The 57671-nt window shown below is 45.5% G+C and carries 48 protein-coding genes and 1 pseudogene (1 of these 49 running past the window's edge); 19 read left to right on the top strand and 30 right to left on the bottom strand.

Annotated features, from left to right (window positions below; translation table 11 throughout):
* The 18 genes from ED652_RS13460 to pilM all read right to left on the bottom strand — a co-directional run.
* Positions 1-366: the start of a DUF1338 domain-containing protein gene (locus tag ED652_RS13460; protein ID WP_122055152.1), read on the bottom strand. The gene continues 426 nt to the left of window position 1, outside the view; the window shows 366 of its 792 coding nt (coding positions 1-366); the start codon lies at positions 364-366; the stop codon falls past the left edge of the window.
* Between the two features lie 251 nt (positions 367-617).
* The gene (gene astD / locus ED652_RS13455) at positions 618-2075 is read right to left on the bottom strand and encodes a succinylglutamate-semialdehyde dehydrogenase (protein ID WP_122055150.1); all 1458 of its coding nucleotides are present in this window, start codon (positions 2073-2075) and stop codon (positions 618-620) included.
* A 39-nt stretch (positions 2076-2114) separates the two neighbouring features.
* On the bottom strand, positions 2115-3134 hold the full coding sequence (gene astA / locus ED652_RS13450; protein ID WP_029223029.1) for an arginine N-succinyltransferase: 1020 nt from the start codon (positions 3132-3134) through the stop codon (positions 2115-2117).
* Between the two features lie 107 nt (positions 3135-3241).
* Positions 3242-4453 (bottom strand): aspartate aminotransferase family protein, encoded by a 1212-nt coding sequence (locus tag ED652_RS13445; RefSeq protein WP_012604934.1) that lies wholly within the window; start codon positions 4451-4453, stop codon positions 3242-3244.
* Between the two features lie 465 nt (positions 4454-4918).
* Positions 4919-5497 carry an aminodeoxychorismate/anthranilate synthase component II gene (locus ED652_RS13440; RefSeq protein ID WP_122055149.1) on the bottom strand — a complete coding sequence of 193 codons (579 nt, stop codon included), beginning with the start codon at positions 5495-5497 and terminating at the stop codon, positions 4919-4921.
* 200 nt (positions 5498-5697) lie between these two features.
* On the bottom strand, positions 5698-8667 hold the full coding sequence (locus ED652_RS13435; RefSeq protein WP_122055147.1) for an ExeM/NucH family extracellular endonuclease: 2970 nt from the start codon (positions 8665-8667) through the stop codon (positions 5698-5700).
* A 439-nt stretch (positions 8668-9106) separates the two neighbouring features.
* Positions 9107-10123 carry a tryptophan--tRNA ligase gene (gene trpS, locus ED652_RS13430; protein ID WP_017103608.1) on the bottom strand — a complete coding sequence of 339 codons (1017 nt, stop codon included), beginning with the start codon at positions 10121-10123 and terminating at the stop codon, positions 9107-9109.
* A gap of 176 nt (positions 10124-10299) precedes the next feature.
* A complete protein-coding gene (locus ED652_RS13425; RefSeq protein WP_017104654.1) occupies positions 10300-10986 on the bottom strand; it encodes a phosphoglycolate phosphatase in 687 nt (228 codons plus the stop codon).
* Between the two features lie 120 nt (positions 10987-11106).
* Entirely contained in the window at positions 11107-11781 is a 675-nt protein-coding gene (gene rpe / locus ED652_RS13420) for a ribulose-phosphate 3-epimerase (protein ID WP_065104124.1), read from the bottom strand.
* Between the two features lie 199 nt (positions 11782-11980).
* A complete protein-coding gene (locus ED652_RS13415; RefSeq protein ID WP_017104652.1) occupies positions 11981-12829 on the bottom strand; it encodes a Dam family site-specific DNA-(adenine-N6)-methyltransferase in 849 nt (282 codons plus the stop codon).
* Positions 12830-12898: 69 nt separating this feature from the next.
* Positions 12899-14416: an SPOR domain-containing protein gene (locus tag ED652_RS13410; protein ID WP_122055146.1), complete on the bottom strand. Its 1518-nt coding sequence runs from the start codon at positions 14414-14416 to the stop codon at positions 12899-12901.
* Between the two features lie 79 nt (positions 14417-14495).
* Entirely contained in the window at positions 14496-15584 is a 1089-nt protein-coding gene (gene aroB / locus ED652_RS13405) for a 3-dehydroquinate synthase (protein ID WP_122055144.1), read from the bottom strand.
* 24 nt (positions 15585-15608) lie between these two features.
* Positions 15609-16127, bottom strand: a complete 519-nt coding sequence (gene aroK, locus ED652_RS13400) for a shikimate kinase AroK (RefSeq protein ID WP_009848907.1) — start codon at positions 16125-16127, stop codon at positions 15609-15611.
* A gap of 176 nt (positions 16128-16303) precedes the next feature.
* Positions 16304-18022 carry a type IV pilus secretin PilQ gene (locus tag ED652_RS13395; protein WP_122055142.1) on the bottom strand — a complete coding sequence of 573 codons (1719 nt, stop codon included), beginning with the start codon at positions 18020-18022 and terminating at the stop codon, positions 16304-16306.
* 35 nt (positions 18023-18057) lie between these two features.
* Positions 18058-18576 carry a pilus assembly protein PilP gene (locus tag ED652_RS13390; protein WP_122055141.1) on the bottom strand — a complete coding sequence of 173 codons (519 nt, stop codon included), beginning with the start codon at positions 18574-18576 and terminating at the stop codon, positions 18058-18060.
* Complete coding sequence (locus tag ED652_RS13385; RefSeq protein ID WP_122055139.1) at positions 18563-19174, bottom strand: type 4a pilus biogenesis protein PilO; 612 nt, start codon at positions 19172-19174, stop codon at positions 18563-18565. The genes ED652_RS13390 and ED652_RS13385 overlap by 14 nt, the downstream gene beginning before the upstream one ends.
* On the bottom strand, positions 19167-19781 hold the full coding sequence (locus ED652_RS13380) for a PilN domain-containing protein (RefSeq protein ID WP_122055138.1): 615 nt from the start codon (positions 19779-19781) through the stop codon (positions 19167-19169). Before ED652_RS13380 ends, ED652_RS13385 begins: the two co-directional genes overlap by 8 nt.
* Complete coding sequence (gene pilM / locus ED652_RS13375; protein ID WP_122055136.1) at positions 19765-20790, bottom strand: type IV pilus assembly protein PilM; 1026 nt, start codon at positions 20788-20790, stop codon at positions 19765-19767. Before pilM ends, ED652_RS13380 begins: the two co-directional genes overlap by 17 nt.
* Positions 20791-20941: 151 nt before the next feature.
* Here pilM and ED652_RS13370 point away from each other — a divergent pair, with 151 nt between their 5' ends.
* A complete protein-coding gene (locus tag ED652_RS13370) occupies positions 20942-23500 on the top strand; it encodes a penicillin-binding protein 1A (RefSeq protein ID WP_122055134.1) in 2559 nt (852 codons plus the stop codon).
* 113 nt (positions 23501-23613) lie between these two features.
* Here ED652_RS13370 and oxyR read toward each other — a convergent pair whose 3' ends face one another.
* Positions 23614-24507, bottom strand: a complete 894-nt coding sequence (oxyR, locus tag ED652_RS13365; protein ID WP_017108572.1) for a DNA-binding transcriptional regulator OxyR — start codon at positions 24505-24507, stop codon at positions 23614-23616.
* On the opposite strand from oxyR, the pseudogene ED652_RS23965 reads away from it, so the two are divergent.
* The 3 genes and pseudogenes from ED652_RS23965 (at position 24506) to ED652_RS13350 (ending at position 27247) form a co-directional block, all read left to right on the top strand.
* A pseudogene (locus ED652_RS23965) lies at positions 24506-24705 on the top strand (hypothetical protein). The gene oxyR and the pseudogene ED652_RS23965 sit on opposite strands and share 2 nt — an antisense overlap.
* A gap of 22 nt (positions 24706-24727) precedes the next feature.
* Positions 24728-25456, top strand: a complete 729-nt coding sequence (locus ED652_RS13355) for a glutathione peroxidase (protein ID WP_017073712.1) — start codon at positions 24728-24730, stop codon at positions 25454-25456.
* Between the two features lie 324 nt (positions 25457-25780).
* Positions 25781-27247 carry a dihydrolipoyl dehydrogenase gene (locus tag ED652_RS13350; RefSeq protein WP_122055132.1) on the top strand — a complete coding sequence of 489 codons (1467 nt, stop codon included), beginning with the start codon at positions 25781-25783 and terminating at the stop codon, positions 27245-27247.
* A 238-nt stretch (positions 27248-27485) separates the two neighbouring features.
* Here the strand turns inward: ED652_RS13350 and ED652_RS13345 are convergent, their stop codons facing one another.
* Positions 27486-27833, bottom strand: coding sequence for a RidA family protein (locus ED652_RS13345; RefSeq protein WP_004729674.1), 348 nt, complete (start codon positions 27831-27833; stop codon positions 27486-27488).
* An 87-nt stretch (positions 27834-27920) separates the two neighbouring features.
* On the opposite strand from ED652_RS13345, the gene ED652_RS13340 reads away from it, so the two are divergent.
* Entirely contained in the window at positions 27921-28169 is a 249-nt protein-coding gene (locus ED652_RS13340) for a DUF3624 domain-containing protein (protein ID WP_122055130.1), read from the top strand.
* A 254-nt stretch (positions 28170-28423) separates the two neighbouring features.
* Here the strand turns inward: ED652_RS13340 and argH are convergent, their stop codons facing one another.
* The 4 genes from argH to argC all read right to left on the bottom strand — a co-directional run bounded on the left by argH (position 28424) and on the right by argC (position 33777).
* The gene (gene argH / locus ED652_RS13335) at positions 28424-30298 is read right to left on the bottom strand and encodes an argininosuccinate lyase (RefSeq protein WP_017086009.1); all 1875 of its coding nucleotides are present in this window, start codon (positions 30296-30298) and stop codon (positions 28424-28426) included.
* A 348-nt stretch (positions 30299-30646) separates the two neighbouring features.
* Positions 30647-31858, bottom strand: a complete 1212-nt coding sequence (locus tag ED652_RS13330) for an argininosuccinate synthase (RefSeq protein WP_009848894.1) — start codon at positions 31856-31858, stop codon at positions 30647-30649.
* Between the two features lie 113 nt (positions 31859-31971).
* Positions 31972-32760, bottom strand: a complete 789-nt coding sequence (gene argB, locus ED652_RS13325) for an acetylglutamate kinase (RefSeq protein WP_122055129.1) — start codon at positions 32758-32760, stop codon at positions 31972-31974.
* A 12-nt stretch (positions 32761-32772) separates the two neighbouring features.
* Entirely contained in the window at positions 32773-33777 is a 1005-nt protein-coding gene (argC, locus tag ED652_RS13320; RefSeq protein ID WP_122055128.1) for an N-acetyl-gamma-glutamyl-phosphate reductase, read from the bottom strand.
* Between the two features lie 153 nt (positions 33778-33930).
* Between argC and argE the strand changes: the two genes are divergently transcribed.
* The 3 genes from argE (at position 33931) to ED652_RS13305 (ending at position 38869) form a co-directional block, all read left to right on the top strand.
* The gene (gene argE / locus ED652_RS13315) at positions 33931-35067 is read left to right on the top strand and encodes an acetylornithine deacetylase (protein WP_009848891.1); all 1137 of its coding nucleotides are present in this window, start codon (positions 33931-33933) and stop codon (positions 35065-35067) included.
* A 252-nt stretch (positions 35068-35319) separates the two neighbouring features.
* Positions 35320-37956, top strand: a complete 2637-nt coding sequence (gene ppc, locus ED652_RS13310) for a phosphoenolpyruvate carboxylase (RefSeq protein WP_017108577.1) — start codon at positions 35320-35322, stop codon at positions 37954-37956.
* A gap of 373 nt (positions 37957-38329) precedes the next feature.
* Positions 38330-38869 (top strand): PadR family transcriptional regulator, encoded by a 540-nt coding sequence (locus tag ED652_RS13305; protein ID WP_122055126.1) that lies wholly within the window; start codon positions 38330-38332, stop codon positions 38867-38869.
* A gap of 154 nt (positions 38870-39023) precedes the next feature.
* Here ED652_RS13305 and metF read toward each other — a convergent pair whose 3' ends face one another.
* From metF to ED652_RS13290, 3 genes are all read right to left on the bottom strand, one after another.
* A complete protein-coding gene (gene metF, locus ED652_RS13300) occupies positions 39024-39923 on the bottom strand; it encodes a methylenetetrahydrofolate reductase (protein WP_029223209.1) in 900 nt (299 codons plus the stop codon).
* 300 nt (positions 39924-40223) lie between these two features.
* Positions 40224-42635: a bifunctional aspartate kinase/homoserine dehydrogenase II gene (locus ED652_RS13295; protein WP_122055125.1), complete on the bottom strand. Its 2412-nt coding sequence runs from the start codon at positions 42633-42635 to the stop codon at positions 40224-40226.
* 2 nt (positions 42636-42637) lie between these two features.
* Positions 42638-43819: an O-succinylhomoserine (thiol)-lyase gene (locus ED652_RS13290; RefSeq protein ID WP_065104136.1), complete on the bottom strand. Its 1182-nt coding sequence runs from the start codon at positions 43817-43819 to the stop codon at positions 42638-42640.
* A gap of 208 nt (positions 43820-44027) precedes the next feature.
* On the opposite strand from ED652_RS13290, the gene metJ reads away from it, so the two are divergent.
* Positions 44028-44348, top strand: a complete 321-nt coding sequence (metJ, locus tag ED652_RS13280) for a met regulon transcriptional regulator MetJ (protein WP_004729686.1) — start codon at positions 44028-44030, stop codon at positions 44346-44348.
* 219 nt (positions 44349-44567) lie between these two features.
* Here metJ and ED652_RS13275 read toward each other — a convergent pair whose 3' ends face one another.
* Entirely contained in the window at positions 44568-45857 is a 1290-nt protein-coding gene (locus tag ED652_RS13275; RefSeq protein ID WP_017104634.1) for a malic enzyme-like NAD(P)-binding protein, read from the bottom strand.
* A 335-nt stretch (positions 45858-46192) separates the two neighbouring features.
* The gene (rpmE, locus tag ED652_RS13270; RefSeq protein WP_017055855.1) at positions 46193-46411 is read right to left on the bottom strand and encodes a 50S ribosomal protein L31; all 219 of its coding nucleotides are present in this window, start codon (positions 46409-46411) and stop codon (positions 46193-46195) included.
* A 331-nt stretch (positions 46412-46742) separates the two neighbouring features.
* Here rpmE and priA point away from each other — a divergent pair, with 331 nt between their 5' ends.
* From priA to rraA, 7 genes are all read left to right on the top strand, one after another.
* Positions 46743-48944 (top strand): primosomal protein N', encoded by a 2202-nt coding sequence (priA, locus tag ED652_RS13265; RefSeq protein ID WP_017104633.1) that lies wholly within the window; start codon positions 46743-46745, stop codon positions 48942-48944.
* A gap of 240 nt (positions 48945-49184) precedes the next feature.
* On the top strand, positions 49185-50189 hold the full coding sequence (cytR, locus tag ED652_RS13260; RefSeq protein WP_017104632.1) for a DNA-binding transcriptional regulator CytR: 1005 nt from the start codon (positions 49185-49187) through the stop codon (positions 50187-50189).
* A 122-nt stretch (positions 50190-50311) separates the two neighbouring features.
* The gene (locus tag ED652_RS13255; protein WP_065104139.1) at positions 50312-50851 is read left to right on the top strand and encodes an SPOR domain-containing protein; all 540 of its coding nucleotides are present in this window, start codon (positions 50312-50314) and stop codon (positions 50849-50851) included.
* Positions 50852-51081: 230 nt separating this feature from the next.
* Positions 51082-51630 (top strand): ATP-dependent protease subunit HslV, encoded by a 549-nt coding sequence (hslV, locus tag ED652_RS13250; protein ID WP_017104630.1) that lies wholly within the window; start codon positions 51082-51084, stop codon positions 51628-51630.
* A 57-nt stretch (positions 51631-51687) separates the two neighbouring features.
* Complete coding sequence (gene hslU / locus ED652_RS13245; RefSeq protein WP_017104629.1) at positions 51688-53028, top strand: HslU--HslV peptidase ATPase subunit; 1341 nt, start codon at positions 51688-51690, stop codon at positions 53026-53028.
* Between the two features lie 155 nt (positions 53029-53183).
* On the top strand, positions 53184-54101 hold the full coding sequence (locus tag ED652_RS13240; RefSeq protein WP_122055122.1) for a 1,4-dihydroxy-2-naphthoate polyprenyltransferase: 918 nt from the start codon (positions 53184-53186) through the stop codon (positions 54099-54101).
* A 73-nt stretch (positions 54102-54174) separates the two neighbouring features.
* Complete coding sequence (gene rraA / locus ED652_RS13235) at positions 54175-54690, top strand: ribonuclease E activity regulator RraA (RefSeq protein ID WP_104210831.1); 516 nt, start codon at positions 54175-54177, stop codon at positions 54688-54690.
* Between the two features lie 148 nt (positions 54691-54838).
* On the opposite strand, the gene zapB is transcribed toward rraA, so the two are convergent.
* Positions 54839-55081: a cell division protein ZapB gene (gene zapB, locus ED652_RS13230; protein WP_076675476.1), complete on the bottom strand. Its 243-nt coding sequence runs from the start codon at positions 55079-55081 to the stop codon at positions 54839-54841.
* Positions 55082-55405: 324 nt separating this feature from the next.
* Here zapB and glpX point away from each other — a divergent pair, with 324 nt between their 5' ends.
* The 3 genes from glpX to ED652_RS13215 all read left to right on the top strand — a co-directional run bounded on the left by glpX (position 55406) and on the right by ED652_RS13215 (position 57640).
* Positions 55406-56413: a class II fructose-bisphosphatase gene (glpX, locus tag ED652_RS13225; protein ID WP_004729697.1), complete on the top strand. Its 1008-nt coding sequence runs from the start codon at positions 55406-55408 to the stop codon at positions 56411-56413.
* Between the two features lie 162 nt (positions 56414-56575).
* Positions 56576-57196, top strand: a complete 621-nt coding sequence (locus tag ED652_RS13220) for a metalloregulator ArsR/SmtB family transcription factor (RefSeq protein ID WP_017104625.1) — start codon at positions 56576-56578, stop codon at positions 57194-57196.
* A gap of 102 nt (positions 57197-57298) precedes the next feature.
* Positions 57299-57640 carry a DUF3135 domain-containing protein gene (locus tag ED652_RS13215; RefSeq protein ID WP_122055120.1) on the top strand — a complete coding sequence of 114 codons (342 nt, stop codon included), beginning with the start codon at positions 57299-57301 and terminating at the stop codon, positions 57638-57640.
* The last annotated feature ends 31 nt before the right edge of the window (positions 57641-57671 follow it).

Genomic DNA, 57671 nt, shown 5'->3' with positions numbered 1-57671 from the left:
AAGTTTACTTGCGTCCACTTGCTCAACCAACTTAGCAACGATCTGTTGTAAGCCACTTGAACACTCTTCTACCTTCAACTCACTAATGAACACTTTTGGTTGGTTTGGATCTGGGTGCTCGTAGTGCTTAGCCACTAGCTTCTTGCTCTCAAATAAGTAATCACCACACGCCTTGTAACCTAACTCAAGGAAAGGTTTAGCCAATGTTTCAATACCTAGCGGTGCAACATTGAAAGTACGCAGTGCAATGTGATCATTAATCAGCGCTTCGTCTTCTTTCAGCAAGTGATGCACTTTCTCAGCCGATGGACAAAGCCTGTGAATGTAATCGTCCCATAGTGATTTAAAGAGTAGATCGGGCGTCATGGTGACTCCTTGTCAGAGGTTCTAGCAAGCTAGTAATTTGGATTAGAAAGGGAGAGGCTGGACATAGAGTCAGCAGCCATCAGCCTGTGACATACTTGTTCTATTATTATCTACCGCCCAATCGAGGTGTCGGACGTGGGTGAAAAGAGGAAGCGATAACACCGCTTCCTTATTACACAATCAATCAATGAATCTGTTATTCATGAACCTAGAGCTCATAAGCTTGTGATTCATCAAGTTATAAGCCAAAACTACAGCTCAATACCTGGGCTAAACGTAACTGGCAGTTGAGTTTCACCACCTTCCATTGACGCCATTGGGTAAGCACAGTAGTCCGCCGCGTAGTAAGCACTTGGGCGTAGGTTGCCTGAAGCTCCCGGGCCACCAAATGGTGCATCACCACTTGCGCCTGTTAGCTGGCGATTACGGTTAACAATACCCGCACGGATATGGTCAACGAAGTATTCCCACTCCGAATCGTCGGTTGAAACTAGGCCTGCAGACAAACCAAAGCGCGTGTCATTAGCCAATTCAACGGCTTGCTCTAGCGATTGGTAGCGAACCACTTGCAGCAATGGGCCGAAGTACTCTTCATCTGGCAACTCAGCAATGTTGGTTGCATCGATAATACCCGGAGAAACAAACGCCGCTTCGCCCGCTTTTGCTTCAACTAGGCTTACACCACCTAGTGATTGCAGATTAGCTTGCGCGTCCAAAATGAACTTAGCTGCCGCTTCAGAGATTTGTGGGCCCATGAAGGGTGCAGGCTCAGCGAATGGCTGATCAACACGAATCTTCAAGGTAGCCGCAACAAGCTTATCGAGCAGTTGATCGCCCTTCTCGCCAACAGGAACATACAAGCGACGAGCACACGTACAACGTTGACCTGCACTGATGAAAGCCGATTGGATAATGGTATAAACCGTCGCGTCAGCATCACCAAATTGGTCACTGATCACCATAGGGTTGTTGCCACCCATCTCTAGCGCCAGCATCTTGCCCGGTTGACCTGCGAATTGACGGTGAAGGATATGACCGGTATTAGCACTACCCGTGAATAGCACGCCATCAAGACCTTTAGCATCGGCTAGTGCGATACCTGTCTCTTTAGCGCCTTGCACTAGGTTGATCACGCCAGCAGGAAGGCCAGCTTCTTGCCATAGCTTCATCGCAAACTCACCTGTCCAAGGTGTCTGCTCTGACGGCTTAAATACCACGGTATTACCCGATAGCAGTGCTGGAACAATATGACCGTTAGGTAGGTGACCTGGGAAGTTGTAAGGACCAAATACCGCCATAACGCCTAATGGACGATGACGCAGTACGATTTGGTTACCTGCCGCTTCACGTGAAGCTTCACCAGTACGTTCGTGGTATGCACGAATAGAGATAGCGATCTTGCCCGCCATCGCGCCCGCTTCAGTACGAGTTTCCCAAATCGGTTTACCCGTCTCTTTTGCAATAATCTGTGCTATCTCTTCGCTGTTCTCTTTTACTTTCTCAGCAAAGTTCAACACGATCGCTTCACGCTCTGCAAAGCTCAGTTTCTTCCAAACTAAGAACGCATCACGAGCCGCTGCTACTGCAGATTCAACCTGCGCTGGTGTTGCACTATCGCCTTGCCACACCACTTCATTGTTGTATGGGCTTACTGATGTCATGGCGTCGCCTTGACCTGCCACCCACTGTCCTGCTATCCACTGAGTCATACTTCTATCCTTAAAATCTTCGACAGATAATCGCCGCTCTTATTGAGCCAACATGCGAACGAATTCGCCTTCTTTTACTTCAAGAGCGCTTGCTACTTCAGATGATAAAATCACTGTGTCGCTTGCTTGGTCATACGCGCCTTTCGCGGCTACTGCGCGGAAGTTCTCAAACGAGGTATTACCAATTAGGAAGTCTTTAGAGCTGGAGTGCTCTGCAATTTTCACCTGAGCTCGAATCGCATGACGCACTGATTCAATGTTTCTTAAATCACACTCAACCGTTGGGCCTGCATCAAAGATGTCGACATAACCGCGGTTAGTGAAACCTTCACGTTCCAACAACTTAAGTGCTGGGCGTGTATTATCATGTACCTCTCCAATCACCGCCTGAGCTTCTTTGCTCAGTAGGTTCACGTAGATAGGCAGCTTCGGCATTAGGTCAGCAATGAAACCTTTCTTACCAATACCGGTTAGGTAATCTGCAAGCGTGAAATCAATTGAGAAGAAGTGCTCTTGCAGCCATTGCCAGAAAGGTGAGTTACCTTCCGCATCCGATACACCACGCATCTCAGCAAAAATCGTTTTCGAGAAACGCTCTGGGTGCTCAGACATGATCAGGAAGCGACACTTCGACATCAAACGACCATTCAATCCACCACGGAAAGCTGGGCGCAAGAACAGTGTGCAGATCTCACTGCATCCTGTGTAGTTATTGCCGAAAGTCAGTAGCTTCACGACGTTATTCACGCCAAGCTTTTGCGATGAGTGAACCACTTTGCTGATGTGGTAAGAGTAAAACGGAACATCCCAGCCAATTGAGGCTTCGATGCCTGTCGTACCTGCGACTTCTCCCGTTTCAGTGTCGAAGCCAACCATTAGGTAGCCTTCATCACCGGGTTCAGTCACGTCTTGTTTAGCAAAGCTGTATTCAGAGTGAGTAATTCGGTTAGTTAACAGTTCTTCGTTAACCGGAAGAGATGTGAATCCGTGACCAGATTCAACCGCGCAGGTATGCAGCGCATCGTAATCAGATAATTTTATTGGGCGAACAACTAGCATCAATATTCCCTCCAGATGCAAAACAGGCCCAAAACCAGAAGCTTGGGCCTTTAGCAGTACGTCATGGGATCGCTCTAATGGCGATCATTCCTATGACGCCGCTCAGGCTAAACTAGCGTAGCGATTGCTTTGTCTAGTTTTGATAAACCTTCTTCAATTTCTTGTGTAGTGATAACCAGTGATGGCGTGAAACGAACCACGTTTGCACCCGCAACCAGTACCATCAAGCCTTGTTCGCCTGCTGCTACTAATACATCACGAGCACGACCTTGCCATGCTTCATTAAGCGCAGCGCCTAGCAATAGGCCTTTACCGCGAACTTCACTGAATATTTGGTATTTGTCGTTAATCTTAGCTAAACCATCACGGAATAGTGCTTCGCGTTCTTTCACGCCAGCCAACGTTTCAGGTTGGCTTACTACGTCAACAACTGCTTCAGCAACGGCACACGCCAGTGGGTTACCACCGTAAGTAGAACCGTGCGTACCCACTTTTAGGTGCGTCGCAAGTTCAGACGTTGTTAGCATTGCGCCGATTGGGAAACCGCCACCTAGTGATTTCGCAGTGCTTAGAATATCAGGTGTTACACCTAGGCCTTGGTAAGCGTAAAAGTTACCGGTACGACCATTACCCGTTTGCACTTCATCAAAGATAAGCAGCGCATTGTGTTTGTCACACAGTTCACGAACCGTGTTCACGAACTCAGATGTTGGAGAGATGATACCGCCCTCGCCTTGCAGAGGTTCCATCATGATTGCACATGTGCGATCTGAGATGTGCGCTTCTAGCGCTGCAATATCGTTGTAAGGCAGGTGAGTTACATCGCCCGGTTTAGGACCGAAGCCATCAGAGTAAGCCTCTTGACCACCCACCGTTACGGTAAAGAAAGTACGACCGTGGAAACCTTGTTTGAATGCAATGATTTCAGATTTCTCAGGACCGTGAACGTCCGCTGCCCAACGACGAGCTAGCTTCAATGCTGCTTCGTTCGCTTCTGCACCAGAGTTGGCAAAGAATACTTTTTCTGCAAAACATACGTCTGTTAGCTTCTTCGCTAGACGTAATGCAGGTTCATTGGTCATTACATTACTTAAATGCCAAATTTTGTTTGCTTGCTCAGTAACCGCGTTAACCATTGCTGGGTGACAGTGACCCAAACAGCTCACAGCGATACCACCAGCAAAGTCGATATACTCTCGGCCTTGTTGGTCCCAAACGCGTGCGCCTTCCCCTTTTACTGGGATCATTTCCATTGGGTTATAACAAGGCACCATCACCTCATTAAACAGACTACGTTCTACTTTTTTTTCCACTGTCATCGTACATTCCTTTTCGATACCGCAAGCTTCGCAAATAAGCGTACTGGTTCATAAGTGAGACAAAGATATTTTCTCTCGCCATAATCCCGCTGCAGCATTATATTTACATTTAATTAACGTTTTCAATAGTAGATTATTCTTTAGCTATCCCTAACAACCAGCTAAACGTCACTACCTATGACTATTTATGCATCAATTAATCTGTTTTATGAAGCTTTTTTTACCTAAACGCATAACCTGCAACGGCAAAGCCTTACTGGCATTGCGGTATATTGGGTTCGAGACGAAATAAGGCGAATAATTTTGCATAGGCTAAAAACTTAGCCTTAAGAGGGAGAAATGTTATAAAAAGTGATCAGCGTCAGAGGAGTAAGAGACGCGTAGCGCCCGAATTTAAACGCTTAACGAATGGACTAACAGGTTTAACTGGCTTATTTAGGCGGAGAAACGGTCGAATTTAAACACTCAACGCGCTAAGAAGTTAGCGAGAAGCTGGTGTCCTTGCTCTGTTTTAATCGACTCAGGGTGAAATTGCACCGCATCAATCGGCAAGGTTTTGTGTTCATAACCCATGATCTCATCCATGCTGCCATCTTCAAATTCCGTCCAAGACGTCAGTTCAAAGCAGTCAGGAAGCGTGCCATTTTTCACCACTAGGGAATGGTAACGAGTCACAGTTAGAGGGTTATTAAGCCCTTGAAAAACGCTCTTGCCATTGTGGCGTATTGGAGAGGTTTTACCGTGCATCACTTGTCTGGCTCGCACTACTTCACCACCAAACACTTGAGCAATGGCTTGATGACCAAGACACACACCTAAGATCGGCAGTTTACCCACGAAGTGTTCAATGACTTGCAGAGAGATTCCCGCATCATCAGGCGAACAAGGGCCTGGCGAGATAACAAGATGGCTAGGATTCAGCGCTTCAATACCGGCAATATCAATCTCATCGTTGCGAACAACTTTTACAGTTACCCCTAACTCACAGAAATACTGATACAAGTTATAGGTAAAAGAGTCGTAGTTATCGATGATAAGTAACATGGGTCGAAATCGTTTGCTAAATACTAAATGATTGGGAGATATAGGGGCGGTATTGTGCAATACCCATGGCGAAAGGCAAGTGGAAACTGCATTTCGTCAATAATTAAGGCCAACCTAAGTTGACCTTAATTGTTTACAGATAGCCTTAAGTTATCTGAATTGGCTTGCTTGTATAGCAAGCCAATCTATTTGTGATTGAGCTACTTGCGACGACGCCACATTGCTAAACCAAATAGTGACATCAGAGCACCGAAGCCAAATGAACCACCAACATTAACCTCTGGTTCGGTAGGAGTGGTGGGGGTAGTGTCTGACTTCTCAACAGTAACTTCGCGCTCAGAGCTGAACTTAACCGTTTCACTAGTAGAGTCAGTCAATTTTTCTTGCAGTAGGTACTGCCCTTGCTCTAATTCTTCGTTAAATTCAACATTAACACTTCGAGCATCAATATCAGCCTGGTCCAAAGTCACACTAGCAGAGTAACCTTGAGCTTCAGAATTGGATGAGGCAGCTTGAATTGCCCCAGTTAGAGTTAAGCTGACCGTCACAATATCATTCACGGCTGCATTTGGTGGCAGACGAACTTCAACTGCGAACTTCTCACCCGAGCTAGGCAAATCAAGATCGGTGTTAGGGAAGTCTATAGCAATGATCACTGGATCATGGTCCGACGCTGAGAATGCATCTTTGTACTTCGGCATATCACCAGTGTACTTGCTACTATATTCGAACAAGTTACTTTCTAGCGAGTTAATGTGCCAATCTTCAATAGCAACCACTTTTTGAGCCAAACTACTGCTCGCCAATGCATGATCCAAGTTACCTAACTCACCAGAATAAGTGTATGAGAAAGTATCAGCTCCGTGTAGTACCGTATTCAAATTGTGGTAACCGTAACCCTGTTGGATTTGCGTTTTTTCTACCTGAAGCTCACCACCATTTAATGTTGTGTAAGACGCAGTGTATATATCACGCTCGTATTTCTCTTTTGAGTAGTCAGTTAAAGTTAATAAAGGATCTTCCATACCGTAAGCATTCAGATCACCCATTACCAACATATCACCTTGAATATCTTTCAACGCTTCACCAACAACATGAGCAGCCGAAACACGGAAGTTATTACAATTTCCTTGAAGGTCAGTTGGCTCTGAATCTTCAACACCTGCGATCCACTCTTCAATACACTCAGAACCTTTCGATTTAAAGTGGTTAACTACAATCGAAAGATCTTCACCCGTCTCCTGCACAGTAAAGGTTTGCAACAAACTATGACGTTGATATTTATCGTATGAGGGGTTATTTTCAGCACCTTCATTACGAGTTATTGTATTCTCTTCAATGTGTTGCTCAGGAGTCACAATGACTTTAGCCGCTTGCTTTGGCGTCACTGCCTTGGCACGGTACAAGATAGCAACCATGATTGCATCGCTACCAAAGTACTCACCTTGATACCTATCTTGATCAGAAATCTCAACATAAGTGTAATGCTCATCGACGTCATCAATCTCAGCGTTCAATGCATTAACTAGGTTGTTCAAAGCACTATCGTCACCGAAACCGTTGTTCTCTATTTCCATTAGACCAATAATGTCTGCATCCATTTTGCTCATCGCTGCAACGATTTTTGCTTGTTGAATTAAGAATTCATCAAGGTTTGTAGCACCCCTGTTTTGTCCAGTTGGATTATCATGACCACTGTCAGCAACAGAGGTGAAATAATTGAGAACATTAAAACTCGCTACACGTAGATCAGACTCAGCAATCGATGGGGCTGCTTTTCGAGCTACGTCGAAATTATCACCTGATGTCACAAAGTTTGTGTTATTTACCTCATTTGTGGCGATCAAACGATATTCGTTGTAACTGTAACTGACCACACCATGTAGACCCTCAACACGAGAACCAAGGCGAATATGTTGCTCAGAAGAACCATCTTGATCAGCATCTTGGCCAAATTCTGGGTAATAAGGAATCTGACCGTTAGCCGCTTTGCCATCAGATTCTAAGAACACGCGATTGCTTGCATTCTCTTTTGCTCGCTCAGTCGCACCTTCACTTTCTGCCGCATGCAGTTGAGTTGGTTTAAGTAAAGGCGCTTGATATGACAGCATCATATTGTTGCGCTTTGAATCATAGTCATAAGAAAAATTACGTGTAACAAACAAATCGCTTGCTGAGCTCAATTCAACTTGCATTCCTTCGTGACGCTCTAGCGCATCACGCAAGGTCTCTCCTTCTTTGATGTTCAGTTTCGTAACAAGAGGGATATCGGACTCTCCCGTCTTAATGTAGCTATTTGCATCAGAGGAAAGCTGAGTACTACTATAATACTCTTGAACTTTACCTTTCACACACACAACATCGCCCGGCTTTAAGTCTGTATCTGCTGTATCGGTATGAATAAATAAGCCTTCGGAAGTCTTATCATTATTATCGTTCTCGATAGCCTGCAGATAGAAACCTTTTGTTAAACCAGTGGTTACAGCACTGACAACACCAGTCACAAAGTGATCTTCTTCTGTAATGTACGGGTAACCATCAATGAGTGGAGAGGAGTCTTCTTCACCCTGAATATCTTGAATGGTTGTGAAGGTAGGTTGTTGTTCATCGACTTCACAAACAAACGGAACTGGCGGTTCAACGGTATTTAAATCTCCAAGACCATCAATATTATCTTTCGCGAATGCAGTCCATTGTGCAGCTTGGTAAGTCGTAGAGGGAATTAAGGCATCACTATTGCGAACCAGAGTGGTATCTTTACCAAAATCAACATCCCCCATAACACCAAGAATGTCGTGTACTTCGCCATCTTTGAGTAATGCTAATGGGTCATCACCGTTGAAATTAGCAACACTTTTATCTGTAAAGTCGGCAATAGCTGTAATCGCGTCGCTCGAGTCACCATGAGCAACAACATATACTTGGTTCGCTTGCAAAGTCACTTGGCTTAGGTCTGTTTTACTCCCCCAATTACCATCGCCATTCGACGATTTAGCCAATTCATAACCGGTCAAGGTTACCGCTGCATCACCAGTATTCGCGATTTCTACCGCTTTATTATATGAACTACCTTCAACATACTGGGAAAGAATAATTTCAGCACTAGCATTGGCACTGAGCGCGCTAGCGATTGTCAGAGCAAGTAAAGAGGGTTTGATTAACGTGTCCATTGTCGTACCTGATATTTATTTGAATACAAACTAAGCCCTAAGCAGAGAGCCCACCATTTGCGCTTACTATCAGGCTTATTTATGAAACAAATAAGAAAGAACAACAAAAGCCGTGAAATCAATCACATGTGAATGTTAGAAATTATGCCAGAGCTGCTCATTTAAACAATTTTTGTAACAAATATGTCAATTAACCAAATCAAAGCCAATAGTTAGAGTCATTACTCGGCTTTATTTTTCTCATTATGTTATGTGGATTGAGCTATAGAATAAGCGATACAATCAATTACCGTAGTTGAAGTCAAACTCTACTCTTCACCTTGAAAGAACACGTGAATCTTACGTAGGCACTCCTCTATTGATATCTCCTCAACAATAGACATAAAAAAAGCCCCACCAATAGTGGAGCTCTAAAATCTAACTATCGTCGAAGTAGGGGCTACGGGCGAGTAACAAAACCTACCGCTTCGTATGCTTTTTTCAGTGTTACTGCAGCACGCTCAGACGCTTTTTCAGCACCGGCTTTCATTACTGCGTCCATGTAAGCACGATCAGCACGGATACGGTGGTATTCAGATTGAATCGGCTCAAGCATCTCAACCAATGCTGCGCCTACATCTTTCTTAAATGGACCGTACATTTCAACGCCTTGGTATTGTGCTTCGATCTCTTCGAACGTTTTACCCGTCGCCGCAGAGTACAGACCCATTAGGTTAGAGATACCTGCTTTGTTTTCCCAATCGTGAGCGATACGTGGTGGCGTTTCTGCATCCGTTTGCGCTTTGTTGATCTTCTTGATGATCGACTTAGGCTCTTCTAGCAGAGTAATTACGTTCTTACGGTTGTCATCCGACTTAGACATTTTCTTCGTCGCATCTTGCAGGCTCATTACACGTGCATTCACTGTTGGAATGTAAGGTTCTGGCACTTGGAAGATTGGCGTTTCAGGGCCGTAGATGTTGTTAAAGCGATTGGCGATATCACGCGCTAGCTCTAAATGTTGTTTCTGGTCGCTACCTACTGGCACCTGGTGCGCGCCGTAAAGCAGGATGTCTGCAGCCATCAACACTGGGTAGTCGTATAGGCCTACGTTTACGTCATTTGAGTGACGTGCAGACTTATCTTTGAACTGAGTCATACGGCTCAGTTCACCCATTTGTGTGTAACAGTTAAGAAGCCAACCAAGTTGAGCATGCTCTGGTACGTGTGACTGAACAAATAGCGTGCTCTTCTTTGGATCAACACCGACAGCAAGACAGATTGCTAATGCGTCTAGAGTCGCTTCATGCAACGCTTTCGGATCTTGGCGAACCGTAATTGCGTGAAGGTCTACAACACAGTATTGGCAATCGTAATCATCTTGCATCTGTTGCCATTGACGTAGAGCACCCAAGTAGTTACCGATACTTAGTTCACCAGATGGTTGAACACCACTCAATACGATGGGCTTGCTCATGGTTTTAATTCCTTTGCTTGTTCGCTAAGCTCGTTAACTTAGTTTATTAACGTAGTATCTGAAAAACTTAGCTTCTTAACTTTAAAATAGAAAAGCCGCACAGCTCTTCTGTACGGCTCATCCAGTGTACTCATTGATAAGTATTTTGCTAGTAGGTTAGCTAACTTTTGTCCGCTTTATGCTGAAACTAGAACGACATCTAGTAATTGCGCAATGTTGTCTGCGACATAGTCAGGGTTTGATGCTGAAATCGGCTCACCATGGTTATAGCCGTAAGTCAGACCAAACGAGTGACAGCCTGCATTCTTAGCCGCTTTGATGTCGTTGCTTGAATCGCCAACCATCAGCATCTCTTCAGCCTTCACATTGTGCTTTTCTAGCAACCAGTTCAGCGCCACTGGGTTCGGCTTTTTCTCTGGGAAAGAGTCGCCGCCCAACACATCAACAAAGTACTTATCGATACCGTGCTGCGCCAGAACGTCTGGTACAAATTTCGATGGCTTGTTGGTTACCAGCGCCATGGTGAAGCCCGCTTTGTCCAACTCAGCGAGTGTTTCTTTTACTGATGGATAAAGGTGACTTAGCTTATGGCCGCCCTGCTCGTAGAAATCATCAAACAGGATGCGCGCTTTCTTAAGAAGCTCAGGCTCTAGGCTTGGGTCAACCGTCAGGTTGCGGCTCAATGAACGTCCGATAAGAACATCAGCACCATTACCCACATAGTCGCGAACTTGTTCTTCGCTTACTGAAGAAAACCCTAGTTCCTGACAGGCTTGGTCAGCGGCGACAGCTAAATCAGGCACGCTATCTAACAAGGTTCCATCCAAATCAAAGGCGATCAGTTTTATTGAGCTTAATGACATCTTACTTTCCTATTTATAATTTTCGCCTTATGAGTTGAGCTATAAGACGTAAAAAAGGGGCCAATGAGCCCCTTAATCTAAATTTTTTTGATTTTAGGTCAACAGACCTTAGTTCTACTTTTATGCGTTAACTTTTGCAAGCTCTGCACGCATCTCATCAATCACTTCTTTGTAATCTGCTTGATTGAAGATAGCAGAACCGGCAACGAACATATCTGCGCCCGCTTCTGCAATTTCACGGATGTTATCAACCTTCACGCCGCCATCAATCTCAAGGCGGATATCACGGCCAGATTCGTCAATAAGTTTACGAACAGCGCGCAGCTTATCAAGAGTATGAGGAATGAAAGATTGACCGCCAAAGCCAGGGTTCACTGACATCAGTAGAATCATGTCGACTTTGTCTAGGATGTAATCAAGGCAAGAAAGTGGCGTTGCTGGGTTCAATACTACCCCTGCTTTACAGCCGTGTTCTTTGATTAGCTGTAGAGTACGGTCAACGTGCTCAGAGGCTTCAACATGGAAGGTAATCATTGATGCGCCGGCTTTAGCAAACTCAGGTACGATGCTATCCACAGGCTTAACCATTAGGTGAACATCGATAGGCGCTGTAATACCGTAGTCGCGTAGCGCTTTACAGATAGGAGCGCCAAAAGTCAGGTTCGGTACGTAATGGTTGTCCATCACATCGAAGTGCACAACATCAGCACCGGCTGCGAGTACTTTCTCTACGTCTTCACCAAGACGAGCAAAATCTGCAGACAAAATCGATGGAGCGATTAGAAAATCTTTCATACCAAACCTCTTAAGAGTGAGTAAATTGCGAATATCACCGCCTTGTGACCTCTCGTAACAAATACAAGACTCGATCCCAAGACTATTTGGTGTGCAATTCTACCTAAGCACCTAAGCAGATCCTAGCAGTTCGAAAGATTAGTTTATGAAAGTCCCCGTGAGTCACTCAATTTGATGAGTTCGAGGGTTATTCTGACTACTACAATTCTGTTGAAGCGTGTTGCTGGTTTTTCTCTTTATGAAAAAGCGCCAGTAACTCATCGACTTTATTGCGCCCTGCGCCATTACGGCTAATGGTGCGCTTAACCTTGACCACGTTTAGCTCCGCACCATGGTATAAACGGCGCGTTAAGGTGGTGTCATGGTTTGAAATCAAGACAGGGATGCCTCGCTCCATTGCCGCTCTTTCTGCAACATCAGCCAAGGCCGCTTGATCATCTAAGCTGAAGCCATTACCCGCGTAAGAGGTAAAGTTAGCAGTGCTAGACAATGGCGCATAAGGAGGATCACAATAAACCACACAGCCTTTACGGGCGCGGCTAAAGGTCTCACTGTAGCCTTCACAAACAAACGTCGCTTTTTTTGCTTTCTCAGAGAAAAACTCAAGCTCAGCTTCTGGGAAATAAGGTTTTTTGTAAGAACCAAACGGAACATTAAAACCACCTTTCTTGTTGTATCGACACAGGCCATTGAAGCCAAATCGGTTCATATACAAGAAAGCAAGCGAGCGATACATGACATTGTCGGTACCATTGAACTCAGCTCGAATATCTAAAAAGACTTCTTTGCGATTATTCTCAGGACAGAACCAGCGCTTCGCTTCAGAGATGTAAGTTTCAGGGTCAGTTTTAAGAAGGTTGTACAAGTTGATAAGATCGGGATTGATATCCGCAAGCAGGTACTGTTCAAAATCAGTATTCAAAAACACTGAGCCTGCACCGACAAACGGTTCTACCAATTTTCGAGCAGGTGGCAGGTGACGTTGGATGTCTTCAACTAGGCCATATTTACCACCAGCCCATTTTAGAAAGGCACGCTGCTTTTTCATTTACTGCTCTATCTATCAACTCAAAAATAAGGCTGCGGAATGTAACATATTTTGAGGCTAAGCTCAGGGTTATTTCGCACGTTCTATCTCTCGATGCACTTGATTCATCGATTTTGCCCAAGGTTCCAACTGTTGAAGTGGTTTTGATAAAGCACTTACCGCGTCTCGCGCCACTTGAATCGTTGGGTAATCTTGATAAGTGATGATAAACCACTTGGTATCGTTACGAAGTGTTGGGTAAATACGAACCTTGCCTTCGACTTCATATTCTTCAATAAAAGACTGAACATCTTCTAATGACGTCATCGCGCTCAACTGTAAGGTATACGCGCGTGGCGAGATAGCTTGTAACTCTTCACGAGCAAATGAGAAGGTGATCTTTTTCGTCGGCGGTGTTGATTCCGTTAGGTCAGCATCTTCATCAACTGAAGCTTGTGACTCGTTTTTCGCCGCATCAGGTTGCGCGCTAACCGCGGCACCTGTGTTTTCTTCAACGGCAGCATCAATCGAGCTGGTATCGGCACTTTTCGGCTTGTCATCCAATAACGCATCAACCACATCAGAAGTAATCACCACACGTTGCTGCTCTTGTTTCACTTCGCCAACACTGGCTGTACCTTCCACCACAACCGGTGGTAAAGATGAACTGTCATCGTCAGCACCTTGGTAACTCATGTCAGTGTCGGTTTCAGAATCAACCGAACCGTCGATTCCAGTTTGCTCTGTGCCATTTTCTACTTCAACCGTCGGGATAGCGGTCTGTTCTATCGGCGCAATGAGAGATTGCGCTTTATCATCAGGGGTTGGTTGACTAAACATCCACCAGTAACCGCCGCCGATAACAACTAACAACAACGCCACCACAATCGCGATATTGATAGGTGAACCAATGATTGAGCGAATAATAATCCTTTTTTCCACTTTCAATTCTCCTAAGGCCATTAACTCACCGGGCAAAGGTTGCGCTTTATTAAACGCACGTCGCACGCGAGTTTCAGACTCATCATCAACATATCGAATCACCAGTGATTCAAAGAAATGTTCAGCTTCGGGTTGGGATAGATTATCGATTTCTAGATCGATAGGCTTGTGTTGTTGACCGTAGCTCAGACGTGTTAACAGCGGGTCTAAATGGCCAGGTTCCGAGAAGAGAACGATATTGATCGTCCATTGAGGATTAGATTGAGCCTCAAGTACCAGCATCCACAGTTCGGATACTAAGAGTTCTGAGAGTCGGTGGGCATCATCGATAACGATAACCACATGACACGAATCTCCACCCAGTAACCGTGCAAGGCTATCTGATAAAGAGTCATGTTGATTAAAGAGTGGATCAGAAACAATCTGACTAAGAATAAGAGCTCGGTGTTGCTGATCATCTTGGCTTGGGTGACAAAGCAGTAAGCACTGATTCTTTTCTGTCGACCACGCCTCTAGATAACGCTGAGCTAACCATGAACGGCCAGAGCCAGTTTTACCAGCGACCGTGACTAGGTTTGAGCCAAAGTTAGTCAAAAGCTGTAAGCGTTCTAATAGCTCAACTTGAGATTCTAACTCTAATACTCTTAATTCATGAGCCAAACTCATTGGGGATCCCTACTGATAAGATCGATCAGTAAAACGCTTCAGTTGCCTAGGGGTTAACTAGGCAACATCACAACCAAATTTAAAGAGTACGGCAGAAATCAATCGCTTGTTTAATGATGTCTTGAGGCACATCAGCGACCACTTCAGCAGTACCAATACTTGTTGGCAATACCAAACGTAACTGACCAGACAGCACTTTTTTATCGCGCATCATGTGCTTCATAAAGTCTTCAAAAGACATGCTTTCTGGCGTATGGATTGGCAGTTTCGCATTCTTGAGTATAGAAATAATTCGCTCAAGCTGCTGCTGAGAGATCAGTCCCTGTAATTGAGCCGTTTTGGCTGCCATTACAGTACCTGAAGACACAGCTTCACCATGTAGCCAATTACCATAGCCTAGTTCTGCTTCAATCGCATGACCAAATGTATGACCTAGGTTCAATAACGCTCTAATTCCTGACTCTTTTTCATCGATAGCAACCACTTCAGCCTTAATTGCACAACAACGAGCAATTGCGGTGATCAGTGCTTGTTCATCAAGTTGATAAAGTTTCTCTAGATTCAGTTCCAACCAATCAAAGAAGGTTTCATCATAGATGATGCCGTATTTGATGACCTCAGCAATACCCGCTGCAAACTCACGCTCAGGAAGCGTTGATAAACAGTTTGTATCGATGATGACAGATTTTGGTTGATAGAAAGCGCCGATCATATTCTTGCCAAGGGGATGGTTCACTGCGGTTTTACCACCTACAGAGGAATCCACTTGAGAAAGAAGTGTCGTCGGGATCTGAATGAAATCAATACCGCGTTGGTAACAAGAGGCAGCAAAACCGACCAAATCACCGATAACACCACCACCTAAAGCAATCACCACCACATCGCGGCTGTAATTTCCTTCAAGCATGTAGCTCATCACTGAGTTGAACGTTTCAAGTGTTTTGTACTGCTCACCGTCTGGCAACTCTAAAAGAGAAGTTTGACAGCCTACTTGATCCAATAGCGATAAAATTTTATCGGCATAAAGAGGCGCTACTGTCACATTACTGATAACAACAACTTTCTGTTTACCTGACAAAAAAGAAAGGTACGCCGGGTGTTCAAATAACCCGGCGCCAATAGAGATAGGGTAGCTACGCTCAGCTAGATTGACCGTAATCCGTTCCATGGGTTTGCTCTCCGAAAAATGAACTTAACGTTCTTCTAGCATTTTTACGATCTGGTTGGCTACCACTTTTGCACTTTGGTCGTCAGTACGAACTGTGTAGTCCGCCACTTCTTCGTATAGTGCGTTGCGAGATACAGCTAGATCTTCTAGCACATCACGCGGGTTGTCTGTTTGAAGTAGAGGGCGTTTCTTGTCGCGGTTAGTGCGAGCAAGTTGCTTTTCAATTGTTGTCTCTAGGTATACAACAATGCCTCGTGCAGATAGACGGTTACGGTTTTCTTTGCTCAGTACTGAACCACCGCCTGTCGCAAGAACAATACCTTGTTCTTCTGTCAGGTCGTTGATTACAGATTCTTCGCGCTTACGGAAACCATCTTCGCCCTCAACATCAAAAACCCATGCGATGTCTGCGCCAGTGCGCTCTTCGATCACAGTGTCAGAGTCTAGAAACTCCATATGAAGTTGGGAAGCTAGGTGTCTACCAATTGTACTTTTGCCGGCGCCCATTGGGCCAACAAGAAAAATATTGCGTTTCTCAGCCATGTTTTTAGCAGTAATTTACAACGTTAATTCAATGACATCGCCACAAGGTAGGTCAGTACAAGTACTGAAATTAAAAGGCCCGTGGCACCGATTCCTCACAGATAATTCGTGATAAGACCCGAAATTATCAAGGTTAGGTGCCACTAATGCAACTTTATTTTTAATCTAATTGTTCATTACTGAATCACAACTTTGGGTGTGACAAAAATAAGTAGTTCACTTTTACCCACATTTTCATAGCTGCGACGGAACAATGCACCCAAAACTGGCAGGTCTCCCAACAGCGGAACTTTATCCACAGTACTGCTCACGCTGTGCTGGAATATCCCACCAAGCACGACAGTTTCACCATTATTAACAAGCACTTGCGTACCAATACGTTGAGTATCAATCGCCACAGCTTCTCCAGTTCCGGTTTTTACCACTTGCCCTGGTCTATCTTGAGTCACACTCAAATCCAACACCAAGCGATTGTCGGGCGTTATCTGCGGCGTCACCTTGAGACTCAATACCGCTTTCTTAAATGCGACCGACGTTGCACCACTTGAAGAGGACTCTAAGTAAGGGATTTCAGTACCTTGCTCAATATAAGCCGGCTTTTTATTGGTGGTAATTAAGCGTGGGCTCGAAATGATCTCAGCTTTCGACTCTTGTTGCAGTGCTGAGAGCTCAAGATCGAGCAATGTATCAGACCCCAACTTGGCCACCTGAAATGCAATACTCGAAGCGTTCGGTGACGTTGCCCCTAAGTTTACGTTGAGATAGTCATCTATCACGCTGCTGCCGCTATCGTCGTCATATGGCGTAATCGCTGATGGGTGGTTCCCTTCAATTGAACCACCAACAGTGAAGCTTCCGTTGGTTGAGGAAACGCCCCAGCGAACGCCAAGCTCATCAAGATTACCCTCAGTGACGGTTACAATACGCGCCTCTATCTGTACTTGCTTAACAGGAATATCTAGCGATTCAATGATGCCTCGTATCACCGCAATGTTTTCTTCCAATTCACGAATGAGCAGTGAGTTGGTTCTCTCATCAATAGTAATCGAACCACGCTCGGACAACATGCTGACTGCGCCTTCACCGCCAATCATGTCAGCAATGTCGGTGGCTTTTGCAAAGTTAATCTTGATGATTTCCGATTTAAGCTCCCCTAACTCCTCTTCTAAACGCGATTTCTCGAGCGCTTGCTGCTCTCGAAGATCGAGTTCCGCTTTCGGCGCAACCAAGATGACATTGCCATCAACACGCTTATCCAAACCTTTAACTTGCAAGATAATGTCGAGAACTTGCTGCCAAGGTACGCCATCTAAGCGTAACGTCAGGTTTCCGGCTACCGAATCAGACACGACGAGATTGAAGTCGTTGTAGTCGGCAATCAACTGTAGGACATTTCGTACTGGGATGTCTTGGAAGTTAATCGATATCAGCTTACCCTCTTTCTCTAGAACGCTTTTTTCTTTGGTCGCTTCATCGATAACGGGTTTGCTGATCACCACCTCAATAAAGCGCCCCTTTAAGTTGTATTCATACTGATAGTCATTGCTAATCGTCGCGAGAAGCCGAGTGCTGGGTGTCTCTTTATAGACTTCAATCCCTTCAACCAAGGTAGCGAAATCCTTCACATCCAGTAGGTAGAGCTTGTCATCATCAACCTCAGTATTGATTAACTCGATACTTAACCCTTCCTGAGCACGCTGCACATCGACCACCGCAGTGGTGGTGGCTAGCTCAATAATAATGACGGCGTCTTTATCCTTATTAACCCTAAAATCAATATTCTCTAATTTATTTGGTAGGCTCTCTGCATAACTGAATACGCTAAAAACCAACATCACAGACACAGCAAAACCTTGTAGAGCCTTGCTCACTAATCTACTTATTCCTTTAATCATATTTACATCTCATATCCACATCATGTGACATTGGTTTACTTCAGAGCCAGCCTAACGTTGCGCTTGTGCCAACAACCTAAGCCATCTGGAAGAGTTTCATTAATCTGAACGTACTGGCTCGTCACCTTAGTAACTCGGCCATTGTTTAGGCCGATAAACTGGCCTTTCTTGACGTTTACCACGTTGCCTTTGGGTGTTTGCACTAAGCCGAACACGCTTGATCCACTGCCCATCACGCCTCTTAAACGAAGCTTACTCAGCGGGTACTTCTCTAACTTGCCATTACGAGAACGGGCGCTGGGTTGCCAGCAGTCTGTCTTAACCAAGGGTTGGTTTTGCACGATGGCTTCTTTAGGCAGTTCAAAGGGAGGACGAAAAGTGCGGCGCTGATAAGTCGCCGCCGTAAATTCAGTTGCTGGGACAAGTTGCTCGACGTCTTTTCTCGCCTTGGCTTCAACCTGCGTCACAAAGTCTTGTAGTGAGTCTTGATTCGCTTTGCAGCCAGATAGCGCAAGCAGCAACACGAGTGAGTAAAACGCGCTATTGGGTTTCATCATTGACCTCCGATTTAAACTGGTAGGTATAAGCTCGAACCCTAAAGTGCAGCGTGCTGCTTTCTTGGCTGACTCGCTGCCAATTCACATCATCAAAACTAATGATGCGCGGCAGTTTGGCGATAGCAGCCGAGAAGTCGCCGATCTCGTGATAGTCACCCGTCAGCTCGATATTGAGCGGTAAACGATAGAGAAACTCCTTATTCTGCTTTTGTCCCCAATCGATTCGAGTAAAGGTCAGCGAATTATCCAAGCCGAGTTCATTCACAGACGCCAACATACTGGCCAGCTCTTTTTGAACGGGCAGTTGCTCTAACAGATAATCGTAACGGCTAGTCAGCTCATCCAACTGGCTCTGAAGCTTCGGTAGAGCTGCGACCTTATTGGCTTTAATCCTTAAAGTGGCTTTCAAGGTCTGCTCTTGCTGCTTCAATTGTTGCAGTTCATCATCCATTGGCATGATGTAGAACCAAACGCCAACGCCCTGAATCAAGATCATCAGCAATAGAACCACCGCCAGTTGAGGCAGTAGCGGCCATTCAGTGATCTCATCGACATCAAGGTCTTGCAAACTGACCATATTTTGAAAACTAGCCATGGTTTGCCCTCTTCTCTTTTATCTTCGCGGTTGTGCTCTCTGCGGTTGTGTTGTCTAAAGAAACAGAGCTAAACACAAAAGAGACCTTGAAAGTCTGGAACTCCTTATTGAAGCGCTTGCGGTTATGAACAATAGAATGCATCTCGACACTTTCAAGTGACTTAGAGCGCTCCAAGTTATCCAACATAGTCGCAAGGCGAGCGGTACTGTCGCTGATGCCCGACATTTCAATCTCTTGACCATTCATCTTTATCTTGTCGACATAGACGCCCTCAGGAATCAGCTCTGGCATCAAGTTCATAAAGTCAGTGGTCTTATTGCGACCAAGCTGTAAGGACTCCACAACGTCGAGCCGAGTCAGGATCGCTTTATGTTCTTGCTCCGCGACTTTCAGTGATTGGATTTGTCGGTCGAGTTGGGCAATGTATTGCTTTAGGTAAGTAAGACGCGCTTGCTGCTTGTCTTGCTGAGCATGGAAATAGTTGCCCACCGCCCATTGCCCTGCAAGCGCGATGATGACGCCAAGGATTACTAGGTGGATAAAACGCTTCTTGTGCTGAGCGCGAATCTCATCACGCCAAGGCAACAGGTTAATTTGATGCAACATGCTTTCCTCCCTGCCATTTAAGCCCGCTCATCGCCATACCAGCCGCAATTCCAAAATGTTGCCAGTCCATCGGCAGTCGGTATCTCTTGGCGACCTTATTCTCAAAAAGAGATAAAGGGTTTAGCGACTCACAGCTCAGCTGAAAGTGACGCTCTAGCTCTTCAGTGACCATCGGGATGCTCGCTCCCTCACCCATCAGCCAGATCCCTGAGATCGGTTGAAGCGCATTGACCGAGGAATAGAGCTGCAACTGACGCTTAAGCTTTTCAATCAAGTTAACAATGAACTTATGTGTCTCCTCTTCGGTGCCGAATACGCTCTCGATATCATCAAGGGTGTCAGTGCTACGGAGATCTTGGGTACCAAAAGCAATATCTTTATAAAACGGGGCTGAACCTTGTGGAATAATGCCTAACGATGTTTGGTCGACACCCACATCCACCAGCAACCAATTACCCTTTTCTGGATACATGCGCGAAGCCAACTGCCAGATATTGAGTAACCCATGCGCCTGCGTATCCACCACTACAGGTTTAAAACCAGCCTTGGTTAAAGCATCCGCTCGACTCTCTACTACTTCTTTACGAGTGGCGTACACCTGATAACTGCTTGTCGATCCTTTACCAAATCGTTTGTCTTCCAGCTTTACAAAATCTAAACTCAGCTCCTCGATAGGAAAGGGAGACTGGTGAGCAAAGGTTTGATAGATAGAAAACTCTTTTTCTCTGTCTTCTAACTCACTCTCTATTTGCAGTACTTTACTGATTACTGTGTTATCAGGTACCGAGATGGCGACGTTACGACAGCCAAAAGGCAGTTCTTTCCTAAGTTCTTTAAGTTTCTTAACAGTTTTCTGATACTCCAGAGTATGGTTAGCTGTAAAAATGTCGTCCGAAATCGGCAGCTCTTTGTATCCCACTAGGGCATACAACTCCCCCACGGGTTTTAGTACCACGGCTTTGATGCTGTGATGATTTATATCTATACCTGTAATTAATGATGAACCCATGTGACCTAGCTCCTGAAGTGCCAAGCATTTCGTTGATTATCTAGGGGTTGTGATTATTAGTTAAATAAGCGTTAATAAACGAAAGCTAAGTTTTTAGCCTAGAGTACAAGGGTTTGCTGCTTATCAGCCTTAACTAATCAGGGATTATCCGGTGAAGTTCATAAAGCGATTATTCATATTTACATTGATTTGCATGATTCTTGGAGTCAGTACAATTTTCGGGTTTTATTATTACGTAAAACCAGAGTTACCTGATGTTGCCACTTTGCGTGACGTAGAACTCCAAACGCCAATGCAAGTCTTCAGTCAAGACGGTAAGTTGATCTCTCAATTTGGTGAAAAACGTCGCAACCCAGTGACTTATGACGAGATACCTCGCCACCTTGTTGAAGCCCTGATTGCTACCGAAGACAGTCGTTTCTACGAGCACCCAGGTATTGACCCAATTGGTATTACTCGTGCTGCGATCGTGGTTGCGATGTCAGGATCCGCAAAACAAGGTGCGAGTACCATTACTCAGCAGCTTGCGCGTAACTTCTTCTTATCTAATGAGAAAAAGGTCATGCGTAAGATCAAAGAGATCTTCATTGCGATCCACATTGAGCAATTGCTTAGCAAAGAAGAGATCATGGAGCTGTACGTCAATAAGATCTTCCTAGGCCACCGTTCATATGGCTTTGGCGCTGCTGCACGCGTTTACTTTGGTAAAGACCTCCCTGAACTGACTCTTAGTGAAATCGCTACGCTTGCTGGTATGCCAAAAGCACCATCAACCATGAACCCTATCTACTCTCTTGAGCGCGCGACAAACCGTCGTAACGTTGTCTTACGCCGTATGTTAGACGAGCAATACATCACTCAAGAAGAATACGACCAAGCTCGCAATGAAACTCTGGTATCAAAATACCACGGTGCAGAGATTGAACTCAGCGCACCATATGTTGCTGAAGTCGCACGTGCTTGGATGGTAGAACGCTACGGCGAAGCTGCTTATACATCAGGCATGAAGGTCTACACGACCGTCGATTCAAAACTACAAAAAGCCGCTAACCAAGCCGCGATTAAAAACTTACTTGGCTACGATGAACGTCACGGCTACCGTGGAGCTGAAAAAGTATTGTGGCAAACTGAGCAATCAGCTTGGGATCATGAACAAATCGTTAAGCACCTTAAGTCTCAACCAACCTATGGTGACCTTGTCCCTGCCGTTGTGACGGACGTTGATGCAAAAAGCGCACAGATTTGGGTTAAGAACCAAGGCAAGGGCTCTATCGAATGGCAAGGCATGAACTGGGCACGTAAGTTCTTGACGGATAATCGTCAAGGCCCTGCCCCATCTCAAGCAAAAGAGATTCTTGCGGTTGGTGAACAGATCTGGGTTCGCCATGAAGCAATAACAGGAGACGAAGTCTCTGAAGAGCCAACAGAAGAAGCAACGACGGAAACTGAAACACCGGTTGTATGGCGACTAAGCCAAGTACCAAATGCGAACACCGCTTTTGTTGCAATGAACCCGAACAACGGCGCGGTATTGTCGATGGTGGGTGGCTTTAACTTTGTTCACAACAAATTCAACCGTGCGACGCAATCTATTCGCCAGGTGGGTTCTGGTATCAAACCATTTATCTACTCAGCGGCGATTGATAAAGGCCTAACGTTGGCATCACTGATCAACGATGCGCCTATCAACCAATGGGATAAGAGCCAAGGTACAGCATGGCGACCAAAGAACTCACCACCGACTTACGTGGGTCCAACTCGTTTGCGTATTGGCTTGGCTCAATCTAAAAACGTAATGGCAGTACGTGTATTGCGTCAAGTAGGCCTAGATAATACTCGTAACTACCTAACTCGATTTGGTTTTGATATTGACGAAGTACCGCGCTCTGAAACCATTGCTCTAGGTGCGGGTAGCTTAACGCCAATGAAAGTAGCACAAGGTTACTCAGTATTCGCTAATGGCGGCTACTACGTTGAACCTTTCTACATCAGCCGTATTGAAACACCCTATGGTGAGACTGAATTTGAAGCGACACCGAAAGTGGTATGTAAAGACGATTGCCAACAGCCAATGACTGCAGACCCAATGGCGGATGAATTTGCAGAGCAAGACGTTGATGCCAAAGTACAATACGCACCTCAAGTTATCTCTGAGCAGAACGCATTCCTTGTTCGTGAAATGATGTACAGTAACATCTGGGGTGGCGGTGATTGGAGCGCAGGTACTGGTTGGAACGGTACAGGTTGGCGTGCACAACCGTTGAAGCGTCGTGACATTGGCGGCAAAACCGGTACCACCAACGATTCGAAAGATACTTGGTACAGCGGTTACGGCCCAGGCATGGTTGCAACGGTATGGGTTGGTTTTGATAACCACAACCGCAACCTAGGCAGAACCAAAGCGAACTCTAATCTTGGCAAGAGCCAGATTACTGGTGCAGAAGCTGGCGCGAAAACAGCAGAACCTGCATGGGTTGATTTCATGGGCACAGCGTTAGCGGGTGTTCCTGCGCAGCGTAAAGAGATTCCGGAGAACATCGTTCGTGTTCGTATCGACCGTGAAACTGGCTTACTGACCAACAAGTTCGACAGCTCATCGATGTTCGAGTATTTCGAGAAAGGCACTGAGCCAACCGAGTACATTACTGAACGTTTCAACGATGACATCTACTCAACCTCATCAGGTGAAGCAGTAGAAGAGCTGTTCTAACTAGGGTTTGTAGAACCTAGTAACATGAACCAACAAAAAAGGGTTGATATGAATTCATATCAACCCTTTTTTTATATCTATAATCTTATCTATCTACGATTTAAATTAAATGGCTAAACAGCTTTATCTAATTGAGTTCGGATAGCCTCAGCCAATTGCTCAAAGCGCCCCTTTAGCGGAGAACCCGGTCGGTAAGCAACAACAATACGACGTGAAGGCGTTGGGTTAACCGCAGGCACATAACACACACCATCTTTCTGCTTTTCTTTGGGTACCGATAGCTGAGGTAACAAAGTAATACCCGCTCCAGCCGCTACCATATTACGCAGCGTTTCTAAGCTGGTCGCTTTAAAACGTTCATCATCTTTTGCTCCCGCAGCAAAACAGAAGCCCAAGGCTTGGTCTCGTAAGCAGTGACCATCTCCTAGTGCAAGTACGGTTTGTCCATTTAACTGCAACATATCGACAGTGTCTTGCTGAGCCCACTCATGACCACACGGTACAGCAACACTTAATGGCTCGTCATAGACATCAATCTCTTTGAACGCCGCCGTTTCATCAACCGCAGCCAGCACCAAGCAATCAAGCTTGCCATCTTCTAGTTGGCTCACTAACTGATGGGTCTGCGCTTCGTGCAGGTAAAGCTCAAGATCTGGGAAACTCTCTTTTAGATGAGGAATAATCTTTGGCAAAATGTACGGGCCAACGGTAGGGATAAAACCAATGTGCATTGGCCCCGTCATCGCTTCACCGTGTCCGCTCGCCATATCTTTAAACGTCTTTACCTCGTTGAGAATGCGCTTGGCTTGTTCAACAAGTTGTAAACCTGATTCTGTAAATATTACCTTCCTTGGGCTACGCTCGGTTAACTGAAGTCCAATTTCATCTTCCAGTTTGCGTATTTGACCGCTCAATGTCGGCTGACTTACAAAGCACGCTTCTGCTGCTTTTCGAAAATGTTTGTGCTCAGCGAGCGCCACCAAGTATTCAAAGTCACGAATGTTCATGCTCAGTCTCTTACCTCAGGTTTAATAAGAACAAGGGTTTTAATAGAAACATTTAAAAGAAAAATGCTCTTGATAGAATTTACCTATCAAAACCATAACATCAAACGATTAGAGCTATCAAAGGATTTATCTAATAATGGGCTCAACGAAACGAAACAGAGCAAAGAAAAACGTTATGCTCTGATAGAAAAAAATTAAAATACTATTTAAGGAAATCAATATGTTTGCATCTAAAGAAGGTCAATCAATCCCTCAAGTAACATTCCCAACTCGCCAAGGTGATGCATGGGTTAACGTAACGACGGAAGAGCTATTCAAAGACAAGACAGTTATCGTATTCAGCCTACCAGGTGCGTTTACACCAACATGTTCTTCAAGCCACCTACCTCGTTACAACGAACTGCACTCAGTGTTCAAAGAAAACGGCGTTGATGACATCCTTTGTGTTTCTGTAAACGACACGTTCGTAATGAACGCGTGGAAAGCAGACCAAGAAGCTGAAAAAATCACATTCATCCCAGATGGCAACGGTGATTTCACAGACGGCATGGGTATGCTAGTTGAGAAAAACGACATCGGCTTTGGCAAACGTTCATGGCGCTACAGCATGCTGGTTAAAAACGGCGTGGTAGAAAAAATGTTCATCGAAGAAGACGTACCAGGCGACCCGTTCAAGGTTTCTGATGCTGATACTATGCTTAACTACCTTGCTCCTGAGCACAAAGAGCAAGAGTCAATCACAGTATTCACTAAGCCAGGCTGTCCTTTCTGTATGAAAGCGAAACAAAACCTAATCGACAAAGGTCTAAACTACGAAGAAGTGGTTCTAGGTAAAGACGCAACAACAGTAAGCCTACGTGCAATCTCTGGTCGCACAACCGTTCCTCAAGTATTCATCGGTGGCAAACACATCGGTGGTAGCGAAGAATTAGAAGCTTTCCTAGGTTAATCACTTAGTCGCTAATAAACGCCTAGCAATTAAATAACCTAAGTAATACCAGCTAACCCACCCTCTTGTGGGTTAGCGATTCCAAACCACTCTTATCTGAGCTTTGGAAAAAGAGACAGCTTCTGACTCGCTAACTTTTAACTAACCTATAGTTAATTAAAAGAAGAGTTAGCAACAAGAAGCAGTTAGTAACAAAAAGCTAAATCACAAGCGAAACCTAATAAAACAGAATCACAAAACAGACCCGCAATCCTGACTCTTAAAAAATCACCAGAGTTGGAGGGGTTCGTTCACACTAAATTTAGCCATTGCGAGAAAATTATTATGAAACAAGTCAATGTAGATGTAGCAGTTATCGGGGGCGGTACGGCAGGTCTAGGTTCTTACCGCGCTGCAAAAGCACACACTGACAGTGTCGTGATGATTGAAGGCGGCCCTTACGGTACAACCTGTGCTCGTGTTGGTTGTATGCCATCTAAACTGCTTATTGCAGCTGCAGAAAGCGTACATCACATCGAGAAAGCTCCGGCTTTTGGCGTTCACCCACAAGGTGATATCGTGATTAACGGCCGTGAAGTGATGGACCGAGTGAAGTTTGAACGTGACCGTTTTGTTGGTTTTGTTTTAGAAGGCGTTGATGAAATCCCAGAGCAAGACAAGGTCTCTGGCTACGCAAAGTTTTTAGACGACAACACGCTACAAATCGATGACCACACGGTTGTGACCGCTAAGCGTATTGTTATCGCAACAGGTTCTCGCCCTGCATACCCTGCAGTTTGGAATGAACTTGGCGATCGCCTAATCATCAATGATGACGTATTCAGCTGGGATGACTTACCAGAATCAGTTGCGGTATTTGGCCCGGGTGTTATTGGCCTAGAGCTTGGTCAGTCACTACACCGCTTGGGTGTGAAAACAAAACTGTTCGGTTTAGGTGGTCAAGTTGGCCCAGTAACCGACCCAGAGATCATGGCTTACGCAGACAAAGCCTTCAATGAAGAGTTCTACCTAGATGCCGACGTAAAAATCGAAAGCATGAAGCGTATTACCACTGAATCAGGTGAGGCGCGCGTCGAAATCCAGTTTATCAATAAAGAAGGTGAACTAGAAACTAACGTCGTGGAATATGTACTTGCAGCAACAGGTCGTCGTCCAAATACCGACAAGCTTGGCCTAGAGAATACCTCTCTTGAGCTTGATGAGCGTGGTGTTCCAATTGCCGATCACTACACGCTACAAACATCACTGCCATCAGTATTTATTGCCGGTGATGCAAGCAACCAACTGCCTCTACTGCATGAAGCAGCAGACCAAGCACGTATTGCGGGTGATAATGCAGGTCGCTTCCCTGAGATTCGCGCAGGCTTACGCCGCTCTAAAATCTCTGCGGTATTCTCTGACCCACAAATCGCAATGGTGGGTGAAACATACAAAGAGATCATAACTCGCTTAGGCACATGTGGTTGTTTCGCAACGGGTGAAGTGTCTTTCGAGAACCAAGGTCGCTCACGAGTGATGCTACGCAACAAAGGTATTCTGCACGTGTACGGCGAGCAAGGTACAGGTCGCTTCCTTGGTGCTGAGATGATGGGACCAAACGCAGAACACTTGGCTCACTTGCTCGCATGGGCACACCAAAACAAGATGACGGTTTCTGAAATGCTAGACATGCCGTTCTACCACCCAGTAATTGAGGAGGGTGTAAGAACTGCCCTACGTGACCTGAATGCGAAACTGCACCTAGGTCCAGAGATGGTGAAACACTGCCTAGATTGCGGCCCTGGTTGTTAATCTCGGTGGATTGAGACAAAATACATAGATTAGATACTAAAAAGGAAAGCCATTGGCTTTCCTTTTTGTTTATGGCAACGAGCAAATAACAGATTCTCGATAACGCTCCTTCGTCGCTACCGGGAATGACGATAATTTATTTATTCAACTAAACCAAAACTTAACCGTCATTCCAGAACCGAGGAACGAGGTATCTGGAATCTCTTAATGCCATTGCTTGTATCTAAAGACTTAGCTATTACTTCTCAGCAGCAATCACAGAGATCTCAACCAGTAGCGCTTCACGAGCCATGTCGCCAGTCACACATGCGCGAGCTGGAGCGTGACCTTCAGGTACCCATGCATCCCATACTGCGTTCATTTCTTGGAAGTCTTTCATGTCTTTCAAGTAAATCGTTGCTGACAGCATGTGCTCTTTGTCGCTGCCTGCTTGTTCAAGTAGTGCTTCTACTTTATCTAGCATTGTCTGTGTCTGTTCTGTGATGTCTTTGGTTGCATCAGCACACACTTGGCCACATAGGTAGATAGTACCGTTGTGTTTAACAATACGGCTCATGCGTTGCTTCGTTTCTTGGCGCTCAATCATCGATCTTCTCTCTCTATGTCACCGTGATCCAATATCTTGTGACGTGGTATTATCAAGGCAACAAGCATAACGCGAATTAAGCCTAAGATGACATGTGTTCATTGCAATAAAAATGAAAAAATCTTCAACAAACTCGGTCGCTGCCAACGTTGCATGAACCAGCTAATGGTGTTGTCGCTAGTAAGTTGGGGAGCATGGTGGTTATTTTTCAGAGAAGACCCGAAAACCATTAATGCCATCTCCTTGGTGATGGCCGCGTTGGCATTCAGTAGTTTGCTGTCACTACATTGGATAATGAAATTTGTGGTGCTGCCTTTAAGGAAGAAGAAGCGTTAGTAGAAAGGCTTTATTCGATAAACGATAATGGCTAGATGTTCGATTCAATGACCCAATAGTGCTTCGATTTAACGACCCATCCTCATTTCCCAAACAGCAGATAGAAAAAAGCCCCAGAACCAATCGATTCTAGGGCTTTCTTAGAAAATTCTAAGAAAAAGCAGTGGTACTTTAATAGACCGGACTTTTCTTAGTTTGTTCCCAAAAAAGATCAGATTTTTGATCTTTTTTTTAGGGGCTATAAAATCAATGCCTTATGCAACATTCACCTTAGCTATAATCTGCTCTACCAAATTCACTTCCAACGCCACTTCATCACATGCATGTTGACGAGGACACTGGTCGCAATCTTTCAGTACCTTCTCAGGTAGCAAAGATTTCGATGTTGGTAAGAAGTCATGCTTCATGAAGAACTCAGGAGTACGAGTCAGCACAAACACCTTCTTAATGGCCATTTGTCGTGCTTTCTCAACCAAGTGCTGCACAATCGCGGTACCCTGCCCTTGACCTTGCCAGCCAGCTTCAACACCTAACGAACGGATTTCCGCTAAACCAGAGTCATACACATAGAGTGATGCACAACCCGTCACCTCGCCATGATGCTCAGCGACCGCAAACGAGCCAATATCACGCACCAACTCATTACGAGAACGCGGTAGGTTTTCACCTAGGTTAGCCCAGTAGGCCACCATGCCTTCCAATGATTCGATATCGGTCAAACGAGCCGGACGAACTTTAACAATGGAAGTATCACGCTGTGATAAACGCTTCTCAGCTTGGTCAACCGCGTAAGCGACTTGCTTCGGTGATACGCCACCCAGCGCGCTACGTTTCTCAAGACACGATTCAATGGTCAAGATGTCATACACATCATCTTCAATCACCTCAGAGAACTCTTTCATCTCTGCGATGGTTAATTCTTCTAATGCACAGCCTTTAGCAATCGCAGCAACTACCGTCACACCGACAATATGGTGAGCTTCACGGAAAGGAATGCCTTTCGCTACTAGGTAATCAGCCAATTCTGTTGAGTTTGCATAACCTTGCTTCGCCGCTTCAAGTGTACGTTCGCCGTTCACTTTAATGCCATCAAAACAAAGAGCAGCCATTTCCATACAATCATTCCAAGTGTCTAAAGCGTCAAACAGACCTTCTTTATCTTCTTGCATATCTTTGTTGTAAGCCAAAGGCAGTGCTTTCACTGTCATCATCATTGCGGCTAATGAACCGTATACACGGCCAGTTTTACCACGGATAAGTTCTAGCGCATCCGGGTTTTTCTTTTGTGGCATCAGAGACGAACCTGACGTCACGGTGTCTGCTAACTCGATGAAGTTTGATTCACCTGAGTTGTAGAAAATCATATCTTCTGCAAGACGTGAAAGGTGAAGCATTGAGATAGATGCAATCGACATCAGCTCCATCACATGGTCACGGTCAGAAACTGAATCTAGAGAGTTACGCGTTGCACGACGGAAACCTAAGTTGTGAGCTAACTCTTCACGGTCCATCGGGTAAGCGGTTCCTGCAAGGGCACCAGAACCCAGCGGACATGTATCTAGACGCTTAATCGCATCATTCAAACGAGAATAATCACGCTCAAGCATTTCAACGTAAGCCAAGCACCAGTGAGCAAAAGTTACCGGCTGAGCACGTTGAAGGTGAGTATAACCAGGAAGTACGGTTTCTTGATGCTGAGAAGCAACGTTCACCATTTGGCTTTGCAGGCGATCAAGCGCTAGCAACAGTTGATTACCTTGCTGACGGCACCAAAGCTTAAGGTCAGTCGCTACTTGGTCATTACGAGAACGGCCAGTGTGAAGTTTTTTGCCCAAATCACCGACTTTACCGATAAGTTGTTGCTCAACCCAGCTGTGAATATCTTCCGCATCAGAACGTAAGATCTGTTCAGGATCTTCCATCACTTCGAGTTTTAGCTCGTTCAGTGCAAGCTCTAGTCTTTGCTGCTCTTCTTCTGTTAGAACATTGACCGACTGTAGAGCCTTTGACCAGGCAATAGAGCCCACAATGTCTTGCTCAGCCAATCGGTAATCAAAACGAAGAGAATCGTTAAAATCTTTGAACCGCGTGTCTGCTGCTTGGGTAAATCTACCGCCCCATAATGCCATTGTGTATCTCCTAATTGCACAGTGCTCACTGTTTTTTGCAAATGATAATTCTGATTAAGATTCAGTATTTTTCTGATGGTTTAAACTTACGGCAATTCAAAATGAAAATAAAGTATTAATTCATTATTTTCACATATTTATTCACCAGAAGATCATTCCATTGATTATTTTCAGCGTGGAGCGCGAATTATATGTCATTCAATGGTAAAAGCTGAAGCTGATTTATTAAGCGAATAGAAAACAAAAAGCCCATTCACTGTTTAGTAGTAAATGGGCTTTGCATAATAATGTCGGTTTACTGGCCTTTAACCTTACGCTAAAGGCTAGCTCGCTAACTCATTGTTAGGATTACTTTTGGCTATTCAAAGCACGGATACGGCTTGATAGCGAGTAAAGACGGATGAAGCCTTCAGCGTGGCTTTGGTCGTAAACTTCATCTTCACCAAAGGTTGCAAACTCTTCTGAGTACAGGCTGTTGTCAGAACGCTTCTGAGTCACCGTTGCGTGGCCTTTGTAAAGTTTGATAACCACTTCACCATTCACGTCTTGTGCTAGCTCATCTGTTGCTGCAAGAATTGACTTACATAGCGGAGTGAACCAACGACCGTCGTATACAAGGTGAGAAGCCTTAACACCCAGTTCTTCACGGAATTCGAACGCCGCTTTATCCAGAACCAGTTGCTCTACTGCACGCAGTGCTTCCATCATGATCGTGCCACCCGGAGTTTCGTAACAACCACGAGACTTCATGCCAACAAGACGGTTTTCTACGATATCGATACGACCAACACCATGCTTCGCACCCTTCTCATTTAGGTAAACCAGCGCGTTGTATGGCGTCATTGTTTCGCCATCAACCGCTACCACTTCACCTTTTTCAACTTTAAGCGTCACTGTTTCAGATTCGTTTGGCGCTTGCTCTGGGTCTACAGTCCAAGCCCAGCAATCTTCATCCGGTGCGTTCCATGTATTTTCTAGAACGCCACCTTCTGTAGAGATGTGCCATGCGTTTGCATCACGCGAGTAAATCTTAGTAAGAGAAGCGGTACAAGGGATGTTACGCTCAGCTAGGTAATCTAGACACTCTTCACGGCTCACTAGATCCCATTCACGCCAAGGTGCAATTACGTGTAGGTCTGGTGCTAGTGCAGCAAATGCACCTTCAAAACGAACTTGGTCATTACCCTTACCTGTACAACCGTGACATAGTGCATCTGCACCTACTTTACGTGCAACTTCAACCTGTGCTTTCGCAATGATTGGACGCGCCATTGAAGTACCTAGCAAGTATTTACCTTCGTAGTAAGCACCTGTTTTAAGCGTTGGGTAAATATAATCTGCCACCATCTCTTCTTTAAGGTCAGCGATGTAACACTCAGACGCACCAGAAGCTTTTGCTTTCTCCTCAATACCAATCAGCTCTTCATCGCCTTGGCCTACATCAGCAACAAATGCGATAACTTCACAGTCATAGTTCTCTTTTAACCATGGAATGATTACTGATGTGTCTAGACCGCCAGAGTAGGCTACTACAACTTTCTTTACGTTAACTTTGCTCATTTTCTTTCTCCTAATTTCCATACTGCACATGGCGGTCAGCGTTGGAAATGACTTTAATAATTATATGTTTAATCTGTTTATCTAAATTCTTTAGTAGTCACTCGTTGTGAGGCCTACTGAGGTAAAAACTGTGTTCCTATGCTCTTACCTGAAAAAAGTTGTGTCAGCTTGTCTGGGTATCGCCAAGTAGCGACTTCGATTGGTCGTCCAAGGTCGTTAGCGGCTTCTAGTGCGGCTTTAACCTTAACGATCATGCCGTCAGTAATGACTTTACCGGTGATGAGGTCATCGGATTGTTGTTGATTAAGGCTTGGAATCAGGTGCCCTTTACCATCCAACACTCCACTTACATCAGAAAGCAGTACCAGTTCAGCATCAAGCGCACCTGCAACGGCAACCGCGGCTTGATCAGCATTAACGTTCATCAGTTGTCCTTGATCAGTGAGACCAATAGAACTAATGATTGGCAATGCACCAGCATTAAGGATCGCTTGCAGAACGGTTGAGTCGCCCGGCTCAGCTTTACCTACTGCACCCAATTCAGGATTCAGCTCGCTGACTTTACATAAACCACCGTCTGCTAGGCTCAAACCAACGGCGTTGATACCGTCTTTAATCGCCTGACCTTGAAGTAATTTATTCGCTGTACCTGCTAGCGCGCCAGCAATCACAGGGATCTGATCATAAGGAGTAACACGTAGCCCCTCTTTCTTAACCGTTTCGAGGTTCAACTTATTCATCAAATTATCAACAAGGTAGCCACCACCGTGAACAATCACGATTGGTCGTTGTGCCTGTTGTTGGTAAGCAGAGATAGCACCAAATAACTTGCTAAGTGTTTCACCACAAGATAGCGCAGCGCCACCTAACTTTATGATTAATGGTTGATTATTAAGGCTCATATCTAGATTTCCTTACACTAACGCAGTTAATGGCGCAAAACCATAACGTAAATTTAAACACTGCATCGCTTGGCTAGATGCACCCTTTAATAAGTTATCAATCGCTGAAACAACGATGATGTGTTGACCTTGAACCTTCCAACCTAAATCGCAGAAAGGTGTCTGTTCTACATCTTGAATTCTTGGCAATGTCTCTTCGAGTAATCTCACGGCTGGCTTACCTTGATAAGCTTGCTCGAAGGCGTCTTGTATCTGTTGTTCTGTCACACAGTCAGCCAGTTTCATGGTAATGGTCGCTAAAATGCCACGCTTAAAGTTGCCGAGGTGCGGGGTGAAAATCACATCACACCCTAGATGTGCAGCCATTTCAGGTTGATGACGGTGGTTAAATACACCATAAGCTTGCAGGCTTACTTCGCAGAAGCTGTTGACCATAGTCGCCTTACGACCGGCTCCAGTAACGCCACTAGTCGCGTTAATCACTGGCCATTGGTTCTCATCCAGTAACTTTGCTTCAACTAAAGGCTTAATCGCCAGTTGTGATGCGGTTGGGTAACAACCCGCTACTGCAACAAGCTGAGCTTCTTTTATTTCTTGTTCGTTCCATTCAGCTAAACCGTAAGCCGCTTTGTCTAGCCATTGTTCGTGTTGATGTTCAAAACCGTAAAACTCTTGATAGAAGTTTTCGCCTTTAACTCTGAATGCACCCGATAGGTCGAACACTTGGCAATCGTTCTCAAGGAAGATTGGCGCTAGGTCGTGACTTACCTCGTGTGCAGTGGCTAGGAAAATCACATCCGACTGCTTAGCTACTTCTTCTGGATTCGTTAATGGCTGCACTGGCATATCAATCAAGCCAGCTAACTTACCGTGCAGTGCCGCAATAGGTTTACCTGCGTCTACACTATTGGCTGAGACATATAAACCTGATAGCGTGAGCTCAGGGTGTCTGTTTATCATTAGAGCCAGTTCTGCTCCTGTGTAGCCGCTTGCGCCAATGATCGTGGTTTTCAACATCTCAACACATCCATTCTTGAGGTAAGTTACATTTCAAATTTGACTATTCATACTTAATTTTTAGCTTTATTTGATTTCTTATGCATTAAATATGATTTAATATGTGTTTTACCGACTTATGGTTTTCCTGTCAATAGTAGAAGTGAAGTTATTATGCAATTACCGAGTTTTCTAGAGGTCTATAAAGGCCTGATTTCCACCGACTCCATTAGCTCGACCGATCCAAGCTGGGATCATGGCAACGAGAAAGTGATCGAAAAAATGGCTCAATGGTTTAAAGACGTAGGCTTTAGTGTTGAGGTGGTAGAGGTCGAACCCGGCAAGCATAATATGGTCGCAAAGATGGGTTCTGGCGAAGGGGGCTTACTGCTTGCAGGACATAGCGACACCGTGCCATTCGATGAAGGACGTTGGAACTTCGACCCTCACGCACTGACAGAACACAACAACCGCTTTTACGGATTGGGCACCGCCGATATGAAAGGCTTTTTTGCCTTCGTTTATGAAGCCGCGAAGAAGATGGATTGGAGCAAACAAACCAAGCCGCTTTATGTATTAGCAACGTGTGACGAAGAAACCACGATGCTGGGTGCACGTCATTTCACTGAAAATGCACCATTTAAACCGGACTACTGCATTATTGGTGAACCAACCAGCCTTGTGCCGATTCGTGGTCATAAAGGCCATGTCGCCAATGCCGTGCGAGTAACCGGTAAATCAGGTCACTCTTCAGATCCCGCTTTAGGCGTTAATGCCATCGAGATCATGCATGAAGTGTTATTTGCTTTAATGCAGCTGCGTGACAAGTTAGTCAAAGAGTATCATCACCCAGGTTTTGCAATTCCAAGCCCTACCCTAAACCTTGGTCATATCCACGGTGGCGACAGTGCAAACCGTATCTGTGGTTGTTGTGAACTGCACTATGATGTTCGTCCTTTACCGGGCATCAGCTTAGATGGTTTAGATAACATGCTGCGTAGCGCACTAAAAGAAGTAGAAGCAAAATGGCCGGGCAGAATTGAGATTACTCCCCTGCATGAGCCAATCCCGGGTTATGAGTGCCAGCACGACCATCCATTTATTGGTGGCATGGAATCGGTGTGTGAAACTGAATCTCAAACCGTGAACTACTGTACTGAAGCACCTTTCCTTCAAGAGTTATGCCCAACCTTGGTGTTAGGTCCAGGCTCAATTGACCAAGCTCACCAACCGGATGAGTTCTTAAGCTTCGATTTTATTGACCCAACAATTGATGTTCTGAGTAAATCTATCCGTAAATATTGTTTCTAGTTATTACTTTTCAATCCGAACATTCACATAAAAGCCACCTTAAAAAGTGGCTTTTATTCTGCCATCCCTGATATAGCCGCAATCTTGTAATTAAATTTCACTTTTTCCCTAAGTTTTGAAAAATTTACTTCTCCCGCATTTTTAAACCTAATAATTGCAAACTTAGAATGCTTTATTTGACTAGATACAGCACTTTTCGCTAGATTGTGTACTTAACAAGGAACAATGGATGTAATTTTTTTACGAGGCAGGATGACAATGAACGAGAAATACGCCGCTCTCAAGAGTAACGTAAGCATGCTGGGACGCTTGCTAGGTAACACAATCCAAGATGCACATGGTGACGTTATCTTAGAGAAAGTGGAAACTATCCGTAAACTTTCCAAATCCGCCCGCGCAGGCAACAAAGCTGACCGTGACAGCCTAGTTGAAGAAATCAAAAACCTGCCGAACGAACAACTCACCCCTGTTGCTCGTGCATTTAACCAATTTCTCAACCTCACCAACATGGCAGAGCAATACCACACCATCTCTCGCCACTGTGAGGAGCATGTTTGTGAACCAGACGTGCTGCAATCTCTATTTTCCAAATTAAACCAAAACGACATCAGCAAGCTAGACGCCGCTCAAGCTGTTCGCGACCTGAACATCGAACTCGTTTTGACTGCTCACCCAACAGAAATCACTCGTCGCACCATGATCAACAAGTTGGTTAAGATCAACGAGTGTCTGTCTAAATTAGAATTAAGCGACCTATCACACAAAGAACGTGTGAAAACCGAACGTCGCCTAGAGCAGCTTATCGCTCAAGGTTGGCACTCTGATGTGATTCGTCAGCAACGCCCAACACCACTTGATGAAGCTAAGTGGGGCTTTGCGGTTGTAGAAAACTCTCTTTGGGAAGCCGTGCCTGATTTCCTACGTGATATGGATGGCCGACTAAAAGGTTACCTTGGTGAAGGCTTACCAATCGATGCACGCCCAGTACACTTCTCATCTTGGATGGGTGGCGACCGCGATGGTAACCCATTCGTAACGCACACCATCACCAAAGAAGTACTGCGCCTATCTCGCTGGAAAGCCGCTGATCTGTACTTAGGTGACGTGAACGAGCTGATTACCGAACTGTCGATGACCAAGTGTAATGATGCCGTTCGTGAATTGGCTGGCGATGAGCACGAAGCTTACCGTGCCATCCTAAAGAGCCTACGTACTCTGCTCAACAACACGCTAGAAGTGCTTGATGCAAAACTGCACGATGCTGAAGTACCGAAGAAAGAAACACTACAGAACATCGACCAACTTTGGACACCGCTTTATGCGTGTTACCAATCGCTGCACGAATGTGGCATGGGCGTCATCGCGGACGGTTCTCTACTTGATACCCTACGCCGCCTAAAAGCATTCGGTGTTCACTTGGTTCGTCTCGATGTTCGCCAAGAAAGTACACGTCACTCAGATGTGCTATCTGAACTGACTCGCTACCTAGGCATTGGCGATTACGACCAGTGGAGCGAGCAAGACAAGGTTGCTTTCTTAACTAATGAATTAAGTTCAAAACGCCCTCTGCTACCACGCGACTGGGAGCCATCTGAACAGGTCAAAGAGGTTTTGGACACCTGTAAGGTCGTTGCTGCTCAACCTCGTGAAGCCTTCGGTGCTTACGTAATTTCTATGGCTCGTACTGCTTCGGATGTACTGGCTGTTCACTTGCTTCTGCAAGAATGTGGTTGCCCATACCGCATGGACGTATGTCCACTGTTCGAAACGCTAGACGACTTGAACAACTCAGAAGCGGTAATGAAACAGCTAATGAGCATCGACTTGTACCGTGGCTTTATCCAGAACCACCAAATGGTGATGATTGGATATTCTGACTCAGCAAAAGATGCTGGCGTAATGTCTGCAGGCTGGGCTCAGTATGACGCGATGGACAAGCTGGTTAAGGTTTGTGAAGAAGAAGGCATTGAGCTGACTCTATTCCACGGCCGTGGCGGTACAGTTGGTCGTGGTGGTGCGCCAGCGCATGCCGCACTTCTTTCTCAGCCACCTAAGAGCTTGAAAGGCGGCTTACGTGTAACAGAGCAAGGCGAAATGATCCGCTTTAAACTTGGCTTGCCAGATGTTGCCGTAAACAGTTTCAACCTATACGCAAGTGCAATTCTAGAAGCGAACCTTCTGCCGCCACCTGAGCCAAAGCAAGAGTGGCGCGACCTAATGGAAGTGCTTTCTCAAGTTTCTTGTGAGGCTTACCGCAACGTGGTTCGTGGCGAAGAGAAATTTGTACCTTACTTCCGTCAAGCGACACCAGAGCTAGAGCTCGGCAAACTGCCACTCGGTTCTCGCCCAGCAAAACGTAACCCGAACGGTGGCGTAGAAAGCTTACGTGCGATTCCATGGATCTTCTCTTGGAGCCAAAACCGCTTGGTACTTCCAGCTTGGTTAGGTGCAGGTGAAGCAATCCAATACTCAGTCGATCAAGGCCATCAAGCGCTACTTGAAGAGATGTGCCGTGAATGGCCATTCTTCTCTACTCGTCTAGGTATGTTGGAAATGGTGTACTCGAAGTGCAACATGGAGATTGCGAAGTACTACGACCAACGCCTTGTTGATAAAGAACTGCTGCCGTTAGGTGAGTTACTGCGTGAGCAGCTGCAAAAAGACATCAAAGCGGTACTAAATGTAGAGAACAACGAGAACCTGATGCAGAGTGACCCTTGGGGACTTGAGTCAATTCGTCTACGTAACATCTATGTTGAGCCACTAAACATGCTTCAAGCGGAACTGCTTTACCGTACTCGTAAGTGTGAAACACCACCAGCAGAGCTAGAAGAAGCACTAATGGTGACGATTGCAGGTATTGCAGCAGGTATGCGAAATACTGGTTAATTAGTGATTCCTACTATAACCTGATCAGAATTTACATCTTCAAAAAGAACAAAAGGTCGCCATATGCGGCCTTTTTATTTTAAAAAATAACCACTAGTGAGTATTTTGTCATTTTTTTGGGTTATTTTGTCCATGTATTCTACTTTATGCTTATTATTTAGATATACTACTGCTCCGCTGCGGAAACACTCCAAAAAAATAATCTGCAGCAACTTGACCTATAAACTGGTCAACCTAGGTGATAAACGGCTTTGTAAGGTGACATAACCAACCGCCGAGTTGGTGCTACTTAGACATAACCAATATAACGTGCCATTAGAAGCACACTTGTTGTCTAAGTATTTGTTTACTGTTTACCATTTGGATTTCAGACATGTCATTACCACACGTAATTCTAACCGTTTTAAGTACACGCGATGCTACTGGTTACGATATCACAAAAGAATTCTCTTCAAGCATTGGTTACTTCTGGAAAGCTAGCCACCAACAAGTTTACCGCGAGCTAAATAAAATGGCTCAGAACGACCAAGTAACTTGCGTGCTTGAACCTCAAGAAGGCAAACCTGATCGTAAAGTTTACTCTATCACTGACGCTGGTCGTGGCGCTCTAGGTGAATGGTTTGAACAACCGACTGCACACCCAACGGTTCGTGATGAGTTCTCAGCTAAGCTAATGGCTTGTGCTGTTCAAGCATCTGACCCGTACCGTGTACAACTTGCAGAACTAGTAGAAGAGTCTCGCAAGCTGGTTTCTCACTACAAAGAGATTGAAGCAGCTTACTACGCAACACCATCAACGCTAGACAAGCAAGCGCGCCTTGAGCGTCTAACACTTCGTCGCAACCTACTGATCCGTGAAGCATGGATTGTATGGGCTGAAGAAGTGCTGCTTGAACTTGGTGCTATCGCATAAGCTAGAAGCTAGAAGCTAGAAGCTAGAAGCTAGAAGCTAGAAGCTAGAAGCTAGAAAAGCAAAAGGCTTGAACTCTTAGAGTCCAAGCCTTTTTTGTATCTGTAGGATTTGAAATGTTAGTGCCAGAGGCTTTCTACAAGTGCTTAGGTTTTGATTACAACGCAGCAATTTGTGGACGAACGCCTAGCGTATGGCAAAGCGCGTAAGTCATTTCGGCACGGTTTAGCGTGTAGAAGTGGAAGTCCTTCACACCTTCACGGCTCAGCGTACGAACCATATCAATCGCTTGGCTAGCACCAACAAGCTGACGAGTCGTTGGATCATCATCCAAACCTTCGAATTGCTTCGCCATCCAGCCCGGCACTTTTACGTTGTTCATTGCTGCAAAGCGAGACGCTTGCTTGAAGTTAGATACTGGCAAGATGCCCGGTACAATCTCAACATCAACACCCGCCGCCACACAACGGTCACGGAAACGTAGGTAGCTTTCTACATCGAAGAAGAATTGCGTAATAGCACGGTTCGCGCCCGCATCCACTTTACGTTTTAGGTTGATAAGATCAGATTGAGCGCTCTTCGCTTCAGGGTGAACCTCAGGGAATGCTGCTACCGAGATATCAAAATCATGACGTGATTTAAGCAGTTCAACTAGGTCAGAGGCATACATCTCTGGTGCACCGCCGCCAGCGGGAATATCACCACGCAGAGCAACAATACTTTCGATTCCATTTGCCCAATAATCGTCGGCAATTTGAATCAACTCTTCACGGCTAGCATCGATACACGTTAAGTGAGGTGCTGCCACTAGGCCAGTTTGGTTTTTGATTTCTTTAATGATTGAGTGGGTACGATCACGCTCACCCGAGTTGGCACCATAGGTTACCGATACAAATTTTGGTTGAAGTGTTTTAAGACGGTGAACAGAGTTCCACAGTGTTTCTTCCATCTTCTCACTGCTTGGTGGAAAGAATTCAAATGACACATTGATGTTGTCAGAAAGCTCAGCGATATTCTGATTCAAAGCGTCGATATGGCCTGCGTGTGTGTATCCCATCTTACTCTCCCTGTGGCAAAAGCAACCACTAAAAAATCTTAAATCCTTCAAACGACGTTTAGACGTCTATATGTCTGTAGAATGTATTGAATACGATTTAATGTCAACAGATCCATTATGAATTTTTCTCAAGTAGATCGTGAGTAAAACTCAAGTCGTTAGATGGGTCGCAAAGCAGAAATAAGGTAGAAAAAAGGCTGACAAACACATCGTGCTTTCAGCCTTATTTATCTTAGTGAATAGTATGCCATTTACGTACTAAAACAATTGATCTAAGTATTAAACCAACCGTTCTGAGCATCAGAACAAACTAGACATTCTGTTTAGGTCAGATTGAATTGCGCCAGCTGTTACTTCACGACCAGCACCCGGGCCACGAATAACTAATGGATTATCTTTATACCATTTGCTCTCAATCGCAAAGATGTTGTCGCAAGGCAGTAAGTTCGCCAGAGCGTGTTCTTTAGATAGCGCTTCAACGCCTACGGTAGCTTTACCATTCTTCTCTAAACGCGCTACGTAACGCAGAACCTTCTGCTGAGAATGTGCTTTTTCTAAACGCTCAGCCAACTCTTCACTTAGAACAGAAGCTTTATCGAAGAAGTCATCAACTGATAGATCTTGCAACTCTGCAGGTACCAGTGACTCTACTTTCACGTTTTCAGGCTCAATATCTAAACCCGATTCACGCGCCAGAATCACCAGCTTACGCATCACGTCTGAACCATCGAGGTCAGCGCGAGGATCAGGTTCCGTCAGGCCTTGCTGCCACGCTAAGTCAACCAACTCACTGAATGGCACTGTGCCATCAAACTGTTGGAACAACCAAGATAGCGTACCCGAGAAGATCCCCGACAATGCAATGATGTCATCCCCGCTTTCACGCAGGTCACGCACCGTGTGGTTAATCGGTAAGCCAGCACCTACTGTCGCGTTGTACAACCAGTGACGGCTGATCTTAGCGAAAGCATCTTGTACTTGATGGTAATACTCGCTTGATGCAGAACCTGCCACCTTGTTCGCCGAGATCAGGTGAATACCTTGTTGTGCGACTTGCAGGTATTTTGCTGCAAGCACAGGGCTTGCCGTAACATCTAACACAACCGCTTCATCGTAGCCCTGAATAGAACCTAAACGCTCTAGCCAGTCGTTACCATTATTAGCAATCGCTTCATCATCAAAACGCTTACCAACAGAAGTCGCATCAATGCCTTGATCATCGAACCAATAGGTTTGACTATCAACCACCGCAACCAATTCAAAGTTCATTCCACGGCGCTTTTCAAGTTCAGCTTTTTGCTCAGCAAACAAGCTTAACCAACTTGAGCCAATGTTGCCCTTGCCACACAAAGCAATCGCAACACGCTTCTGCGCTTGGAACAGTTGAGAGTGAATGCCTTTCACAAGGCTTGATGTTTCACTCTTACGAATCACAGCGACTAAGCTCAAGCCTGAGTTCGCTTCTGAAATGAATTCAACCGGCGAGCTCTTGAGCTGTTGGTAGAAACCGTAGCAATGGTTCGGGTTCTTAGTCACACCCGCGCCCACCGCCGCGATAAGAGAGAAACCTTCTTTGAGCTTAATCTCAGCTTCAATCGCGTGGTCTTGCAGATATTCCAGAGCGCCACCAGCAATCTCTTCTGTGTAAGCAAGACGTAAGCAGTGCTGATCCGGTTCAAGCTCATAAGCAAGTGGCTCTAATTGAGCTCGCTTAAGCCCTTCCAGTACTTCACTTTCTAGACGGTCGAAATCATGACCGTGACCAAAGGTCAGCTGCACGATAAGAACTTCATCTAAAGAAGTAATAATTTTTGCACCTCGACCCGATGCCAGTACACGCTCTATCTGTGTAGAGCCCGCTTCTGGCTGATAGCTGCAGCGTAAGCTTAAATCCATAGCACTTTGAGCGACAGGCTGTAACGTTCGGCTATGAAGCACTGGAGCCGCTAAACGAGCTAACTCACTCGCTTCATCAAGGCGAAGCAGAGGCAGTAAACACGCATCCGAAACCAAGCGAGGGTCAGCGCTATATACGCCTGCCACATCACTCCAAATCGTCACACGTTCAACTTCCGCCAAAGCACCAATCACAGTTGCTGAGTAATCCGAGCCGTTACGACCGAGTAGAACCGTTTCACCTTCAGTGTTTTGAGCCATAAAGCCGGTAATCACCACACGACAATGCGCATGCTGCGCTAGAGCTTCTTTAATCAGAGGATACGAGCGAGCACGGTCAACTTCAGGTTGAGCTCCCGCTTCTGCACGTAAAAAAGCACGAGCGTCTTGAGCAACCGCTTGTAAGTCATGCTGGCACAACAAAGTCGCCAACAAACGTGAAGACCAAATCTCGCCATGACCAAGCACTTGCGCTTTTTGTGCTTCGCTCAAGGGAGCAGTGAGCTCACCCAAAGCGGTAAATTCTTGTTGGATGGTTGCCGTTAGTTGAGAAGCGGCTTCGCCTTCAAGCAGTGCTTCAATCAGTTCAAGCTGGAACTGACGAAGGGTTTGTAGGCATTCATGAGCAATGCGGCCATCTTTGTCGAGGGCTTCAACAAACTCAATCAAACGGTTGGTTGTTTTACCCGCTGCTGATACAACGACTAAATCCGTTGCTAATGAGTATTCTCTAAGAATATTGACCACGCGCTGGTAACACTCAGGATTCGCTAAGCTGCTGCCACCAAATTTATGTAGCTGGCGAAAGGTTGCCATTATTAACCCTCCCCTTCAGCGATAAAGCGTTGCGTTCTTTCGAAAGCTTGCTTGAGATCGTCGATTAGGTCTTCTGCATCTTCAAGACCAACAGAAAGGCGCAGTAGTTGTTGAGAAACACCCGCTTCTGCTAGAGCTTCTTCGCCCATCGCACGGTGAGTCATCGACGCAGGGTGACAAATCAAGCTTTCAACACCACCCAGTGATTCAGCCAAAGAAAATAGCTCTAACTTATCGACAAAATATTTAAGTGCCTCAAAAGAGCCCGCAAACTCAAAGCTCAGCATGGAACCAAAGCCCAACTGCTGTTTCTTCGCGATCTCGTGACCCGGATGTTCAGGAAGGCTTGGGTGGTAAATCGTACCCACCAGATCTTGTTGTTGCAGAGCCGTCAGAATTTCACGTGAGCTTTCTTCGTGAACACGCATACGCGCACCTAGCGTACGAATACCACGTAGCGTCATGTAGCTATCAAATGGTGTGCCGGTTGCACCAATACAATTGCCCCACCATGCTAACTCTTCAGCGTGCTCTTCAGTTTTCGTCACCACAACGCCACCAATAACATCTGAGTGTCCATTGATGTACTTGGTGGTTGAGTGGATAACAAAATCAGCACCCAGCTCTAAAGGCTTTTGGAACACAGGCGTCAAAAACGTGTTGTCGACAGCAACCAGAGCACCCACTTCTTTCGCTTTGCGGCAAGTTTCCGCAATATCAACCACACGAACCAATGGATTCGATGGTGTTTCAATTAAGATCAACTTTGGCTTAAGCGCGATCGCGGCATCCAGCGCGGCTTGATCCGATTGATCAACAAACAGAACTTTGAAGTCACCTTTAAGTGAGCGTGTATTAAACAGACGGTAAGTGCCGCCGTAGCAGTCGTGCGGTGCGATAATAAGATCATCGCCACCTAAGAAAGCAGAAACCCATAAGTTAAGTGCCGAAGTACCACAGTTAGTGACAACCGCGCCTTTACCAGACTCAAGCTCAAACAGTGCCGTTTCTAATAAACCACGGTTTGGGTTACCAGAGCGGGTATAATCATACTTTGGCACTTCACCAAAAGCGGGAAACCCATAGTTAGTCGAAAGATAAATAGGTGGGACAACGGCATGGTGTTGCGTGTCTGACTCGATGCCAGTACGTACTGCGATGGTTGCTGGCTTCCGGCTGCTCATAGGTGCTTCCTTACAAGTTTTGCGTCTGAGAATCACAGCTGCTTGTCGGCATTTTGCGGCTGTGTTAGATATATGTTATTCACTTTACTTTCATAAACGTGAGACGTCAACACCTCTAGACGTCTATATGTCTTTGCTTATGGCAGTAAATCCCGCTAAAATCACCACTATTAATTTATTCTAACAACTAAAGTGATGAAGGTACGCAATGGCCGACTGGAATGGTGAATACATAAGCCCATATGCTGAGCATGGAAAGAAAAGCGAACAAGTAAAGAAAATTACAGTTTCTATCCCTCTAAAAGTGTTAAAGGTTCTTACTGACGAGCGCACTCGCCGCCAGATTAACAACCTACGCCATGCAACAAACAGTGAGCTACTGTGCGAAGCCTTTCTACATGCGTACACAGGCCAACCACTACCAACGGATGAAGACCTTCGTAAAGACCGTCCAGACGATATCCCTACTGAAGTGAAAAAACTGATGACAGAGATGGGTATCGAGTTCGAAGCGTTTGACGAAGAATAAAAACAACTCAGTCACTGCCTTCAATATTGATTCGCGATAACTGAACCCTATTTGTCACATCAACCACTATGCCTTCTATGACTGCGCAGTGAATGATAGACATAAAAAAACCGACTCCTAATGGGTCGGTTTTTTATTATTCTTTTTCGCTCAATAGAGCGACCGCTATTAACAAGCTATTAAGCTATTAAGCTATTAAGCTATTAGGCTATTAGGCTATTAGGCCATATAGTTAGCAGGCATCTCAATACGAGCAACGCCAGACTCAACCGCTGCTTCCGCAACAGCTTTTGCAACGCGAGGAAGTAGACGTGGGTCCATTGGCTTAGGAATGATGTAACCTGTACCAAACTCCAATGCAGTCTCACCCGCAGCGGCTAGAACTTCAGCTGGAACTTCTTCTTTTGCTAACTCACGAATCGCCTTAACTGCAGCTAGCTTCATCTCATCATTGATTTCGCTTGCACGCACATCGAGTGCACCACGGAAAATGAATGGGAAACAAAGTACGTTGTTTACTTGGTTAGGGTAATCACTACGGCCTGTACCCATAATAAGGTCAGAACGAACCTCGTGTGCAAGCTCAGGCTTGATCTCTGGATCTGGGTTTGAACATGCAAACACAACAGGCTTATCAGCCATCAGCGTTAGTGCTTCAGCTGGTAATAGGTTAGGGCCTGATACGCCCAAGAACAGATCAGCGCCTTCGATAACATCTTCAAGTGTGCGCTTATCAGTGTTGTTTGCGAACAACGCTTTGTATTCGTTTAGGTCATCACGACGAGTGTGGATCACACCTTTACGGTCAAGCATGTAGATCTTCTCGCGCTGAGCGCCACACTTAATCAGTAGCTCCATACATGCTACAGCCGCTGCGCCAGCACCTAAACAAACGATCTTACACTCTTCAAGTTTCTTGCCCTGAAGTTCGATCGCGTTCAGCATACCCGCTGCCGTTACAATCGCAGTACCGTGTTGGTCATCGTGGAATACAGGTACATCACAACGCTCGATCAGGCGACGTTCAATCTCAAAACAATCTGGTGCTTTGATGTCTTCTAGGTTAATACCACCGAATGTATCTGCGATATTCGCAACCGTATCAACGAACTCATCGATTGTGCGGTGTTTTACTTCAATATCGATAGAATCTAAACCAGCAAAACGCTTAAACAGTAGCGCTTTACCTTCCATTACAGGTTTAGAAGCAATAGGACCAAGGTTACCTAGGCCAAGAATCGCAGTACCGTTAGAGATAACAGCAACCATGTTGCCCTTACCTGTGTATTTATAGACGTTATCAACGTTCTGTGCGATCTCGCGAACAGGCTCAGCCACGCCTGGGCTGTAGGCAAGTGCTAGATCTTCTGCAGAGTTTGCAGGCTTCGTCAGTGCTACGGCAATTTTGCCTGGAATTGGGAACTCATGATAATCAAGAGCTTGCTGACGGAATCGTTCTTGAGGCGATAATTCTTGAGAGGATTGGTCTTGGCGACTGTCTTCAGACATAGGTGTAGGTTCCTAGGATATTATTATTTGGGGGATCTTGTTCATGTTAATAGATGTACTTCAAAGTTCCTAGGTGGTTAAAGCCTCTGTCTCATTAAAAAACGAGATTTCACTACTAATAAGACCAGTGAGCAGTTGAAATTACTATCGCTTGTTGAACTTTCGAGCGGATTTCTAGGGAGGAGTGATTCAGGGGGAAAGTGTTGGAGCTAAACTCAAATCGACAGCCTATCGTCGAGATAAGCGAAGAGTGTTATTAAAGTCAGGGGTTTCTCAAATTTCAGGCAACAAAAAAGGACACCGAAGTGTCCTTTTTCATGTCTAAATAGCGAGAATTACTTCTTGCTAGAAAGAGCACCGAAACGCTTGTTAAAGCGATCTACACGGCCGCCTGTATCTACGATACGTTGCTTACCAGTGTAGAATGGGTGACATTTGTCACATACGTCTAGGTGAATACCATCTTTACCTAGAGTAGAGTTGAATTCGAATGTGTTGCCGCAAGAACAAGTTGCTGTTACTGCTTTGTATTCTGGGTGGATTCCAGCTTTCATGGGATAACCTCAATTAGGCCGTGTCGCCATCCGATTCTAAGCCGGACACCACACGTTGTTAAAAAATAAAATAAAGACACCGCAGCATCACTAAAAAGCGATAAAGCCATACCTTTAAGGCGCAGTATAGTAATGAATCTGTGAGGTAGGATCAACTGATTTGATACATTTTTCACCAACACAGTCCTTAAACCCTCTATTAAGCGTTATTTTCTGGCTCCAGTAGCATTCAAGCCTCAAGTAAGCTCTGTCATCTAAACTGCTCCTCGAATTTAACGCCCTTATCCATTAGACTGTTCGCTCTCGTCAACTCAGATAAAGCCGTCCCTTTATGCGTCCAATGATTGCCCGTGTGGCACTGCCTGTTCCACTCGACAAGCAGTTCGATTACAAGATTCCTAGCCACCTATTTCCGATTATTGGCGGTCGAGTCTCTGTGCCTTTTGGACGACAAACCTTAACTGGTATCGTGACGGCTCTGGTTAACGAATCAGAATTCGAGCTCGACAAGCTCAAGCCTATTAAAGCGTTATTAGACAACCAACCCGTTTGGCCTGAATCGGTCTATTCACTCTTGGTATGGTGCAGTCAGTTTTATCAGTACCCTCTTGGCGAAACCTTGGCTAACGCTCTGCCAAGCGCTTTACGAAAAGGCAAAGCTGCCGATTTCGCAACGCTTGTTGAATGGCAACTGACCCCATCAGGTAGAGATCAACTGATGCAAGGCTTTGGTCGCGCAGTCAAACAAGCCAAAGTAATGCACATGCTTGAACACGGCGCAGTTCCTCATCAAGAGTTCATTGATGAAGAGGTGGGCAGCGCAGTACTTAAGACGTTGGAAGAAAAAGGCTGGATTGAGTCGGTAGAAAAAAAACCGAAGCGCAAGCCATGGCCAGTGGAACTCGAAAACGACCAAGACAAGCCAAAACTCAATGCAGAACAAGCGATCGCGATTGCGACAGTAAACAGTCAAACTGATTTTGGTTGCTTCTTGCTAGAGGGGGTCACAGGCTCAGGTAAGACCGAGGTCTACCTGAATATGATCAAGCCGATTCTCGACCAAGGCAAGCAAGCGTTAGTCTTGGTACCTGAGATTGGCCTCACTCCACAAACGATTAACCGCTTTAAGCGACGCTTTAATGTGCCTGTTGAAGTGATTCACTCTGGATTAAACGATTCTGAGCGACTCAATGCATGGCTATCAGCCCGCGATAAAATAGCTGGCATCGTGATTGGTACGCGCTCGGCTCTGTTCACGCCGTTTGCTGATTTGGGCATTATCATTGTCGATGAAGAACACGACGCCTCTTATAAGCAGCAAGATAGCCTACGCTACCACGCTCGTGACGTCGCGATCATGCGTGCTCATAAGGCGCAAATCCCAGTGGTTCTAGGTTCCGCTACACCGGCTTTTGAAACGCTGCACAACGCCCAGATAGGTAAATACAGCTACCTCACCCTCACCTCACGCGCTGGTGTCGCACTGCCGACCACCAATAAAGTGTTGGACGTGAAAGGGGAATATCTGGAAAGTGGCTTATCTGCATCGTTAATTGCAGAAATGCAAAGACACTTAAAAGCGGGCAACCAAGTGATGTTGTTCCTCAATCGCCGTGGATTCTCCCCCGCATTGATGTGTCACGACTGTGGTTGGACAGCTGAATGTAAACGCTGCGATGCCTACTACACCTATCACCAATACAGCAATGAAATGCGCTGCCACCATTGCGGCTCGCAGCAGCATATCGTGCACAATTGCCAAGGCTGTGGTTCGGCTAACCTAGTGACTGTAGGTGTCGGCACCGAGCAACTTGAAACACAACTTGGTCAACTATTCCCTGAATACAAAACCATTCGTATTGACCGTGATAGCACCCGCCGTAAGGGCAGCCTAGAAAGCGCGCTAGAATCGATTCGTAAGGGGGAATACCAAATTCTGATCGGTACACAGATGCTTGCTAAAGGTCACCACTTCCCTGACGTGACACTTGTGGCGTTATTAGACGTTGATGCCTCTTTATATAGTAGTGACTTCCGCGCCTCTGAAAGACTGGCTCAGTTGTTCACCCAAGTTGCAGGTCGAGCAGGACGTGCCAGTAAGCCAGGTGAGGTTATCTTACAAACTCACCATCCAGAACATGGCTTGTTACAAGCACTTCTGCACAAAGACTATAACCACTTTGCTCAGACTGCTCTGGCTGAACGCAAACAAACGATGTTGCCACCTTATACGTTCATGACACTCTTCAGAGCAGAAGCGAACGACACACGCTTGGTGGAAGAGTTCTTACGTCAGGTTCGTCATACACTGGAGTCACATCCACTGTTCGACCAATATTGCATGGTGTTGGGGCCAACTCCTGCGCCATTAGCCAAGCGAGCAGGGAAATCTCGCTGGCAGCTGATATTGCAAACACAGACTCGTTCATTAATGCAGAAGCTATTAATGAGTGCAAAGCCGGCAATTAATATGTTACCCGCTGCGAAAAAAGTCCGTTGGTCACTCGATATTGAGCCGCAAGATTTGAGCTAAACCCACTCGGGTTAAAACTAATGATAAGTTTGTTCACAAATATTTCATATTTCTCGTGAGCAACTTCACACTAGTCATGTGATTTTTGTTAATCTAGCCGTAACTTTACACGGATGAAACGAATAAAATATTGCAATAAAAAAAGTGTTAGCAACACTTTTACAATATCTATCCGATTGTATTAATTATTCACGCCTTAGATACTTAGGCAGTAAAGGAACTTAAAAGAGGGTTTAATTTATGGCGACAATGAAGGATGTTGCCCAGCTAGCAGGCGTCTCAACCGCAACGGTATCACGTGCATTGATGAACCCTGAGAAAGTCTCAGTTTCGACTCGAAAACGAGTAGAGACAGCAGTACTTGAAGCTGGATACTCACCCAATACATTAGCTCGAAACTTACGTCGCAACGAATCAAAAACCATCATCACTATTGTTCCTGATATCTGTGACCCTTATTTCGCCGAGATCATCCGTGGTATCGAAGATGCTGCAGTAGAAAATGATTACCTAGTTCTACTTGGCGACAGTGGTCAGCAGAAGAAGCGCGAATCATCATTTGTAAACTTAGTCTTCACCAAACAAGCTGATGGCATGCTGCTGTTAGGCACCGATCATCCATTTGATGTCAGCAAGCCTGAACAAAAGAATCTACCGCCTATGGTTATGGCGTGTGAATTTGCACCCGAGCTTGAATTGCCAACGGTACATATCGACAACCTGACCTCTGCATTTGAAGCCGTGAACTACCTAGCTCAATTAGGTCATAAGCGCATTGCTCAAATCTCTGGGCCAACGACTGCAACCCTGTGTAAGTTCCGCCAACAAGGTTACCAACAAGCACTGCGCCGCGCTGGAGTATCAATGAACCCAGCTTACAGCACAGTGGGCGACTTCACCTTTGAAGCTGGCGCGCAAGCAGTTCGTCAATTATTGGCTCTTCCAGAGCAGCCAACTGCAATTTTCTGTCACAACGATGCGATGGCCATTGGTGCGATTCAAGAAGCGAAGAAGCTAGGTTTACGTGTTCCTCAAGACCTATCGATTGTTGGCTTCGATGACATCCAATTCGCTCAATACTGCGATCCACCGCTAACGACGATTTCTCAACCTCGTTACGAAATTGGACGCCAAGCGATGCTGATGATGCTTGATCTACTGAAAGGTAATGATGTTCAAGCAGGTTCACGTCTACTTGAAGCCAAACTCGTGGTTCGTGGCAGTACGGCACCACCTCGAATTTAGGCAAGATAAATACCCACACAAACCTGCGGCACATTTTGATGTGCCGCTTCCATTTCTGCACTATTATCCTCGCGCAATCTGGATTACCATGAGAGCAGAACTATCAACTATTGAATTGTCTTGTGGCTAATAGAGATTATGTAAAGCGCGGTCGTGGCACGAAAAAACCGACCAAGAAACAAGCCCCTCGCCGTAAACCTTGGCGCAGTGGTCTTTTGGCGATCCTCCTTGCCGGTGGTTTTGGTTACGGACTTTACTTATTGAGTAACGATCCTGAGCCGCCAACACCAGTGCCAGAGGTGAGCAAGCCGAAACCTAAGCCAAAACCAGCGAAAGTAATTCCACCACCTCCAGAAGAGAAGTGGGACTACGTTGAAACACTGCCAAGTCGCGAAATTGAAGTTAAGGCCAAAGAGCAAGAGATCTCGAAGATCCCTTACATCATGCAGTGTGGCGCTTACAAAACCGCTTCTCAGGCAGATGCGCGTAAATTGGATATTGCTTTCCAAGGTATCTCGAGTGAAATCCGTAAGAAAGACGGCAGTAGCTGGTATCGTGTGGTTCTAGGGCCATACAAGTTTAAGCGTGACGCCGAGCGCGATCGCCACAAGCTACAGCGAGCAAAAATCGAACCTTGTGCTATTTGGAAAGACACCGAGTAGTTTTAGATTCAGCGGCAGTCACAGTCTTAATCTTAGCAAAAGCCGAAAACCAAACACCGAAAGCCTCCCATTGTGGAGGTTTTCTTTTATCCCTTCGCCCTTTAACCAAATTTCCTTACAACTTCCGCCGATAAGTTGCGCGACATCACTCGACCTTCCTTGAATTATCCGAGCACCATCCTCATATACTTTTTATACCCAAAGATAAGAAATATTAAGAGGCCCTACTCGTGACTACCATTGTATCTGTACGTCGTAATAATAAAGTCGTCATCGCGGGTGATGGACAAGTATCTCTAGGCAACACCGTAATGAAGGGCAATGCCCGTAAAGTACGTCGCCTATACAACAACAAAGTACTGGCTGGTTTTGCTGGCGGTACCGCTGATGCTTTCACGCTATTCGAAAAATTTGAAAGCAAGCTGCAAATGCACCAAGGCCACCTAACCAAAGCTGCCGTTGAGCTGGCGAAGGATTGGCGTAGCGACCGTGCTCTACGTAAATTAGAAGCACTGCTAGCAGTAGCGGATGAAACTGCTTCACTGATCATCACTGGTAACGGTGACGTAGTTCAACCAGAGAACGACCTGATTGCGATCGGTTCGGGCGGTAACTTCGCTCAAGCAGCGGCTACTGCACTATTAGAAAATACAGATTTAGATGCGCGTGAAATTGCAGAAAAGTCGCTGAACATTGCTGGCGATATCTGCGTATTCACCAACCATCAGCACACTATTGAAGAACTAGAGAGCACCGTTGAGCTGCCAAAGCCAGAGTAGCGACTGCTTCCATCAATAACGTTGTATTCAACAGTGATTAAAGAATTAAGGAAAACCATGTCTGAGATGACTCCTCGCGAAATCGTTCACGAACTCAATCGCCACATTATCGGCCAAGACAACGCTAAGCGTTCCGTTGCTATCGCACTGCGTAACCGCTGGCGTCGTATGCAGCTTGAAGAAAGCCTGCGTGTCGAAGTATCACCAAAAAACATCCTGATGATCGGCCCTACCGGTGTCGGTAAAACTGAAATTGCTCGCCGCCTAGCGAAACTGGCTAATGCGCCGTTCATCAAAGTAGAAGCGACTAAGTTCACTGAAGTGGGCTACGTAGGTAAAGAAGTTGAAACCATCATCCGTGACCTAACGGACGTTGCGATCAAGATGACGCACCAGCAAGCGATGGAAAAAGTACAATACCGCGCTGAAGAACAAGCTGAAGAACGCATTCTTGATGCCCTTCTACCACCAGCACGCGATGCTTGGGGTCAGAACGAGCAATCAACGGAAGAAACCACCTCTTCAAACACTCGTCAGATTTTCCGCAAGAAACTGCGCGAAGGTAAGCTAGACGACAAAGAGATCGAAGTTGATGTAGCGGCGCCACAAATGGGTGTTGAAATCATGTCACCTCCAGGCATGGAAGAGATGACTAACCAGCTACAAGGCATGTTCCAAAACCTCGCTGGCGACACCAAGAAAAAGCGTAAGATGAAAATCAAAGACGCATTCAAAGCACTGACTGAAGAAGAAGCTGCGAAGCTTGTGAACCAAGAAGAGCTAAAAGAGAGCGCGATCTTCAACGCTGAAAACAACGGCATCGTATTCATCGATGAGATCGACAAAATCTGTAAGCGTGGCGACAGCTCAGGCCCAGATGTATCTCGTGAAGGTGTTCAACGTGACCTACTTCCTCTTATCGAAGGCAGCACAGTATCAACTAAGCACGGTATGGTAAAAACTGACCACATCTTGTTTATCACATCAGGTGCATTCCAAGTGGCTAAGCCATCAGACCTGATCCCTGAACTGCAAGGTCGTCTGCCAATCCGCGTTGAACTTGAAGCGCTTTCTGCACATGACTTCAAACGTATTCTTACTGAGCCAAAGGCATCACTGACAGAACAGTACATTGCCCTGATGAAAACAGAAGATGTCGGCATTGAGTTCACTGAAGATGGTATCAACCAAATTGCTGACGCAGCATGGCGTGTGAACGAAACTACTGAAAACATCGGTGCGCGTCGTCTACATACAGTCATGGAGCGCCTAATGGATGAGATTTCATTCGACGCAACAGACCGAGCAGGCAGCAAATTGGTGATTGATGAAGCTTATGTAATATCTAAGCTTGGCGAGCTCGTAGAAGACGAAGACCTAAGCCGCTTCATCCTGTAGCACACCAAACTCCAACTTATTGCTCTATCTCAAAGAAATAGCAGCTAATAAGCGAATTCAAGGCCCACTTTCGAGTGGGCTTTTTATTACCCGAAAAATGGGCGTATACTCAAATCACAGTATGAAACGAAGACTTACAAAGAATTAGACCTACGATGAAACAATCTCTACTGATTTGGCTTGATGCCGCACGCCCAAAAACTCTGCCTCTCGCACTTGTCTCTATTCTTACAGGAAGTAGTTTAGCGTTCGCTGGCGGTCATTTTTCTTTATCAATCGCACTATTGGCTTTTTTAACCGCCACTCTATTACAGATTCTGTCGAACTTAGCCAATGACTATGGCGACGCGGTAAAAGGCACAGACAACGAAAACCGTCTAGGGCCAACACGTGCAATGCAATCTGGCGCGGTGACCGCGAAAACCATGAAGCAAGCGATCATCCTCAATATCGTGTTTACGGTTATCGCAGGGTTGATTCTTATTTTTCATGCACTGAGTTCACTCGAAAGCATCTTATCTTTCATTGCTTTAGGTGTTTTAGCGATTGTCGCAGCGATTGCCTATACCGTCGGTAATAAGCCTTATGGTTATATTGGCCTTGGTGACCTATCGGTGTTTATCTTCTTTGGCTTGTTAGGGGTTTCAGGTACTTACTTCTTACATACAGGTCATGTTGAGCCAAGCCTGTTCCTTCCAGCGCTAGGCTGTGGACTAATGGCGGTTGCCGTTCTCAACATCAACAACATGCGTGATATTGAAAACGACAGCGAATGTGGCAAGCGCACCATGGCCGTTCGCCTAGGGCAACGTAAAGCTAAACAATACCATTTCGCACTGCTTGGTTTGGCGCTTGCGTCTTTCGCCATCTACCTACTGATTCAAGAAAAACCGGGCTGGATTAGCCTACCGTTTTTACTCAGCATTATTATTGTGTACAAGCATGGCAAGGCCGTTTGGGAAACCGAAAAACCGGCTCAGATTGCCCCAATGATGCCCGTTATTGTGAAATGTTCACTGGTGACTAATCTACTGTTTGCAGGGGTTGTCGTAGCTCAAACTCTATTGAGTTAATTAAGACTAATCATTGCAAAGGGATCAAGCACCGATATACTCAAAGTAAGCTCATTGTTCAAAAGGTATGCTAATGGAATACAACACTTCAGCACTGTGCGACATATATTTGGATCAAGTTGATGTCGTGGAGCCAATGTTCAGTAATTTCGGTGGACGAGCGTCATTCGCCGGACAGATCTCGACGATAAAATGTTTTGAAGACAACGCATTAATTCGGTCTGTATTAGAACAAGATGGTCTGGGGCGGGTGTTGTTGATCGATGGTGGCGGCTCACTGAGAAAAGCGCTGATCGATGCTGAAATAGCCCTACTTGCCGAAGACAATGAGTGGGAAGGTATTGTGGTTTACGGCTGCGTACGCGAAGTCGATGAGCTAGAAGACATGAACCTTGGTATCCAAGCTTTGGCCTCTATTCCTGTGGGTGCGAGCCAAGAAGGTGTGGGTGAATTAGACGTGCCGGTCAACTTTGGCAGCGTCACTTTCTTACCGGAAGATTACCTCTACGCAGACAACACGGGCATCATTCTTTCTGCTGAGCCTTTGGATGTTGAGCTTGATTTGGATGTTGAAGAAGAACAAGAGTAACGATTCCAACAAATCATGCCCAAGCTAACATTCGCAAACCAACGCTTTGTAAATTAGTACGTTGCAAATTAGCACTGTGCAAATCAGAACAACAAACAAAAACGCCCGCTACTCAGTAGCGGGCGTTTTTTTAAATCTGAAGAGTCAATTACTCTACGTCATCCATTTTACCAAGAAGGTTACGGATGCGATCTTGCCAAGCTGAATGCTCTTCCTGCATTTGCTGAGTTTTTTGCTCTAGCTCGTGACGGCTTGCTTTTAGCTCACCAGCTTCTGTTGCTAGCGCTTCTTTCTCTTCTTTAAGCTCTTCCACTTCCATTTGAAGAAGTGCAATTGTATCTACTGCTGTTTGAATTTTTGCTTCTAGCTGCTCTAGTACTTCAAAAGACATTCTGGCCTACCTTTAAGTTATCCATTTGATGGTGAAGGTCTACTCCACTTATTTCCCCATTCTACTCAGCAGAGCAAGGATAAACACTCTATATATTCGATATTTTGCGCCATTCGATGAAAAAAACAGCGCTTTTTACCGAATATTGACGTGAATTATTACTAGCGCGTCAACAGACTGATTATTTTGATGAATATTACCTGTTTTCACCTGCAAATTGATCGAGAGCAATCCCCCAAAAACAAAAAGGCAAACGTTTCCTTTGGGATATGGTAAAATTCGCCGCGAAATTTCTATTCCCCCTTTGAAAATTTTGGAGTCCGCATGAAACGCGATTTAGCAATGTCATTCTCTCGTGTCACTGAAGGTGCAGCACTAGCTGGTTACAAGTGGCTTGGCCGCGGCGATAAAAACGCTGCAGATGGCGCTGCTGTAGAAGTAATGCGTAGCCTACTGAACAAAACCGAAATTAGCGGTGAGATCGTTATTGGCGAAGGTGAAATCGATGATGCACCTATGCTATACATCGGCGAAAACGTCGGTATTGGCGGTGATGCTGTAGATATCGCCGTTGACCCAATTGAAGGGACACGCATGACAGCAATGGGTCAATCAAATGCATTGGCGGTATTGGCTGCAGGCGAGAAAGGCAGCTTCCTTAAAGCGCCTGACATGTACATGGAAAAATTGGTTGTTGGTCCTGGCGCAAAAGGCGTGATTGACCTAGAACTGCCACTGACAGAAAACCTAGAAAACATTGCGAAAGCACTAGGTAAAACACTCGATACACTAGTAGTAACCACTCTTGCTAAACCACGTCATGATCAAGTGATTGCTGACATGCAGGCGATGGGCGTTCGTGTATTCGCAGTGCCAGATGGTGATGTTGCTGCTTCTATCCTAACGTGTATGCCAGACAGCGAAGTCGACGTAATGTACTGCATCGGCGGCGCGCCTGAAGGTGTCGTGTCAGCTGCGGTTATTCGCGCACTCGACGGCGACATGCACGCACGTCTGCTTCCTCGTCATGAAGTAAAAGGCGATACAGAAGAGAACCGTAAACACGGTGAGCTTGAATTAGAGCGTTGTGCTGAGATGGGCGTAACGGCGGGTATCGTGTTGAAGATGGAAGACATGGCTCGTAGCGACAACGTTGTATTCTCTGCAACGGGTATTACTAAGGGTGACCTGCTAGAAGGCATTACTCGTACAGGCAATATCGCAACCACAGAAACACTGCTTATCCGTGGTCGCTGCCGTACCATTCGTCGCATCAAGTCTATTCACTACCTAGAGCGTAAAGACCCAGAAGTGATTGGTCACATCCTGTAAACCTAAACTAAGTTCAACAGAACACGTGAAGGCTGATACCAAGTATCAGCCTTTTGTTTTATTGGCCATCAAGAACCTGTGCATTTCACCTGCACCATAGTAAATGGTTTGCTTTATAAACACCTTGCCTCATAATAGTAAGGTTCATAAGGTAGAGATAGTATGAAAACAAGCGACAAAATCTTACAGACCATTAAGCGTCAAGGCGCGGTAACCGCGAAACAACTGTCAGAAGAATTTGGCATGACGACAATGGGTGCCAGACAGCACCTACAAAGTTTGGAAGATGACGGTATTCTTGCGTTTCATGACGTCAAAGTAAAAGTAGGTCGCCCAACTCGCCATTGGTCACTGACTCAACAAGGTCATGGTCAATTTTCAGATCGTCACGGTGAGCTCACGATTCAAGTGATAGATGCTGTCGAGAACCTGTTTGGTAAAGAGGGGCTAGCTAAAGTGGCCGCTGAACGTGAACAACACACGTTAAAGCAATATCAAACGGCCCTATCTGGCTGCGACAACCTGCTGAGTAAACTTGAAAAGCTAACCCAACTTCGAGAAGAAGAAGGGTATATGGCTGAACTTCAAGATCAAGGCGATCACTACATCTTGATCGAAAACCACTGCCCTATCTGTAAGGCTGCAACTCGTTGCCCTAGCCTCTGCCAGTCAGAACTCAATGTTTTCAAAGAATTACTCAAAGATGAATGTCATGTAAGCCGCACTGAGCACATCATAACTGGCGAACGTCGTTGTACTTATACCCTAACGCCAAGTTACTAATACTGTCTCAATATTGAGAAAATAAAAATAGAACAAAATTTGTACAGATTTCTTTCTTAAGCTTAAAGCATATGAAACATGCTTAATGCTAAGGAAGGAAAGATGGGACATCCACAGCCAAATCAAAAACTGCCCCCCTTTGATGAACTTGTCCAACTCGCGAAAAGCGATCCAAAAGCATTCAATCAATTTAAACATGAGATGTGCGAACAGATGATCTGTTCGGCCTCTGAAACCATGCAAGACAGGCTTCGAGCCCAACAGAGCCACATAGACTTAGTGGTTAGTCGTTGTAAAAACCCACATCATGCCAATGTCGTACTGATGCAAGAATTAAGCTGCCAAGTGTGTAAGTTCCAAGACGCGCTTCAAGGTCGTTGCAGTTTTGAAGAGCCTCTGCCTGAAAATGTCGTGCCTTTTATACCAATTCAAGTAAAAATATGATCTAATTGAGACCATCGAACTCTTGCAGAAA

The organism is Vibrio sp. Evd11 (assembly GCF_900382755.1).
In the GTDB taxonomy this organism is placed as follows: Bacteria; Pseudomonadota; Gammaproteobacteria; order Enterobacterales; family Vibrionaceae; genus Vibrio; species Vibrio lentus.
Note: the sequence above shows the minus strand (reverse complement) of the source record. Positions and strands in the feature narration are given on the sequence as shown.

Bases quoted from the DNA above. Each gene is read 5' to 3' on its own strand.
- ED652_RS13220 (WP_017104625.1), top strand. From the start codon at position 56,576: ATGAAAACAAGCGACAAAATCTTACAGACCATTAAGCGTCAAGGCGCG.
- metJ (WP_004729686.1), top strand. From the start codon at position 44,028: ATGGCCGACTGGAATGGTGAATACATAAGCCCATATGCTGAGCATGGA.
- astD (WP_122055150.1), bottom strand. From the start codon at position 2,075: ATGACTCAGTGGATAGCAGGACAGTGGGTGGCAGGTCAAGGCGACGCC.
- ED652_RS13415 (WP_017104652.1), bottom strand. From the start codon at position 12,829: ATGAAAAAGCAGCGTGCCTTTCTAAAATGGGCTGGTGGTAAATATGGC.
- ED652_RS13340 (WP_122055130.1), top strand. From the start codon at position 27,921: ATGACATGTGTTCATTGCAATAAAAATGAAAAAATCTTCAACAAACTC.
- astA (WP_029223029.1), bottom strand. From the start codon at position 3,134: ATGCTAGTTGTTCGCCCAATAAAATTATCTGATTACGATGCGCTGCAT.
- rpe (WP_065104124.1), bottom strand. From the start codon at position 11,781: ATGAAAGATTTTCTAATCGCTCCATCGATTTTGTCTGCAGATTTTGCT.
- ED652_RS13385 (WP_122055139.1), bottom strand. From the start codon at position 19,174: ATGGCTAGTTTTCAAAATATGGTCAGTTTGCAAGACCTTGATGTCGAT.
- ED652_RS13445 (WP_012604934.1), bottom strand. From the start codon at position 4,453: ATGACAGTGGAAAAAAAAGTAGAACGTAGTCTGTTTAATGAGGTGATG.
- ED652_RS13275 (WP_017104634.1), bottom strand. From the start codon at position 45,857: ATGTCTGAAGACAGTCGCCAAGACCAATCCTCTCAAGAATTATCGCCT.
- ED652_RS13330 (WP_009848894.1), bottom strand. From the start codon at position 31,858: ATGAGCAAAGTTAACGTAAAGAAAGTTGTAGTAGCCTACTCTGGCGGT.
- aroB (WP_122055144.1), bottom strand. From the start codon at position 15,584: ATGGAACGGATTACGGTCAATCTAGCTGAGCGTAGCTACCCTATCTCT.
- argB (WP_122055129.1), bottom strand. From the start codon at position 32,760: ATGAGCCTTAATAATCAACCATTAATCATAAAGTTAGGTGGCGCTGCG.
- zapB (WP_076675476.1), bottom strand. From the start codon at position 55,081: ATGTCTTTTGAAGTACTAGAGCAGCTAGAAGCAAAAATTCAAACAGCA.
- ED652_RS13290 (WP_065104136.1), bottom strand. From the start codon at position 43,819: ATGAGCAGCCGGAAGCCAGCAACCATCGCAGTACGTACTGGCATCGAG.
- argH (WP_017086009.1), bottom strand. From the start codon at position 30,298: ATGGCATTATGGGGCGGTAGATTTACCCAAGCAGCAGACACGCGGTTC.
- ED652_RS13355 (WP_017073712.1), top strand. From the start codon at position 24,728: ATGTTTGCATCTAAAGAAGGTCAATCAATCCCTCAAGTAACATTCCCA.
- pilM (WP_122055136.1), bottom strand. From the start codon at position 20,790: ATGGGTTCATCATTAATTACAGGTATAGATATAAATCATCACAGCATC.
- argE (WP_009848891.1), top strand. From the start codon at position 33,931: ATGCAATTACCGAGTTTTCTAGAGGTCTATAAAGGCCTGATTTCCACC.
- aroK (WP_009848907.1), bottom strand. From the start codon at position 16,127: ATGGCTGAGAAACGCAATATTTTTCTTGTTGGCCCAATGGGCGCCGGC.
- ED652_RS13240 (WP_122055122.1), top strand. From the start codon at position 53,184: ATGAAACAATCTCTACTGATTTGGCTTGATGCCGCACGCCCAAAAACT.
- ED652_RS13390 (WP_122055141.1), bottom strand. From the start codon at position 18,576: ATGAAACCCAATAGCGCGTTTTACTCACTCGTGTTGCTGCTTGCGCTA.
- glpX (WP_004729697.1), top strand. From the start codon at position 55,406: ATGAAACGCGATTTAGCAATGTCATTCTCTCGTGTCACTGAAGGTGCA.
- rpmE (WP_017055855.1), bottom strand. From the start codon at position 46,411: ATGAAAGCTGGAATCCACCCAGAATACAAAGCAGTAACAGCAACTTGT.
- trpS (WP_017103608.1), bottom strand. From the start codon at position 10,123: ATGAGCAAGCCCATCGTATTGAGTGGTGTTCAACCATCTGGTGAACTA.
- ED652_RS13380 (WP_122055138.1), bottom strand. From the start codon at position 19,781: ATGTTGCATCAAATTAACCTGTTGCCTTGGCGTGATGAGATTCGCGCT.
- ppc (WP_017108577.1), top strand. From the start codon at position 35,320: ATGACAATGAACGAGAAATACGCCGCTCTCAAGAGTAACGTAAGCATG.
- ED652_RS13350 (WP_122055132.1), top strand. From the start codon at position 25,781: ATGAAACAAGTCAATGTAGATGTAGCAGTTATCGGGGGCGGTACGGCA.
- ED652_RS13435 (WP_122055147.1), bottom strand. From the start codon at position 8,667: ATGGACACGTTAATCAAACCCTCTTTACTTGCTCTGACAATCGCTAGC.
- rraA (WP_104210831.1), top strand. From the start codon at position 54,175: ATGGAATACAACACTTCAGCACTGTGCGACATATATTTGGATCAAGTT.
- cytR (WP_017104632.1), top strand. From the start codon at position 49,185: ATGGCGACAATGAAGGATGTTGCCCAGCTAGCAGGCGTCTCAACCGCA.
- argC (WP_122055128.1), bottom strand. From the start codon at position 33,777: ATGTTGAAAACCACGATCATTGGCGCAAGCGGCTACACAGGAGCAGAA.
- hslU (WP_017104629.1), top strand. From the start codon at position 51,688: ATGTCTGAGATGACTCCTCGCGAAATCGTTCACGAACTCAATCGCCAC.
- oxyR (WP_017108572.1), bottom strand. From the start codon at position 24,507: ATGAACATTCGTGACTTTGAATACTTGGTGGCGCTCGCTGAGCACAAA.
- ED652_RS13410 (WP_122055146.1), bottom strand. From the start codon at position 14,416: ATGAGTTTGGCTCATGAATTAAGAGTATTAGAGTTAGAATCTCAAGTT.
- ED652_RS13305 (WP_122055126.1), top strand. From the start codon at position 38,330: ATGTCATTACCACACGTAATTCTAACCGTTTTAAGTACACGCGATGCT.
- ED652_RS13215 (WP_122055120.1), top strand. From the start codon at position 57,299: ATGGGACATCCACAGCCAAATCAAAAACTGCCCCCCTTTGATGAACTT.
- ED652_RS13440 (WP_122055149.1), bottom strand. From the start codon at position 5,497: ATGTTACTTATCATCGATAACTACGACTCTTTTACCTATAACTTGTAT.
- ED652_RS13295 (WP_122055125.1), bottom strand. From the start codon at position 42,635: ATGGCAACCTTTCGCCAGCTACATAAATTTGGTGGCAGCAGCTTAGCG.
- metF (WP_029223209.1), bottom strand. From the start codon at position 39,923: ATGGGATACACACACGCAGGCCATATCGACGCTTTGAATCAGAATATC.
- ED652_RS13425 (WP_017104654.1), bottom strand. From the start codon at position 10,986: ATGTCATTAAGCTCAATAAAACTGATCGCCTTTGATTTGGATGGAACC.
- priA (WP_017104633.1), top strand. From the start codon at position 46,743: ATGCGTCCAATGATTGCCCGTGTGGCACTGCCTGTTCCACTCGACAAG.
- ED652_RS13395 (WP_122055142.1), bottom strand. From the start codon at position 18,022: ATGATTAAAGGAATAAGTAGATTAGTGAGCAAGGCTCTACAAGGTTTT.
- ED652_RS13345 (WP_004729674.1), bottom strand. From the start codon at position 27,833: ATGATTGAGCGCCAAGAAACGAAGCAACGCATGAGCCGTATTGTTAAA.